This is a genomic window from Dyadobacter sp. HNCC25DJ185, assembly GCF_056895195.1.
In genome coordinates, this window is record NZ_JBXHAR010000008.1 from 173,014 (window position 1) to 230,684 (window position 57,671).

The 57,671-nt window shown below is 46.5% G+C and carries 45 protein-coding genes (2 of these 45 only partly in view); 16 read left to right on the forward strand and 29 right to left on the reverse strand.

Going from position 1 to position 57,671, the window contains the following annotated elements:
• Both AC1XUF_RS22970 and AC1XUF_RS22975 read left to right on the forward strand, forming a co-directional pair.
• A protein-coding gene (locus AC1XUF_RS22970; protein WP_483344188.1) for a GDSL-type esterase/lipase family protein crosses the window boundary here: on the forward strand, nucleotides 1-452 show its 3' portion. Its footprint begins 244 nt before the window's first position; only the last 452 of its 696 coding nucleotides appear in the window; its start codon lies beyond the left edge, outside the window; it ends in the stop codon at nucleotides 450-452.
• A 131-nt stretch (nucleotides 453-583) separates the two neighbouring features.
• On the forward strand, nucleotides 584-1,927 hold the full coding sequence (locus tag AC1XUF_RS22975) for an FGGY-family carbohydrate kinase (protein WP_483344189.1): 1,344 nt from the start codon (nucleotides 584-586) through the stop codon (nucleotides 1,925-1,927).
• 3 nt (nucleotides 1,928-1,930) lie between these two features.
• Here the strand turns inward: AC1XUF_RS22975 and recG are convergent, their stop codons facing one another.
• The gene (gene recG / locus AC1XUF_RS22980) at nucleotides 1,931-4,051 is read right to left on the reverse strand and encodes an ATP-dependent DNA helicase RecG (RefSeq protein WP_483344190.1); all 2,121 of its coding nucleotides are present in this window, start codon (nucleotides 4,049-4,051) and stop codon (nucleotides 1,931-1,933) included.
• Nucleotides 4,052-4,241: 190 nt separating this feature from the next.
• Between recG and AC1XUF_RS22985 the strand changes: the two genes are divergently transcribed.
• Entirely contained in the window at nucleotides 4,242-4,742 is a 501-nt protein-coding gene (locus AC1XUF_RS22985; RefSeq protein WP_483344191.1) for a DUF2911 domain-containing protein, read from the forward strand.
• 79 nt (nucleotides 4,743-4,821) lie between these two features.
• On the opposite strand, the gene AC1XUF_RS22990 is transcribed toward AC1XUF_RS22985, so the two are convergent.
• The 7 genes from AC1XUF_RS22990 to AC1XUF_RS23020 form a co-directional block, all read right to left on the reverse strand.
• Nucleotides 4,822-5,364 carry a hypothetical protein gene (locus tag AC1XUF_RS22990; RefSeq protein ID WP_483344192.1) on the reverse strand — a complete coding sequence of 181 codons (543 nt, stop codon included), beginning with the start codon at nucleotides 5,362-5,364 and terminating at the stop codon, nucleotides 4,822-4,824.
• A gap of 150 nt (nucleotides 5,365-5,514) precedes the next feature.
• Entirely contained in the window at nucleotides 5,515-5,811 is a 297-nt protein-coding gene (locus tag AC1XUF_RS22995) for a winged helix-turn-helix domain-containing protein (RefSeq protein WP_483344193.1), read from the reverse strand.
• 26 nt (nucleotides 5,812-5,837) lie between these two features.
• Nucleotides 5,838-6,950, reverse strand: coding sequence for a hypothetical protein (locus AC1XUF_RS23000; RefSeq protein WP_483344194.1), 1,113 nt, complete (start codon nucleotides 6,948-6,950; stop codon nucleotides 5,838-5,840).
• Between the two features lie 46 nt (nucleotides 6,951-6,996).
• Nucleotides 6,997-7,371: a diacylglycerol kinase family protein gene (locus tag AC1XUF_RS23005; protein ID WP_483344195.1), complete on the reverse strand. Its 375-nt coding sequence runs from the start codon at nucleotides 7,369-7,371 to the stop codon at nucleotides 6,997-6,999.
• Entirely contained in the window at nucleotides 7,346-8,023 is a 678-nt protein-coding gene (locus AC1XUF_RS23010) for a DUF1361 domain-containing protein (protein ID WP_483344196.1), read from the reverse strand. The genes AC1XUF_RS23005 and AC1XUF_RS23010 overlap by 26 nt, the downstream gene beginning before the upstream one ends.
• Before the next feature lie 98 nt (nucleotides 8,024-8,121).
• Nucleotides 8,122-9,033 carry an SMP-30/gluconolactonase/LRE family protein gene (locus tag AC1XUF_RS23015; RefSeq protein WP_483344197.1) on the reverse strand — a complete coding sequence of 304 codons (912 nt, stop codon included), beginning with the start codon at nucleotides 9,031-9,033 and terminating at the stop codon, nucleotides 8,122-8,124.
• Nucleotides 9,034-9,056: 23 nt separating this feature from the next.
• Nucleotides 9,057-9,701, reverse strand: coding sequence for a thioredoxin family protein (locus AC1XUF_RS23020; protein WP_483344198.1), 645 nt, complete (start codon nucleotides 9,699-9,701; stop codon nucleotides 9,057-9,059).
• A gap of 359 nt (nucleotides 9,702-10,060) precedes the next feature.
• Between AC1XUF_RS23020 and rplU the strand changes: the two genes are divergently transcribed.
• From rplU to AC1XUF_RS23050, 6 genes are all read left to right on the forward strand, one after another.
• A complete protein-coding gene (gene rplU / locus AC1XUF_RS23025; RefSeq protein ID WP_483344199.1) occupies nucleotides 10,061-10,372 on the forward strand; it encodes a 50S ribosomal protein L21 in 312 nt (103 codons plus the stop codon).
• A gap of 72 nt (nucleotides 10,373-10,444) precedes the next feature.
• Entirely contained in the window at nucleotides 10,445-10,732 is a 288-nt protein-coding gene (gene rpmA / locus AC1XUF_RS23030; protein ID WP_483344200.1) for a 50S ribosomal protein L27, read from the forward strand.
• A 155-nt stretch (nucleotides 10,733-10,887) separates the two neighbouring features.
• Nucleotides 10,888-11,484, forward strand: a complete 597-nt coding sequence (locus AC1XUF_RS23035; protein WP_483344201.1) for a NifU family protein — start codon at nucleotides 10,888-10,890, stop codon at nucleotides 11,482-11,484.
• A gap of 88 nt (nucleotides 11,485-11,572) precedes the next feature.
• Nucleotides 11,573-12,682 (forward strand): hypothetical protein, encoded by a 1,110-nt coding sequence (locus AC1XUF_RS23040; protein WP_483344202.1) that lies wholly within the window; start codon nucleotides 11,573-11,575, stop codon nucleotides 12,680-12,682.
• Nucleotides 12,683-12,692: 10 nt separating this feature from the next.
• On the forward strand, nucleotides 12,693-13,736 hold the full coding sequence (locus AC1XUF_RS23045; RefSeq protein ID WP_483344203.1) for a 2Fe-2S iron-sulfur cluster-binding protein: 1,044 nt from the start codon (nucleotides 12,693-12,695) through the stop codon (nucleotides 13,734-13,736).
• Nucleotides 13,737-14,210: 474 nt separating this feature from the next.
• A complete protein-coding gene (locus AC1XUF_RS23050) occupies nucleotides 14,211-15,275 on the forward strand; it encodes a LacI family DNA-binding transcriptional regulator (protein ID WP_483344204.1) in 1,065 nt (354 codons plus the stop codon).
• Nucleotides 15,276-15,286: 11 nt separating this feature from the next.
• Here the strand turns inward: AC1XUF_RS23050 and AC1XUF_RS23055 are convergent, their stop codons facing one another.
• From AC1XUF_RS23055 to rbfA, 3 genes are read right to left on the reverse strand one after another with little or no spacing between them, the layout of a single operon-like run.
• Nucleotides 15,287-17,920 carry a M1 family aminopeptidase gene (locus AC1XUF_RS23055; protein WP_483344205.1) on the reverse strand — a complete coding sequence of 878 codons (2,634 nt, stop codon included), beginning with the start codon at nucleotides 17,918-17,920 and terminating at the stop codon, nucleotides 15,287-15,289.
• Between the two features lie 45 nt (nucleotides 17,921-17,965).
• Nucleotides 17,966-19,192: an FtsX-like permease family protein gene (locus AC1XUF_RS23060; protein WP_483344206.1), complete on the reverse strand. Its 1,227-nt coding sequence runs from the start codon at nucleotides 19,190-19,192 to the stop codon at nucleotides 17,966-17,968.
• An 18-nt stretch (nucleotides 19,193-19,210) separates the two neighbouring features.
• The gene (gene rbfA / locus AC1XUF_RS23065) at nucleotides 19,211-19,594 is read right to left on the reverse strand and encodes a 30S ribosome-binding factor RbfA (RefSeq protein ID WP_483344207.1); all 384 of its coding nucleotides are present in this window, start codon (nucleotides 19,592-19,594) and stop codon (nucleotides 19,211-19,213) included.
• Between the two features lie 208 nt (nucleotides 19,595-19,802).
• On the opposite strand from rbfA, the gene AC1XUF_RS23070 reads away from it, so the two are divergent.
• Nucleotides 19,803-21,215: a hypothetical protein gene (locus tag AC1XUF_RS23070; RefSeq protein WP_483344208.1), complete on the forward strand. Its 1,413-nt coding sequence runs from the start codon at nucleotides 19,803-19,805 to the stop codon at nucleotides 21,213-21,215.
• Here AC1XUF_RS23070 and rpiB read toward each other — a convergent pair.
• Nucleotides 21,212-21,643 carry a ribose 5-phosphate isomerase B gene (gene rpiB, locus AC1XUF_RS23075; protein ID WP_483344209.1) on the reverse strand — a complete coding sequence of 144 codons (432 nt, stop codon included), beginning with the start codon at nucleotides 21,641-21,643 and terminating at the stop codon, nucleotides 21,212-21,214. The genes AC1XUF_RS23070 and rpiB overlap by 4 nt on opposite strands.
• 125 nt (nucleotides 21,644-21,768) lie before the next feature.
• Between rpiB and AC1XUF_RS23080 the strand changes: the two genes are divergently transcribed.
• A complete protein-coding gene (locus tag AC1XUF_RS23080) occupies nucleotides 21,769-22,539 on the forward strand; it encodes an LOG family protein (protein ID WP_483344210.1) in 771 nt (256 codons plus the stop codon).
• A gap of 29 nt (nucleotides 22,540-22,568) precedes the next feature.
• Here AC1XUF_RS23080 and AC1XUF_RS23085 read toward each other — a convergent pair whose 3' ends face one another.
• Together AC1XUF_RS23085 and AC1XUF_RS23090 are read right to left on the reverse strand one after the other, a co-directional pair.
• Nucleotides 22,569-23,525 (reverse strand): ComEA family DNA-binding protein, encoded by a 957-nt coding sequence (locus tag AC1XUF_RS23085; RefSeq protein WP_483344211.1) that lies wholly within the window; start codon nucleotides 23,523-23,525, stop codon nucleotides 22,569-22,571.
• 119 nt (nucleotides 23,526-23,644) lie between these two features.
• Complete coding sequence (locus AC1XUF_RS23090) at nucleotides 23,645-24,688, reverse strand: DUF4097 family beta strand repeat-containing protein (protein WP_483344212.1); 1,044 nt, start codon at nucleotides 24,686-24,688, stop codon at nucleotides 23,645-23,647.
• Between the two features lie 264 nt (nucleotides 24,689-24,952).
• Here AC1XUF_RS23090 and AC1XUF_RS23095 point away from each other — a divergent pair, with 264 nt between their 5' ends.
• Nucleotides 24,953-25,183, forward strand: coding sequence for a hypothetical protein (locus AC1XUF_RS23095; RefSeq protein ID WP_483344213.1), 231 nt, complete (start codon nucleotides 24,953-24,955; stop codon nucleotides 25,181-25,183).
• 18 nt (nucleotides 25,184-25,201) lie between these two features.
• On the opposite strand, the gene AC1XUF_RS23100 is transcribed toward AC1XUF_RS23095, so the two are convergent.
• The 3 genes from AC1XUF_RS23100 to AC1XUF_RS23110 all read right to left on the reverse strand — a co-directional run bounded on the left by AC1XUF_RS23100 (nucleotide 25,202) and on the right by AC1XUF_RS23110 (nucleotide 27,925).
• Nucleotides 25,202-25,558: a hypothetical protein gene (locus AC1XUF_RS23100; RefSeq protein ID WP_483344214.1), complete on the reverse strand. Its 357-nt coding sequence runs from the start codon at nucleotides 25,556-25,558 to the stop codon at nucleotides 25,202-25,204.
• Nucleotides 25,559-25,623: 65 nt separating this feature from the next.
• Nucleotides 25,624-27,033: a GH1 family beta-glucosidase gene (locus AC1XUF_RS23105; RefSeq protein WP_483344215.1), complete on the reverse strand. Its 1,410-nt coding sequence runs from the start codon at nucleotides 27,031-27,033 to the stop codon at nucleotides 25,624-25,626.
• Between the two features lie 322 nt (nucleotides 27,034-27,355).
• On the reverse strand, nucleotides 27,356-27,925 hold the full coding sequence (locus AC1XUF_RS23110; protein ID WP_483344216.1) for an RNA polymerase sigma factor: 570 nt from the start codon (nucleotides 27,923-27,925) through the stop codon (nucleotides 27,356-27,358).
• Between the two features lie 232 nt (nucleotides 27,926-28,157).
• Between AC1XUF_RS23110 and AC1XUF_RS23115 the strand changes: the two genes are divergently transcribed.
• From AC1XUF_RS23115 to AC1XUF_RS23130, 4 genes are all read left to right on the forward strand, one after another.
• A complete protein-coding gene (locus AC1XUF_RS23115) occupies nucleotides 28,158-29,450 on the forward strand; it encodes a hypothetical protein (protein WP_483344217.1) in 1,293 nt (430 codons plus the stop codon).
• Between the two features lie 7 nt (nucleotides 29,451-29,457).
• A complete protein-coding gene (locus AC1XUF_RS23120) occupies nucleotides 29,458-29,940 on the forward strand; it encodes a GNAT family N-acetyltransferase (protein WP_483344218.1) in 483 nt (160 codons plus the stop codon).
• Nucleotides 29,941-30,016: 76 nt separating this feature from the next.
• Nucleotides 30,017-30,916 carry a carbohydrate-binding family 9-like protein gene (locus tag AC1XUF_RS23125; RefSeq protein WP_483344219.1) on the forward strand — a complete coding sequence of 300 codons (900 nt, stop codon included), beginning with the start codon at nucleotides 30,017-30,019 and terminating at the stop codon, nucleotides 30,914-30,916.
• Between the two features lie 10 nt (nucleotides 30,917-30,926).
• Nucleotides 30,927-31,853, forward strand: a complete 927-nt coding sequence (locus tag AC1XUF_RS23130) for a serine hydrolase (RefSeq protein WP_483344220.1) — start codon at nucleotides 30,927-30,929, stop codon at nucleotides 31,851-31,853.
• A 96-nt stretch (nucleotides 31,854-31,949) separates the two neighbouring features.
• On the opposite strand, the gene AC1XUF_RS23135 is transcribed toward AC1XUF_RS23130, so the two are convergent.
• The 12 genes from AC1XUF_RS23135 to AC1XUF_RS23190 all read right to left on the reverse strand — a co-directional run.
• Entirely contained in the window at nucleotides 31,950-32,237 is a 288-nt protein-coding gene (locus AC1XUF_RS23135) for a hypothetical protein (protein WP_483344221.1), read from the reverse strand.
• A 68-nt stretch (nucleotides 32,238-32,305) separates the two neighbouring features.
• Complete coding sequence (locus tag AC1XUF_RS23140) at nucleotides 32,306-34,705, reverse strand: ABC transporter permease (RefSeq protein WP_483344222.1); 2,400 nt, start codon at nucleotides 34,703-34,705, stop codon at nucleotides 32,306-32,308.
• Between the two features lie 147 nt (nucleotides 34,706-34,852).
• Nucleotides 34,853-36,319 carry a capsule assembly Wzi family protein gene (locus AC1XUF_RS23145; RefSeq protein WP_483344223.1) on the reverse strand — a complete coding sequence of 489 codons (1,467 nt, stop codon included), beginning with the start codon at nucleotides 36,317-36,319 and terminating at the stop codon, nucleotides 34,853-34,855.
• A 124-nt stretch (nucleotides 36,320-36,443) separates the two neighbouring features.
• Nucleotides 36,444-38,903 (reverse strand): ABC transporter permease, encoded by a 2,460-nt coding sequence (locus AC1XUF_RS23150; RefSeq protein WP_483344224.1) that lies wholly within the window; start codon nucleotides 38,901-38,903, stop codon nucleotides 36,444-36,446.
• A gap of 4 nt (nucleotides 38,904-38,907) precedes the next feature.
• Nucleotides 38,908-41,304, reverse strand: coding sequence for an ABC transporter permease (locus AC1XUF_RS23155; RefSeq protein ID WP_483344225.1), 2,397 nt, complete (start codon nucleotides 41,302-41,304; stop codon nucleotides 38,908-38,910).
• A 105-nt stretch (nucleotides 41,305-41,409) separates the two neighbouring features.
• Nucleotides 41,410-43,869: an ABC transporter permease gene (locus AC1XUF_RS23160; RefSeq protein WP_483344226.1), complete on the reverse strand. Its 2,460-nt coding sequence runs from the start codon at nucleotides 43,867-43,869 to the stop codon at nucleotides 41,410-41,412.
• Between the two features lie 212 nt (nucleotides 43,870-44,081).
• Nucleotides 44,082-46,454 (reverse strand): ABC transporter permease, encoded by a 2,373-nt coding sequence (locus tag AC1XUF_RS23165; RefSeq protein ID WP_483344227.1) that lies wholly within the window; start codon nucleotides 46,452-46,454, stop codon nucleotides 44,082-44,084.
• Between the two features lie 91 nt (nucleotides 46,455-46,545).
• Nucleotides 46,546-48,924, reverse strand: coding sequence for an FtsX-like permease family protein (locus tag AC1XUF_RS23170; protein ID WP_483344228.1), 2,379 nt, complete (start codon nucleotides 48,922-48,924; stop codon nucleotides 46,546-46,548).
• A 2-nt stretch (nucleotides 48,925-48,926) separates the two neighbouring features.
• A complete protein-coding gene (locus AC1XUF_RS23175) occupies nucleotides 48,927-50,552 on the reverse strand; it encodes a serine hydrolase domain-containing protein (protein WP_483344229.1) in 1,626 nt (541 codons plus the stop codon).
• Nucleotides 50,549-52,978, reverse strand: coding sequence for an ABC transporter permease (locus tag AC1XUF_RS23180; protein WP_483344230.1), 2,430 nt, complete (start codon nucleotides 52,976-52,978; stop codon nucleotides 50,549-50,551). The genes AC1XUF_RS23175 and AC1XUF_RS23180 overlap by 4 nt, the downstream gene beginning before the upstream one ends.
• A gap of 104 nt (nucleotides 52,979-53,082) precedes the next feature.
• Nucleotides 53,083-55,500 carry an ABC transporter permease gene (locus AC1XUF_RS23185; RefSeq protein WP_483344231.1) on the reverse strand — a complete coding sequence of 806 codons (2,418 nt, stop codon included), beginning with the start codon at nucleotides 55,498-55,500 and terminating at the stop codon, nucleotides 53,083-53,085.
• 90 nt (nucleotides 55,501-55,590) lie between these two features.
• Nucleotides 55,591-57,671, reverse strand: partial view of an ABC transporter permease gene (locus AC1XUF_RS23190; RefSeq protein ID WP_483344232.1) — the 3' portion only. Its footprint extends 322 nt past the window's final position; 2,081 of the gene's 2,403 nt are visible here — the last part of the coding sequence; its start codon lies off the right edge, out of view; it ends in the stop codon at nucleotides 55,591-55,593.

Genomic DNA, 57,671 nt, shown 5'->3' on the forward strand with positions numbered 1-57,671 from the left:
TCAATCGTGGTTTTGGAGGTTCTACACTGCCGGAAGTAATTTATTACGCGGACCGGACGATCACGAAATATCATCCCAAAACAGTAGTGATCTATTGTGAAAATGACATGTTCGGTTCAAAAAAGAAGACCCCGGAACAGGTTCGCGATGCCTATGTGCAACTCTGTAAACTGATCCGCGAAAAGCTGCCCGATGTGCGGCTGTACGGAATTTCACTCAAACCTTCACCTTCCCGCTGGGCCAGAAAAGATGAAACAATCAAAGCAAACCAGCTTATTCAGGATTATATCAAGACAGATCAGAAACACCAGTACATTGACGTATGGCCTGTCATGATCAAAAATGGCCGCCCCGACGGAAGTATTTTTGTCAGAGACAGTCTGCATATGAATGAGGAAGGCTACCGAAGATGGACACAGGTTTTGAAGCCAATTCTTGAAAAGACCAAATAGCTTCAAACGCGGGCGAGACGGGCCTTGCAAACATTTTACAAACAACAAATAAGGGTATAGGTTTTAACGTAAAGTCACTATATTAACCGAAAAATACATTCTCGGTTAAAAAGTGATATAGATTTCCAATAATGAAAGTAACAGCGGTTTTTGACATTGGCAGGACCAATAAGAAGTACGTACTTTTTAATGAAAAGTACGAAATAGTCGAAGAGTTTTCCGAGTATCTTCCCGAAACAACAGACGAAGACGGTTTCCCCACAGAAGATTGTGACTTGCTGACAAAATGGGTAAAAGATCATTGGGCTCAACTGCTTGAAAATCCAAAATACGATATCAAAGCAGTCAATGTTGCGGGTTATGGTGCCAGCCTTGTCCATCTGGATGCGGCCAACAAACCGCTTACCCCCCTTTACTCATACCTGAAACCCTTTCCTGAGGAACTATCGAAACAATTTTACAGCACTTACGGAGACCCAACCAGGATATCATTGCAAACCGGCTCACCCTCCATGGGTATGCTCAATTCCGGAATGCAGCTCTACTGGCTGAAATACACCCAGCCGGATATCTATAAACAAATTGTTACCACCCTGCATTTACCACAGTACATCCTTTATCTGCTGACGGGCCGCAAAGTCAGCGATTACACTTCCCTGGGCTGTCACACAGCGCTCTGGAGCTTCGAAATGTGGGATTACCACGATTGGGTAAAAGAAGAAGGGATTCACAAAAAACTTGCTCCGGTGCTTGCGTCATCTTCGTTCATTTATCGTCACGGGGATAAAGGGATCCAATCCGGATTTGGGCTGCACGACAGCTCATCTGCATTGATACCTTACAGAATGGCTGTAAAAAAACCGTTTGTTTTACTTTCGACTGGTACCTGGTGTATCAATTTCAACTCTTTTGCGTCCAAACCGCTCACCTCTTACCAGTTGGAACGGGATTGCATGAACTATCTTACCCCTGAGGGAAGCGGGGTGACCGCATCGCGCTTGTTTATGGGAAGGGAGCACGATTATCAGGTTGCGCGCATTGCCGAGTACTTCAGAGTAGCCCCCGATTTTTACAAAGGCGTTGTTTTCAACGACGAAATCCTGAAAGCGGACACACCACCGTTTTACACTGCCTGCATGACCGGCAACGGCCCATTCCCTGAGCCTAATACCCAGGAATGGCAGATCAGCGCTTTTGCATCTCCCGAGGCGGCATACCATCATCTGATCAAAGGACTCACCGAACTTCTATTTGTGTCGCTGAGCCTTGTGGCCGTAAATGACGTTCAAGCGATTTATATAGATGGTGGTTTTGCGAGAAATGAAATTTTCACCCGCCTGATCGCAAGGAATTTTCCTAATCATAAAGTTTACGCGACCGACTTGCCCTATGCCACTTCCCTAGGGGCAGCATTGCATGTTACACGTCCGCAGTCCTTTGAATTTTCTGGCGAAATTAGAGAAATCATTCCCTGACGCCTAGCTGATCCTGCCCCAGTTTGTTTCATCCTTTCGCAGGTTTTGCAAATGCATGCGAATAGGCTGGTTAACAGGCTGGAGCAGGTCAGGGTCCTGATTGAGGATCTCCTCGGCGGACGAGCGGGCCACTCTGAGAATTTCGCCATCCTGGGCCAGATTAGCCACCAGGAGGTCCACCAACCCACTCTGCTGGGTACCGGACATATCACCAGGCCCCCTCAGCTGAAGGTCTACTTCCGCAATTTCGAAGCCGTCGTTGGTTCGGCACATCGTTTCTATCCGAAGCTTGGTATCCTTGCTGATTTTGTAATCGGTGATCAGGATACAATACGATTGTTCCGCCCCGCGCCCCACCCTTCCCCTCAACTGATGCAACTGCGAAAGCCCGAATCGCTCTGCATTTTCTATTACCATAACGGAAGCGTTCGGAACATTCACGCCTACTTCTATGACCGTCGTGGCAACCATGATTTTGGTTTCGCCCCGCACAAAACGACCCATTTCATAATCTTTGTCCTGTGACTTCATTTTACCATGCAAAATGCTCAAAGGCACCTGGGGGAAAGATCTTGCCACACTCTCGTATCCATCCATTAAATCCTTCAAATCCATTTTTTCGGATTCTTCAATCAATGGATAAACCATGTACACCTGTCGGCCCTTAGCTATTTCCTCTTTCAAAAACCCGAAAACGGAAGTTCTGTGGGCATCATACCGATGCACTGTTTTGATTGGTTTTCTGCCTGCAGGAAGTTCGTTAATAGCCGATATATCAAGATCTCCATATAAAGTCATGGCCAGCGTCCGGGGTATAGGAGTGGCAGTCATCACCAACATATGCGGGTAAACCTTGTCATTCTTTGCCCATAACTTCGCTCTTTGTGCTACGCCAAAACGATGTTGCTCATCAATAATACACAGGCCCAGGTTTCTAAATTGGACGATATCTTCGATCAATGCATGCGTGCCGACAATGATATGTAAAGAGCCGTCCAGCAGCTGCTTATGGATGATCTCCCGCTCCTTCTTTTTCGTCGATCCCGTAAGTTTGGCGATCTGAATACCCAGTAAGTCCGCAAACTTTTTCAATCCCTGGTAATGCTGGTCCGCAAGGATTTCCGTCGGTGCCATCAAACAAGCCTGGGCATCATTATCCAATGCAAAAAGCATCGTTATAAAAGCGACAATTGTTTTCCCCGAGCCTACGTCGCCCTGTAGAAGCCGGTTCATCTGCTTGCCGGTTTTCAGGTCTTCGTGAATTTCATGTAAAACACGGATTTGCGCGTTGGTAAGCTGGAAAGGCAAGTAATTGTCGTAAAATGTTTTAACCAACATTGCATTCGAGAAAATCAGCCCGGGATACTCCGTCTTGTGAAGCAACTTATTCTTGATCAGCCTGAACTGATTGTAAAATAGTTCTTCAAATTTCAGCCTGCGCTGCGCCTGGTGAAGCCCTTGCGCATTTTGCGGGAGATGGAAATTCCAAAGTGCGTCCGCTTTGGAAATCAGGCGGTACTTCTGTACCAGATTTTCTGGTAGCGTCTCGCGGATATGTGGTCTGGAAATCTCCAGCAGGCTGCGTACCATTCGTGCCATGGAACGGCTGTCGATGAACCGTTTGCGCAGCTTCTCCGTCAGCGGGTAAATGGGTTGCCAATAGCCGCCCATTTCATTTTCGTGGGTAACGAGTTCGATTTCGGGATGTGTAATACTCCATCGCCCGCCAAAATTGACCGGTTTGCCGTAAACGACATAATCGGTGTTAACCCGGAGATTTTTCTGGTACCAGGCAATGCTTTGGAACCATACCAGTTCAAGTAACGCGGTACCATCCGTGAAATAGGCAACCAGCCGCTTTTTTGATCCCTCCCCGACCGTGGTCCATTCCCGCAGCTTTCCCTTGATCTGGGCGGCAGGCATTTGCTCACTAAGACTACGGATCTGGTGAAAAACGGTCCTGTCCTCATGGCGGAAAGGGTAATGCTGAATGAGGTCCCCAAATGTAAAAATATTCAGTTCCTGGTTTAGGAGAGCCGCTTTCTGCGGCCCGACACCTTTGAGAAACTCGATTTTTGTATCGAAAAAACGGGTGTTTACAGATGGGTTTGTTGCGGGCGTCATTGCTCAAATATAACTTGAAATCGCAAACAACGATGATTTGACCAAGCCGAAATGTTAATCAAAGTTAATGCTGCCGCTTAATACCCGATTGTCGGTTGAGCAGTTTGGTTCCCATCTTTTGAATGACTTATTTCGCTGAAATTTCATTTTTTGAGTCAACCAAAATCAATTAACTAATTCTTATCTTTTTATGAAAACAACACTTTTTTCTGTTTTCCTTACTTTGCTTGCGTTTACATGGGCTTCGGCGCAAAGCCCCCACGTTAGTGCAGATGGTAAAAACATCGAGATCACTTACGGTCAACCGTCGAAAAGAGGCCGGGTCCTTTTTGGAAAAGCTGGGAGCGGAAGTTTGGAATCCTACGGAAAAGTATGGCGGATTGGTGCGGATAGTGCAACCGTAATCACCTTCAAAAAGGACGGAACTTTTGCCGGAAAGCCTGTTAAAGCAGGTTCTTATACATTTTTCGCAATCCCTGATGAAAAAGAGTGGACGATTATTTTAAACAGTCAGCTGCATCAGTTTGGTGCATATTCTTACGAAAAATTTAAAAGCAAAGATATCTTGAAAGTTACGGTACCTAACAAGGTTTATCCTGCTGTACAGGAGAAACTGACATTCACGGTAAAAGATACTTCCCTGGATTTCCAATGGGATAAGGTTGGCTTTTCGGTGCCTGTGAAGTTTTAATTTATTACTGATCATTCAAAAAATGCTTTAAGAACGATGTTCTTAAAGCATTTTTTTATTTTAGTCTTTATTCGGGAGATCACCAACTAAACTCCTCATACTTTACCGCACCTACGTAATGAGCTGATACTTTTTTTGAATTGATGATTAGCGCAACATCGATTACGGACTGCCCATTCTTTGTTTCTATTCTTAAACTTCCCTGACTAATGTCATTGCCGCCCAGGCCATCCAACATGACTTTATCGTTAGGTTGCCCGTATTTCAAAATGACATTGTGAAATTTCCTCTCGACAAGATCCTTAAGGTCTTTACTCTTTCTGAATTCATACTCACCGTCGTTTAAGACTGTTGTATTCTTTCCTACAAGATATTGGATAACCAGGAAATTATCCTCTACATAGTTCACCAAGTCAATTTGAAAATTTGTCGTACCATTTACTTCCTCAAAAGTGATAAGCGCATCATTTAGCGAGTAATATTTGCCGTCAACGTGGATAAACGACTCGATAGGTGGCGTATCGACAGGCTGTTCAGGATCATTTTTTTTACACGATGCAGATATAGTCAGAACAAAGAATAAGACGAAAATATGGTAAAGGACCCTCTTGTAGTTACACATGTGAATCAAAGGTTAAAGTTAATTTCGAAAGCCAACAAACTAGCTTATTTAGATAACTAACCCTCATTCATTTACCAACCGACACGACCTATTTATCCGGCGGTGATGCACAATAACTTAATTATATTGGATATCATTGGGCCCACACCACTACAAATTCTCCCGGATCATATTCTCCAATACCTGCAAATGATCCGTAAAAGCCTTATGCCCCAGTTCTGTGGCTTTGTAAGTCGTCAGAGGTTTTCTTCCGGCGAATTGTTTTTGAAATTCAATGTATTTCGTCTCTTCCAATGCTTTCAAATGAGACGCCAGGTTCCCGTCCGTCAATTGCAGCAAATCCTTCAATTCGTTGAAACTGAGGTAATCATTTACAACCAGTACCGACATAAGCCCGAGTCTTATTTTACTTTCAAAAACCTTATTGAATTTCTCTAACCACTCCATTGACCAACCTTTGTTATCACCAGAAATTATTGATTGGCTTCCATGAAAAGCATTGCGTCACGATTCCGCAACCATACGGCCTGATCCCTTTGGTTGTTGGCCTGCACAGTCAGTACCGATGAAACAACGCCTGTTCCTAATGATACCCAAAAGAATCTTCTCAGATTATCCCTGTTTCCGGATATCAGAGAAATAATCGATCCTGCCGAACCTGCCAGGGATATAACCAAACCGATGCTTCTGGTACGACGGGACCTCAGATACAGGGCCAACCCTTCGGGAGAAATTGAAAATTCCCGGGCCAATGCCTTTTGACCAGCATAGAGCACGTTATTTTTGACAAAACTATTTCCATTTCGCATGTAAATAGTCTCCCTGTCATACCATTTTCTCGTTTGGCTAAGCGTAGTATCTACCGGGATTTGTGCACTGCCAGTGAATGAAGCGGACAAAAATAACAGAACAAACAGACCTGCCCCTCCGATTTTAGCGCCTGCTGCCTTCTCGCGGTCATACCGGTTGTGCATGGTCAACCCGTAAATGATGTGCAGGACGCCAAACCCCAGCGCCCAGAAAAGTAGCGAATATCCTGTAAAGAAAAGTGCAATGCATCCCAATACAATTTCTGAAATACCGAGATAGAATACCTCCGGAAAAGTAAAGCGGCTTGCATTGACCAAAGCCAGTCCGTAAAACAGCAATGTAGCAGGAAAAACAAGCCAGATAAACCCGTAATGTAACATAGCCAGGCAAAAGATCCCGCCAGTTGAAAGGGGGATCAACATACTGACCAAAAGCCTCTTAGAGCTCCCATTCCACAAGGTAAGCCCCTTTTTCCTTCCTTTCCTAACCGTGAAAATAATGCCGGCCGACAATGAAAAGGCGAGCACCAGAAATCCGTCGGTCAACAAAAACCGGATCAGGTCTGCACGTGAATGCCCATCTGAACTGACAAAGGGCATCAGGATTTCGGTAAGCCAGCCTGCTTTGAAACGGATATAAGCCGCTGCCGCTCCGATCAATGCGAAAATGCCTGCAAAGACGCCGCTAAGTCCGCTGAGAGAAAGAAATTTAGAAGATCGCTCCATTAAGTTCCTTATCTCGGCCAGTGTATGCAAAGAATCCTGATTAGGGTTCATAAGTCAGGTAAAAGTAAAAATTGGTTCAGATTAAAGATTTCAAAAATCAGAAATACGTCAGAAGCTTGGGAATGAAAATGATGCCGCCGACAATGATCGCAGACATTGCCAGGATGAGAACACCCGCAGCTGCTGTATCCTTCACTACTTTGATGATGGGGTGGTATTCGGGCGAGACTAAATTCGCAAGCTTCTCGATTGAGGTATTAAACGCTTCAGCAGCCCAAACGAGGCCGATTTGAATCACGATCAGCACCCATTCGACCGGAGAGATCTGAAAGAAAACCCCCGCTACGATCACCAGAATGCAAGCCACCAGGTGAATGCGTGCATTGTTTTCGTAGCGGAATAAGCTGTAAATACCCACACCTGCATAGCGAAAGCTGCGTAATGCCTTAATAATATCGATGGGACCCTTCATGCTGTTTTAATTCTGCAAAAATATGGAACGCAAAGTACAACAACATCAGGACGAACGAAAACGAGAATGTGTGTTTAATGGCCAGCGGATCCGTCATACTAACCAGAATACCCTTCGCCAGAGATCCAGGCTGTGTCACGATGTCCCAGCTGTTCCACCTTCCATAGCGCCCCAGAAAAACACCAAAGCCACTCAAAAATATAGACACGGCCACGATCATCCAAGCCAATCGTCCACTCCAGCGGTGTGAAATAATCCTGTGGACGATCCGGATACTATACAAGCCGGTAAGGCAGCCTGCCACTGAAAATGTGAAAATCATCAGCGCATCGTACCATATCATGTGCTCGGGCACGCCGCGCAAATGTTTCAGATCGGTAATGATGTAGGGCGCATTTGGGAAAAACAGCAGCCAGATACAAAGATAAATCGCCAGTAACCAGAACGGTAATGCCTGTTTTGCTTCCTGTTCCCAGACCAATTTGATGAAAACCAAAGGTATCCACGCCAGAAAAAGGTTCCAGGCCAGGAAAATAAAATGCCAGTTCTCGATGAGGACCCGCATGGCCAGCAAGGTTACTGCGGCGGCGGATACAAATGCCAGCAAGGCCACCTTTTGGTTACCCTGCAAATAGCGCGCTAATTTTTCCAATGTCATAAGCGATAAAAAAGTACTTTGTTTTGCAAAGTAAATATAATCCCGACTTTATTCAAAGAGGTCGGAATATGACTCACCGGATTTTCAGGAAATTACTTTTTGCTGTTTTCAGCAAATGCTTTCATCATCGCCCATTCGCGGCCTGCCGTTTTAGCGCTGAAAGTCTCTAGACAACCTCTGTCCTGGAGGGTAATGTAGCATGTTGTACCGTTTTTGCCGCCGAAGCAAATATTGGAAACTTTTTTTCCAATGGTCTGAATGGTTTGTATCACCTTCCCTTCCGGCGAAAGCACGGCCACTTCACCTTTGCCATGCCTGGTAATATATAGGTTACCATGAACATCACAACGCATACCGTCCATTCCGCCGTCTTCAAATTGATGCAGCAGTTTTTTATTGGACAAGGAACCGTCCGGAGCCAGATCGAAAACCCAGACATTTCTTTGCACGCTCTCATTCACGTACAACTTTTTCTCGTCGGGGCTCACATCAATCCCATTGGTCGTCCCCATGTTTTCCGCAGCAAGCGTTACCTTCCCCTCCGGGGAAATATGCCATATCTGACCAGTACTATCTTTCCAATTGGGATCCGAACAAAAGATGTGGCCTGTACCTGTGACCGCGAGGTCATTCGGCTGGTTCATTTTAGGTTCATTGGCAAACACCGAGACGTCCCTGGTAAGCAGGTCTACTTTGAGGATATTGTGCCCAGTAAAATCAGCAACGTAGAACGTATTTTTATTCACAAAGCGAATTCCATTGCCAGTGCTTCCTTTCGGTAGGGTCACAAAAAAGCTGGCGCTCCCCCTCTTGTTGATCTGGGCGATAGTACCGTCCCTTGCAAAGTTTACAGCATACACGTTGCCATCTTCATCAACTGCCGGTCCTTCGCAATTATTGGTGAACTCGCCTTCGTTAGAAAATTTCTTGCTTTTGGTTTGCGCCATTCCTGGATGAATGAAGATAAGAAGGGCTGGAATCAGGAGAGTAAGAAGTCTAGTCATAAAGTACTGGATAAAAGAATCAATTACTGGTTTTTCCATTTAATTGCACATCCGATTGGCTTGGTAACAGTTGTTACTACTGGCTTGGCACCAAGCAGATTGGTCACCGCTTCATCGACATAAAGCTTGGTAACACCGGCTGGATCCTGAGGGTTATCGTCGATCATACCCAAATAACGTACTATAAATTTTGTTCCGGCTTTTTGAAGAACATAAACTTGTGGCGTTCTGCCGACCCCGAACATTTTGGCAACCTGCTGTGCATCGTCAACAAGATATGGATATCCGTAACTTTTTGTCGATGCCCGTTCTTTCATTTTTTCAAAAGTGTCGTCCTGATGTGTGCCAGGATCGCTCGGATTGATTGCAATGACCGGAAACCCCTGAGAGGCGAATTTTCCGTTCAATGCGATAATCCTGTCTTCATAAGCCTTTGCAAAAGGACAATGATTGCTGGTAAAAATCACAATTACCCCTTTTGCATTGTTATAATCGGAAAGCGAGACCATGTTTCCGTCGGTATTTTTCAATCTGAAATTGGCGGCAGCATCCCCTATCTGATAACCCGCCTGACCTTGCTCGCCTGCCGAATTCTCCAGATCAAGTGAGTTGGACTTATTAAACAGGCCAATCCATAGAAGTACCGAAAGCCACAGACCAATTTTCATTTTTTTATTTATAGTAATCATTTTTGGTTGGACACCTTATCTGGCTAAAAGTAACAATTGAAGCTGTTAAATTTTGTTAAGCCATTTACGCGATCTTAAGCATTTAACGGTTTAGATCCCTGTGACCATATAAAGGTAAGATTTTGTCTATCTTTAACGATATATAGTAATCATTATAGCGAGCGACTAAGTCCAAAGCAACCCATAATGACTTTCCTCCTCCCTTAGCCGAATATTTCAAACACTACCCATATCAGGTTAAAAACTATGCAATATTCTCGTTAATGCATTGTAATTCTGCATTTAGCTAATTATCTTTGCACCTCGTTTTTGAATCCAGTATACAATCAATTATTAACATGTACGCAATCGTAGAAATCGCAGGTCAGCAATTTAAAGTTGAAAAGGGTCGCGAAATCTTCACGCATAGGCTTGAAGGTGACGTGAACGCTGCACTTGTATTTGACAAAGTCCTCCTCGTTGATAACGAAGGCGCAGTACAGGTAGGTCTTCCGACAGTAGCAGGTGCTTCTGTTAAAGCAACTGTTCTTGAACACCTTAAAGGTGAAAAAGTGATCGTCTTCAAAAAGAAAAGACGTAAAGGGTACAGGGTCAAAAATGGCCATCGCCAGTATCTGACCAAAATCAGTATCGACGAAATCGTTGCCTGACTTTTTCATGGACCGTCGGTAAGGGTTGTCTTTTTATTTAATCAAGAAATTATCATTAATAGTTAAGATATCATGGCACATAAGAAAGGTGTAGGTAGCTCAAGAAACGGACGTGAATCGGAAAGCAAGCGTCTGGGCGTAAAATTGTTCGGTGGCCAGCTTGCTAAAGCAGGTAACATTCTGGTTCGTCAGCGTGGAACGAAACACAATCCAGGTAAAAATGTGGGTATCGGTCGTGACCATACTCTTTTTGCATTGGTAGACGGCAATGTTGTTTTCCGCAAGACTCGTGAGAACAGATCGTATGTACATATCGAGCCAGTTGCTGCTCCTGTTGCCGAAGTGGTTGCAGAAGCGTAGTCGTTTGGCTCAATAACCAGATTTCAGTAAAGCCCGTCAGACGCATTGTCTTACGGGCTTTTTATTTGACTTATAAATAGGACATCTCTAAACCAAAAGTCCCATTTACTTGTTTGCCGACTATAAAGTTATTTACCCATTTTCTGAATCTCACAATGCTTACACGCCCGGTTTTTGTATATACAGAGTTAAGCCCGAACCCGAATTCGATGAAGTTCGTCCTGAACTTCGAGCTTGTTCCCGACGGCCTGTCATTTGACTATCCGTCGCTGGAAGCAGCGTTAGAGGAGGGGAAAGCTTCCCCATTAGCATCGGACCTTTTTCAATTTCCTCATGTAAAAAGGGTTTTCATAGCTAGTAACTTCGTCACGATCACCAAAGACGATTCCATTGCGTGGGAAGAAGTTTTGCGTGATACAAAGCAGTTTATCAAGATCTATTTCGAAGAAAACCATCCTGTTTTTGCACAAAAGACAATTGACACCAACACTTTGATTGTGGATGCAAGGGATTCTGACACAGTGCAGAAAATCAAGGCCGCACTCGATACCTATGTTCGTCCCGCGGTTGAATCGGACGGTGGGGCGATCAATTTTCACTCGTTCAATGAGGAGTCCGGAGTGGTAAAAGTTTTATTGCAGGGTTCCTGCAGCGGTTGTCCATCTTCAACGCTTACATTGAAATCAGGAATTGAAAACTTGCTGACCCGCATGGTTCCGGATGTAAAAGAAGTAGTAGCGGAAGGCGTCTGACCTGTCATTTTTGAATTGGGAGCCCTGTCTGACCGACGGGGTTTCTTTTTTTATTCCGTTTTGTTAGTTTCGGCGCATGAAGCAGCCCATGCAGAAGTTTATTGAACAAATAGGACAACTGCAGTCCAGAGGGGATTCGGTTTTTCCGGAAGGGATCTTTCCAGCAAAAAGAGTTAACTCCGCTATCGGCTACGAAAGATCCGACACCACGATCTTCTTCTCCGCGATCATTTGTTTTACTTTACAATCCATACGTAAAAACACCAGTCCTGTGCTCAGGTCGCAGATCGATCAGATTTGCTCAGGAGTGACCCGGAACTATCTGGATTTCCAGAATAAGGATGGTCTCAAAACTTACAATTTCTGGAAGACCAAACCGTCACGCCATTTTCCCAATGGTCATGTATTCCATCGTTTTGACCATTTCAGAATACCAGATGATATTGACGATACAGCATTTATATACCTCACAACCCATCCTGCCGAGGACGAATTGCATTGGCTGAAGAACAAACTGGCGGCTCATGCAAATGGGGCCCGAAAATACATTCGGAACACTTATCAAGAGTACAGGCATTTGCAAGCATACTCTACCTGGTTTGGGAAAAACATGTATGTTGAGTTTGACGTAAGTGTATTAAGCAATATGCTCTATTGTATTCTTTATTACAGACTTCCATTCGGCAAAAATGATGAGGATAGCCTGCATTACATTCGTTCCGTTATCGAAACAAGGCGGTATATCGAAGCACCGTTCCGCTGTGCCCACCAGTATCCACGAACGCCACTGATCGTCTATCACGTAGCACGGCTTATGGCTACTTTTGATCCGGAGGCTTTGCAACCAGTCCGTGAGCAATTCATTGCAGATGTCCTGTCTCTGCATGATGCGCCACAGAGTAAGATGGATTCTGTTATCATTTCGATATCCCTGATGCGACTCGGAGTCAGGACACAACGGATTGCAGTGGAAAATTTTACGCCAGAAGATTTTAAGGGGTTCTTCTTCTTCATTGCGGGCTTACTGACAGCTTATGAAAACCCCTTGCTTTACCGGTTGTCCGTTCTTCCGTTATTTCACATGCACTGGGTCTGTGAAGCACATTGCTGGACTTTACTTGCAGAATACGAGGCGATTTGGAATGATCTGGAAGAATGTGCGGATAACGGATCACTCACCAAACCTGCAACGCATTAGCTCAGTACCTATGACCGACTCCATCATATCGTTACGTGTAAAACAGATCAAAAATGAAGGGGATGAAGCCAAAACATTCATTTTCAAAAAAACGGACGGGCAACGGCTTGATTACCAAGCGGGCCAGTTCCTCACTTTTTTAATCCAAATACATGGGCGTGAGGTTCGTAGATCCTATTCAATGAGTTCTGCACCCGATGTGGATGAAAATATATCTATTACAGTAAAGCGCGTTCAAAATGGAGAGATCTCGCGTTTTTGGATCGACCGTGTACAGGTTGGCGATGTCTTCAAAGCATTACCCCCGTCCGGAAGGTTTACATTGGAAAAGTCATTTGAAAAAAGAGACATTGTCCTGATCGGGGCTGGCAGCGGGATCACACCTCTTTTCTCACTCCTGAAACAAACGCTCAAAACTAATGAGCAAAGCCACGTTACCCTGATATATGCCAGCAGAAATGTCAAGACGACACTATTTTGGACGGAAATAGAGACCTGGCGCCAACAGTTCCCCGAAAGATTACAAGTGATCCATATACACAGCCAACCAACCGATGAATGGAACGGTATCAGAGGCAGGATCAACAATACGCGGCTGGAGCAAATGATCAATAAGTCATTGCGCTTCGGAAAACAAAATGCGCGGTTTTTTATCTGCGGCCCTTCCGATTTAATGCGGTCGACGGAAATCACATTGCATTTTTTGGGTTTTTCCAACGCGCAGATCAGAAAGGAGAATTTCGTAATTACGTCCCCTCCCCCACCGCCACCGGAATCTTTCCCTCACAAAATATTACTGCATTTCCGCGAACAGCTTTACAACCTGTTGGTGCCCGCACATACCACAGTCTTAGACGCAGCACTGGCCAGCGGAATCCAACTACCGTATAGTTGTAAGGGTGGTAGGTGCTCTACCTGTGCCGGGATTTGTAAAACAGGAAAAGTGCATATGAGCATAAACGAGGTGCTGACAGACCATGATCTGCATGACGGCTGGGTGCTTACCTGCTCTGCCTATGTAGACAGCGACGATGTGATTATTGAAATTCCATAAAACAAAAAGCGTACGACCCTATCGTACGCTTTCCCGGATTTAGGATTAGATGCTATAAAGCTTATTACTTATGAAAAGGTTAAAGGTTAGGCTTCAAGATATAAGAGCAAGGAAAAGTCGGGTTATTGACTTATTATATTCGGGATATTTTAATTGCAGTAACAAAATCTGCCAGGGTTAAACCTGCACACAAAATTAGTTGTAAAATTGGTATATCCTAGTAAACTTAGAGATAGTGTTCGAACACACCACTAAAAACTTGCACCGTGACCGTACCCGATTCAACGAGTCAGACCAATTCGCAGGGGAAGTGACGTGATGTGTTTTTCTTGTTATATCACGAAAGTCATAAAATTAATAAGGAAAATGCACTTTATTTCAAACTTATGAAGCAAAGTGCAACTTTAGGGCATGTTCATCATTAGTTATTAGCTTTGCAAGCTTTTAAAAAAAAGGTCGCTGAATAAAATACATGTGAAAAAGAGAATTGTCAGAATAAAAGATATAGCAGAAAAGGCCCAAACTTCTAAGGGCACGGTGGACAGGGTTTTGCATAATCGTGGAAGGGTAGCGGAAGATGTGCGTGAAAGAATTTTAGGCATTATCAAAGAATTGAACTATGAGCCTAATTTTATAGCGCAGTCACTCAAATCCCAGCGGAACTTCAACCTTGCCGTATTGATCCCCGATCCAAGCCTGGATTCCTATTGGGAGGCGCCCAAAACGGGTCTGGAAAAAGCCGAAAAGGAGTTACGCCAGTACGGGGTTTATATCACCCAGTTCATCTTCAACTCACACGATGACAAATCATTTATCGAAAAGGCACATGAAGTAACCCAGGAGCATCCGGACGGATTGCTCATTGCACCTATATTTTACAAAGAGGCATTACCCTTCTTTAAAGAATGGGCCGCTCTCGATATCCCCTATGTGCTTTTCAACACCCAGATCGAACATGTAAATCCTTTGTGCTACATCGGTCAGGATTCGTACAGGAGCGGATCCCTGGCCGCGAAAATACTGAATTTCGGATTGCAATCGCCTGGAAGCATACTGGTAGCGCACGTAGATGAAGATATATCCAACTCCGCTCATTTGATGACCAAAGAAGACGGGTTCAGGGACTATTTTAACAACAAGGTCGGCGGACCCGATTTTAAAATTATCAGCAAAGAGATAAACTTTCCGGAAGGTCACCTGATTGACGGCCAGTTGGATGAAATTTTAGAAGAAAACCCTGATCTGAGAGCTGTGTATGTGACCAATTCAAAGGCGTTCGAAGTTGCTGCCTATCTCGAAAAAAAACAGATTAGTGATATTAAGCTGGTCGGTTATGACCTCGTAGAACCCAATCTGAAATACCTCAACAAAGAGATTATTAATTTTCTGATCAATCAAAATCCGCTCGGACAAGGCTATTGGGGTATTCACCAGCTAGCAAATCACCTGGTTTTCAAAAAGGATATCCAGCCGATCAAATTCTTACCGCTGGATATCATTACGCGGGAAAATCTGGATTACTATCTGGAACCGCAGTAGGCCCCGGCAATCTACAAATCACCAAACTGACTGTACATTTCCTTTAACTTGGGCTCGGTTTCTTTGGCTCGGATATCTTTACGTAACGAAGTTACACCCTGTATATCCGTCAACAGACCTAATGCCTGAAAAGCGCCAAACCTTACAAAGTAAGAAGGATTGTCGCGCGCGAGTCCCTCGAGCACCGGAATGCTCTTTCGTTGAATATCCTGCTTGGATTTGATAAGGTACTTCCCGAAGACCTGAAGAAAGTTATATTTTTCTGTTGGCTTCATCGACTTCATTTTATCCAGGAACCAGTTAAATCGTTCTGGCTGGGCAAGCCCTGCGTAGTAGTTGGCCACCGAGGTTACGATGGCATCATTAGGGGAATTTTCAAATTGTGCCGCAATCTCGTTCGCATCATTCGGTTGTCCCATCAAATACTTTTCGATTGCCACTGAAACGACCTGATAAGAGCTGTCACTTAATGCTTCCCTGAAAATTGGGTCGCTGTTATTGTCCCCGAACGAAGCCAGTGTGATAATCGCCTCGGAACGTACCTGCGGATGCGGGTCGAGACGGGCCCGGCTTTGGATTTTTTTTTCGATATCCGCAAATCCTGCGCCATCATATTCTGCGAAATTGCTGATCGCCATTTGACGGAATTTCCAGAAAGGGTCGTCCATGGCTTTTACCAGAATATCCCTGACCGTAGTGTCGGCAAGTGCTCCCTCTAATTGAGAAAGTGCCTCATATTTGTGTAAAAAACGATCGGAATGGAGATACTGGAACGCCATTTCCGGTCGGCTTTTTTCATGCTCAACTACACCTAATAATTGTGCCTCAGCGTCAAAAATAACTACATCGGGCTTTTTTGCGGCAGGAAATTCGAGTGTTTGATTGGCCTTATCGATCACAACATCAAATTGATTCTTTTTGCCAGCCACCCAAACGTCGATTTTAAGGGGTAACCGATAAACAGTTGTCGCAAGCGTGTCCTGGGTTTGCTTGATTTTCAGGACTACTTTACCGGTAGCGGCAATATAGTCCTGTTGAATTTTCAATAAAGGGTGTCCGGGCCTGTGAAACCATTGATCAAAAAACCAGTTCAGGTCCTGTCCTGTGATTTTCTCAAAAGACTCACGCAGGTCGTCAATTTCGCTAGTTCCAAACGCGTGTGTCCGAAGATAGTCCTGCAACGAGCCAAAAAAAGCATCGTCCCCTACGTATGCCCTCAACATGTGCAGAATGCGCCCTCCTTTGGCATAGGAATGACTGTCGAACATATTCTCCCGGTCCTTATAAAAATACCGGATCAGCGGCTCCTGTTTTGTTTCAGATTCAACGAGGTAGCTTTTCACCTCCTGGAGGTTCCCCCAATCGGCTTCATTTTTACCATCATTATATTCACTCCACAGGTATTCGGAATAATTGGCAAATGATTCATTGAGCGGAAGCTGCCCCCATTCTTCACAGGTAACATAATCGCCGAACCAATGATGTGCGAGTTCATGTGCAATCACGGCATCTGAGTTACCATCGACAAGTGAGCGCGTGTCATTTTGCACGCCTTCCTCGTGAACCGTGGCAGTAGTATTTTCCATCGCGCCGGCCACAAAATCCCTCACTGCTATTTGTGCATATTTCTGCCATGGAAATTCGACACCAAAAATATTGGTAAAAAAGCCCATCATCTCAGGCGTACGGCCGAAAATCGCATGCGCATCTTTCCCATATTTTGGTTCGACATAGTAACTTAATTCCAAACCATTGGGCATCATATCCTTTGCAACTGCAAAATCGCCCACTGCAAGCATCGCCAGGTATGGGGCGTGGGGCAAAGTTTGCTTCCAATGATCTGTACGCAATCCTTTTTTTCCTTCTTTCTGCTCAACCAGCAGCCCATTTGACAGTGTTTTGTACGTACTGTCAACTGTAAGATAAAAATCCTGGGTGAATTTTTGATTGGGAGCATCAATGGTCGGGAACCAGCAAGAACTGCCCTCAGTTTCTCCTTGCGTCCAGATCTGGCGCGGCTTTCCCTCATCCATTCCGTCCGCGTTGATAAAGTAAAGTCCTTTATCCGACGGACTGTCGTCGGGTTTGCCCCTTGGCACATCATTGGGACGCGCCACGTAGTCTATTTTAACAAAAAGCGTGTCTTTCCAGGTGTAGCTCCTTCCAAGTTTGATGACCAATCTCCTCTTATCGTAAGTATAATCGAGCTTTTTGGTAACCTTTGCCGCGATTTCTTCACTGCTCAGGTCACCGTAATCGCCAACAGTGTCCAATAGAACTACGCCCTTAATGTCAAAACCCTTTGCATCAAGTTCAAGTGTGTTTTGCGGATAAAAATGAGATTTGAATTTCAGGACTGCCGACGCCGGCACCTGCTGCTTTACCCAATCAAACTGTAAATCCAGACGTGTATAGAGAATATCACTTTTCTTCGTTTTCGCAGGTCTGTAGGGACCCTTGGGAGTTATCGTCCCCGGGTTTCTTCTATAAACAGTATCCGCAGGGACGTGGTGACCCGAAGCCGTTATAACGAGAGGATAACAAAGAAAAATTCCAAAAAATATCAAGATCAATCGGCTCAAAAAAAGTCCCTTGTAGTGACCGGTCATATCTGATTTCAGATTGATTGCTAGGTTGTAAGTCAAAGTATTTCAGTTAATAGAGCGTTGCTTTTTATCCTGATGATGTCACTAAACATGTAAAACCTGACCGGCGTCTGCCGCTCTTCTGGCAGGAATGTAGGACACCAGCATGGTTATGATAACGACAATAACGCCGGTATAGAGTATGTCTCCCCATATTAATTTGACCGGATATGCGTCCACCAATGATGTTGTCATTCCCATTGATACAAACCCATACCTGATTTGCATCCAGCAAATCAGCACACCGCCGCACAATCCGACAATAGCTCCCGACAATGCCACTATTGCGCCTTCGGCCATGAAGATTCTGCGGATCAGAGATGGATTTGCACCAAGGGCGTATAACATGGAAACATCTTTCTTCTTCTCAATCGCCAGCATGCTGAGCGAGAAAAAAATGTTAATTGCAGCAACTAAAATAATCAGTGACAGGGTAACTGCAACAAAAAGCTTCTCCATTTTTATGGCCCGGAGCAAATCCGCATTCAAGGAATCCCTGTCTTTCACAACAAACTGTCCGCCAAGTTTTTCAGAAAGGTCCTCACTGACCTGTTTTTCGGTATACCCTGCTGCGACGCGCACTTCCAGGGCCGATCTTTCGCCGTCGTACTGCATGAGTGAATCAACCAGGGCAATAGGTGCAATGACATAATCGTCATACCGGGTTTCAATAAAAAATATTCCTCCTGGCCGTAAAGTCAGCTGGCTGAATGCTTCCGGGGAGTTCAGGTTCAAAACCTTTGCACTGATCCTTGGATAAAGCAGTTCAAGAGGCGTGAGAATATCTTCCAGGGAAATGGACAACGCATTGCGGATCCCTTCCGCAATGATCGCATATGGGGTACCATTGGAACCATATAATTGGAGGGAACCTTCAATGATCGCGGTATCCAATTGATTTTGCTTTTCAAAAGTGCTGTCGACACCTTTTAGCCGGACGATAATCTGCTGGTTCCCATAACGGGCCAATGCATTGTCTTCAACAACTTGTGTTACCAGCTTGACACCTTCCGCGGATTTGATCTTCGCTATTAACTGTTGGTTGACCACGAATCTTTTACCTGTAGCCGGGGTAACTTTAATATCCGCGTCAAAAGTTTTGAAAATTTTCCGGTTCAAATCCTCCATGCCGTTAAAAACGGATAGCACCACTACCATAGACATCGTTCCCACTGCCACACCAGCCATAGCAATTCGGGCTATGACACTGATAAAGCTTCGTTTGTTTCTAGAAAAAAAATAACGGACCGCAATCCGGTAAGAAAGATCCATGATCGTTGTTGCTTGGCATCAATGGGTTTCTTCTTCCTCGTCGGGCTGAAGCGGCGGAATGACGATATCGGAAAACAGCAGATCCATTTTCGCAGCGTATTCAGCAGTGTCGTCAATATAAAATTGCAGATGAGGAACGATCCGAAGCTGATGACGTACTCTTTCGGCCAGCTTCTGGCGTATAAAGCGGGTATTTTCCTTGATCGTTTCCAGTAAGATGGTCTTCTTTTTTTCGGGCAGAAAGCTCAGATAAGCTCTTGCAATGCTGAGATCAGGCGTAACCCTTACAGCGGTGATGGTTACAAAAGAACCGTTTGTTAAATGCTGGGCATCTTTTTGAAAAATCTCTCCCAAATCCTTTTGTATCTGCCTGCCTACTTTTTGTTGTCTTTTTGATTCCATTTTTTAAGAATATTAACGGAGGGATCTGTCAATCGCCTGCTTCCACTATCCCGTTCCTGCAAGTTAGGGTCCATGTAAACCTACATTTCCTAAATCATTCCCACTCCTTCCAATAAGCACAAATATCCGTACTTATTTTGTTTTTGTAGAACGCGGAGTTGTAATTTCGTGAAAGTTATTCCCGTAAGATACATAATCCACTTAGTACTTGCTCAGTTTTTTTCGCGTTAACGCACGGTATCAGACCATCAGTCTAGTAGTTTTTTTTCTACTATTGCGGCTCCCGTTTTTTTTGGGCGGTGCCCCATTGCTGATACCGGAGCTAAGCTGGATGCTGGTGGGTGAACAAATGGGACGGGGATTTATGCTTTACCGGGATATCTGGGATAACGTGAGTCCTTTCTCTGGCTTAACCTACTGGCTCATAGACGGCCTGTTCGGAAGGACACAATGGGCATACCAGTTGGCCGCGATGGCGGTTTCGATTGTCCAGATCCTTTATTTCAATTATGTAATTCATTCCAGGGAGGTTTTCCCTGAACGTACTTTCCTGCCCGGCGCACTATACGCGCTGTTCCTCAACATCTCATTCGATATGGGCACGCTGTCACCCATGCTGATGGCCAATACATTTCTTTTGTTTGCTTTTGGATCAATCGTTAAAATATTGGTGAAGCGTGAAGTAACAACCCAAGTTTTCGAAATGGGCCTGTATATCGGTATCGCGACCTTATTTTATCTACCGGCGTCGTTATTTATGATCTGGGCCTTTTTGGCTTTATTATTCTATACTGGCTCTACATTCCGTCATCATTTGCTGGGCCTCTTCGGCTCTATTTTTCCGCTCTTGATGGTTGTGCTTTTCTTTTATTTGAACAACGGCGTTGAGAGCCTGAACAGAAACTTACTTACCTCGGTTTTTCAGGCTAAACAATATAACCTCAACGATTTTTCATCCTTATTTGCATCGCTTTTACTACCGCTGGGATTTGGGGTAATGGGTTTTATGCGGATCTTCACAACGCTAAGATTTGTCAACTATCAGACCAGGATACAGCAAGTGATGGCGCTGTGGTTTATTATAGCGGTTTTTACGATTCCCCTTATGCAGTTCATGGCACCCATGCAATTTGTAATTTTTGTTCCGCCGGCTGCATTCTTTGCGACGCACTACTTTCAAAGTTTCAAGAAAAACAGCTGGGCCGATGAACTGCAGTTTACGTTCATGGGTGCAGTAATTATACTGATCCAATATCAAGGATTAAGAGGCTTTATTCCTGGGATTTCGATGGGTAAACTTGAAAACCTGAGGGCTAAATCCGCAGACCTTCCGGAACAGATACGCTACAAGAGGATACTCGTATTAGGGCAACACTCAGGCGAATACATCGACAACTTCACCGCAACCCCCTATCTTAACTGGGAGCTCGCCAGCTACGACTTACGTAATCTCGACAATTTCGACAGCGTTATCCACGTATACGACAACTTCAAAAAGGACCCGCCGGATTATGTAATCGATAAGGTCAATATTATGCCGAAACTGCTGAGTCGCGTTCCGGCATTGAAAAAACAATACGGGTTGAGCCCGTGGAAGGGTATTTACCAAAAACTAGATTAGCAGGAAATTTTATCAACCCGCGTCTGGTGACGACCTCCTTCAAATTCTGTAGTTAAAAAAGCTTCCAGGCTTGCCAATGCTATTTCCAGCTCAATGAACCTGACTGGAAAACAAATAACGTTCGCATCATTATGCTGGCGTGCCAATGCCGCAAGTGGCAGGTCCCAAACCAACGCCGCCCGGATACCCTGATGCTTGTTGGCAGTAATGCATACGCCCTGCCCGCTTCCGCAAAGCAAAACTCCTTTTTCGAATTCTTTGCTCTCTACTGCGTTTGCGACAGGATGTGCGAAATCCGCATAGTCGGCAGAATCGGGACTATAGGTACCAAAATCCTTTACTTCGAACCCGTTGGCGGTGAGCCATTCAATGATCGGCTCCTTGTAAGGAAAGCCAGCGTGATCCCCTCCAATAGCAATTTTTCTCATTACTTTTTTGTTAATTGTGACCCGCTTCTTTCAAAATGACGGGAGATAGGGTGAAAAGATGATACTTTTAGCGATAATGGCAAAGTTACTATTATCGGTTCAACAACTAAAATGAGTTCGTTAAAATGAGTGAGGAAGTAAAACCAACCCATGCAGAATTAGTAGACGTGTCTCTCCTGAACCCTGCGGTTCCTGAGGATGAAAAAAGAATCAAAGAAGCATTTGAGGACAGAAATTGGAATGAGATAAAAAGTGCCGATTCGTGGGTTGTATTTAAAGTAATGGCCGAATTCGTCGAGGGTTTTGATAAGCTCGCTAAAATCGGACCCTGTGTTTCCGTCTTTGGCTCTGCCCGTACGTTACCCGACAACCCGCATTACAAAACTGCGGAAGAAATAGCAGCCAAACTCGTGCGGCACGGCTACGGTGTCATCACCGGTGGCGGGCCCGGTATCATGGAAGCCGGTAACAAGGGGGCCTTCGAACAGGGCGGCAAGTCCGTGGGGCTCAATATCAAACTCCCTTTTGAGCAGCATAGCAATATTTATATTGACCACGACAAGAGTATTAATTTTGATTTTTTCTTTGTCAGGAAAGTAATGTTTGTGAAATACTCTCAGGGATTCGTCGTCATGCCTGGTGGCTTTGGAACGCTCGACGAATTATTCGAGGCCATGACCCTGATCCAGACCAAAAAAATAGGCCGTTTCCCGATTGTCCTGGTCGGAAGCAGTTATTGGTCGGGGTTGTTAGACTGGATCAAAACCACCATGCTAACAGAAAAAAACATCAACCCGGAAGATTTGAAGCTGATCAGCATAGTAGACACGCCCGACGAAGCAGTAAAAGTGATAGACGCCTTTTATTCTAAATATCTTTTAAAACCAAACTTCTGATTATTCAAAAATAGGGTCGGCTACCCACCTCAGAAAGACAGATATGGCTCTATTTTTTTGAGCAGACTTTCATCCAGTACTTTGGTTTTTCTCAAATCGTCCAGATTTTGGAACGGCCCATGCTGATTCCGGTAATTAATGACGACTGCCACCACTTTCCGGTCTCTCAAATAGCTATGCTTGCCCAGATCAGCAGCTGTTGCAGTATTCAGATTCATTTTATGCACAGGGCTGACCACCTTTGCATAATGATGAAGCTCTGCAAGCGCAATAGAGTCCAGGCCGAAAATCTCAGCATATTGACTGGTGGAATAAAAGCCACCTAATGCGTCACGAAATTTCAGGATACGCAATGAGAGCTTGCTACCAATGCCCCGCAACTTCACCAATTGAACCGTGTCAGCCGTATTGATGTCAAATGTTTCCAGAACAGGCTTTCGAAAGGGCTCGCTGGTTTTAGTATTGGTGCTTTCTTTTGCTGGAATTTCATCATTGGCCGGCGGCACATCTGAAAGAACAATGTGGCTTTCGAGCCGCTGGTATAATTCAGCAGGAAAATCGTAAATCTTCATCAGATCTTCTTTCCGCCGGAATTTCCCACCCTTGCTCCTGAACTTTTCTATTCTTTTTGCCAGAAATACCGGCATTCCAAGTTCTAACAATCTATGGTAAGCAACAGTATTGGGATCAAAATTAAAAAGCTTCGCGCCGGTCTTGATCCTGCCCGCAAATTCATTTCGGGGATACAATTTGCGTTTTTCCCTTTGAAGCCGATGTTTCTGTTCCAATTCCACTGCAATGCTATCCAGCATTTTGATATCAATTGGCTCTGACATGGGCGGAAAAAGCGGGAGTATCCATCTTCGAAAAATAAAAGGTGCCCATACCAGAAAAAAACAAGCTGCCATCAGCGCGAGGGCTCCACGCGCTTCTTTTCTTGAAATGCCGAAATGGTCTTGCAGACGTTCAACGATTGTTCTAAACATATACCAAAGAGAGTGATTTCTAATTGGACGTATGTTGATGCGTTTGGTAACGGGCAGTCATAAAAAAAGCATAGGATGAAGCCGAAACCCCATCCTATGCCTGCTGATATATTATTAACTTACTGGTTCACGGAGACACTTCCGCTGCTGGCTGAAAGTGTGACAGGAATTCCGCCTCCGTTTAATTTGCCCTGAACGCGGTCCTTTTCAACTTGTCCGTCGAAATTTTTCAATGGAATAGAAACGCGGTTTCCCTTCAGATCCAGGTCAACACCTTTGTCCAAAGGCATCGTCACCCGAACACTTCCAGCTGAGCTATGCAAATCGACATACTTACCCAGTTTCGCCAATTCTACCTCAATGCTTCCCGCACTTGTACTTGCTTTCAGGCTGCCCGAAACATTAGCCAAATGCACTGAACCACCCGAAGTGCCTGCATCCAATGCGCCGCTGATGTTATCGCCTTTAACACTTCCTCCGCTGGTATGGGCATATACTTCACCGTCGATACTTTGCAACTGAATGCTTCCTCCAGAGGTTTTCAACTCGATTTTACCTTTCAGATCATCCGCCTTGATACTTCCGCCGCTGGTATGCAATTCTATTTCATTGCTGCAATGCGAAACTTCGATGCTTCCGCCCGACGTCTTTCCATGGATAATACCGCTCAGATCGTTGATTTTCAAGCTACCTCCGCTGGTCGCGAAGTTCTGTTCGCCAGTTAATGATGCGATTTTGATGCTGCCGCCGCTTGTTTTAAGGAATGTAGCCACATTTCTTGGCGTGTAAACCTTGAATGCAATCGATATACCTTTCTTGTTGTCCCATGGGATGTTGGGTTTTCTTTTGGCGGTAGCCACTACCCTGTTCCCTTCCGTTCCGATCAGGATATCGTAGTCTTCCAGCCGGTCTTCGATTTCTTCTTTTGAGGGTTCCTGTTTGCCGTTCCAGTTATTCGCCTTGACAAACATATCAACCTTGAAGCCTTCGCTCTGGCCGCCCGTAACAGATATGGAACCACCCGAGGTTTCAACGGAAAGTTCGGTCAGGGATTTGCTGGTAAAATTCTTGGTAACATAAGGCTGATCGTTGTCAGACTGTGCACGACATGCGACAGATACGAACAGAGTGAGCACTATCAGAAGTAAAGCGTTCTTTTTCATGATTAAAAGATTTGTTTTTCACAATGATGCCAAACTTAACCTGTAAGTTGCGCAGGCCTGGATAAATTCAAATTAAATGTTCTTATTAATATTTCTGGCATATTAAAAAAACAGAGCCATTTAATTAAAATGCTTATATTCAGCACATTAAAATGTGATAATTGTTCGCAAACGGACATTCTGTACAAAAATGCCTGAGCTGCCCGCGCCTAGAACACGCGCAGGAATGATTTTTGAATTTCAGCGTCTTTAAAATATTACATCATGAAAACATTCAAAGTACAGGTTGTCAAGAATTCCGAAGAGGAATTGATCCAGAAGGTATTGGAAACGATGGAGCGGCGCGGGATCATCACCTTTGAAGAGGTAAATCTGAACCAAGGTTCTGAAAAAACAACACCTGCCACAAATGAGCAGGTGCAGGAGATTATTGACGAAGCAGAATTGACGCCTTATTATTCAGAAAAAGAAGCGCGGGAAATCTTGAAATTATAATGAATGCCTGCGTCCGGGCTATTTCTTATGTATTTCCAGCACTTTGATCTCGTCGTATGTTGCTTGTTTTCCCCAGCCGCACAGGACAGACCCCTTGTTGCCTGTTTTACTATATTTGAGATGCACCGGGGTAAGGCTATAGTAGTCATTTATCTTGCCCAATTCTTTTTCAATTTTGGTCAGAGAGTTTTCATCTGGTAAAAAAGAAAGGGTTGAATCACCGGACGTGATTGAAAAATGCCAGGAACAACCATCGGAAGCTAGCATGTTTACCCAGGTGGCATCTGCTTCAAAAACCTCTTCGTCCAGAACTTTACTCTCGTCATGGCAGCCGATCCAGGCAAGTAATCCGAGTACTACGATCAATATTTTCATTTTAAGGGGATAGTTTGAGTTTTCAAAAAGATACATTTAGGCAGTAAATCGTTGGAACCAAAGTATTATTTAGCCGATTTAAGAAATCCTTCAAACCATTTTCCAGATTCTTTTATCGTTCTTTCCTGGCTCTTGAAATCAACATGTACCAGCCCGAATCGCGCGGAGTAACCTTCTGCCCATTCGAAATTATCCATCAACGTCCAGGCAAAGTAGCCGCCAACCCTAACTCCTTCCTTTTTGGCCCTCAGAATAGCAGCTAAATATGCTTCGAAAAATTCCTTTCGTTTCAGGTCATTAACCCGGCCGTCTGTGACTGTATCTTCAAAAGCCGCGCCATTCTCAGACACGATAATCTCTTTCACTCCCTGGTATTTCGAAAATTGTTTCAGTATCCTGAACATACCATCCGGATTGATCTCCCAGCCCATTTGCGTAACCGGCACGCTTCTCAAGCTTGCCGGAACCTCTTTCAGCCAGACAACCGGAGCCCTATACGAATGGCGCACAACAACGCTGAAATAGTTTTGCAGGCCAATGAAATCGAAATCAAACTGCAGTTTCTGTTCATCGTCCGGAAGCTTGTAACGATCCAGGTTGGTAAGGAAAGAAAACACATCTGTCGGATAACCCAGCCCGAGTAGTGGCTCGATAAACAAGCGGTTCATCAGCGCGTCGGCTCTTTTTGCAGCCCTGATATCGGCAGGCTTGTCACTATGAGCATGCACATAAGAACAAGAAAAAGCAGTCCCAATGTAAGCTCCAGGTACAAGCTTGCGAATAACACGGCCACCTTCGGCCTGGCATAGTGCCAGATGATGTACTACCGGCAGGAAATTCCAGATGCCTTTCTTCCCTGGTGCGTGCTGTCCGGTCGTGTATCCGAGCCCTGCGGTGGCCATTGGTTCGTTCATGATGATCCAGCACTTAACCCTGTCCCCAAACGCTTCTGCACACACTTCGGCATAGCTCCCGAACCAATCGACAATTTTCCTGTTTTTCCATCCGCCCACCACTTCCAGGACGTGGGGCAGGTCCCAATGGTATAGTGTAATCCAGGGCTCCATGTCGAGCTCCAGGCACTTATTTATCAATTTGTTATAAAAATCAACACCCAACTGATTCACCTGTCCGTGTCCATCCGGTATAATGCGTGACCAGGATATCGAAAAACGGAACTTTTGAAAGCCCATCGATTTCGCTATTTCCAGGTCTTCTTCATACCGATGATAAAAATCGCAGGAATGATTCGCGTGGTCGCCATTTTTAATTTTACCGCTTCTCCTCGCGAAAACATCCCAAATACAATCTGCCCTGCCGTCTTCGTTCACCGCACCTTCTATCTGGTAAGCAGCAGTAGCAACACCCCATTGAAAATCTCCCCCGAAATCTTCCCGGGATATAGGGTACCGGTTCGAAAGTCCCTCGTTTTCCAGGCTAAACGGATCCGTTTTCCTGTTTTTTATGATTGTCAAAATACCTTAGTAGTCTTTTTTCAGAAAGTTATGAACATAAAGTCAAAGTAAAACCCTCCATTCGCAATATTAGCGGATGGAGGGTTTACCGGTTGAAGTGCGTATTAGGCAATGCTAAGGCCATTTTATTAGAAGGACCTTCCCATCGATGCCACATCGGCGATTTCCATATAATCAGTATCCTCAAAAATTGGGTGGCGCAAATCTGGTGCCGCAGCGGGCAAGGTTATTCATAACCATTACTCCTTCTGATTGTAAACACCCTGTTCTGACTGCCGAACGGATGCTCTACTTTTTATGCGGAAAGATAAATAAAGTGGGCCTAAGCAAATACTACCTCCATATCTTGGGTAGCGAAAACGCCCCTTAATTCCTGCAGTGCTTTACGCACCCTCGACTTGACGGTCCCCAGGGGAACATGAAGGTTTTCCGATACTTCTTCATGTGTATAACCTTGAAAATAAACCAGATCGATCACCAACTTACGTTCGGGAAGCAGACGTTCCACGATAGACCGAAGATCAATCGCCGCAGGCACAGGAGTAAAAATACTGGATGCGGCCAGTTGGCTCTCGCTGACCGTATCCAACTTGAGCACATGTTCAGTCTTCACTTCCATACGAAGCTTATCAATGGCTGTGTTCCTGGCAATATTCAGGATCCAGGTAAAGAGCGTGCCCTTTTCAGCATTATAGCTCGCGATGTTTTTCCATATTTTCAAAAAGGCATCCTGCATTACATCGGCAGCACGGTCTTCATCCTTCACAATCCTCAATATGATCCCGTACAACGCTGACGAATAGTGATCATACAAATATTCAAAGGCCTGGCGATTGTTGGCTTTAAGCAATGATATCAGCTCATGCTCTGTAAAGGTAGACTTAGTGCTCATTATGATCTGTTGTAAATTGCTGTGCAAGGTTTTACGGTACCCGATTTGCGAGAGGTTACTATTCTTATTCCAACCCCTCACTAAATAAATCTGGGTAATTTTCTCACAGTTTGGGGATCAGCTGCTTTTAGCCCGAATAATTCCACAACCTTCGCGTTTCTGGCATAAAACCGTATTTTAGCCCTGTAAAAAAGAAGGTCGCCTTATGTCTGTTAAAAACATCCTTTTGTCAATGATACCAGCTCTTATGTTTTCCTGCATATCCCCAACCCATGATTCAAGTGATGACGAGGCTATTGAACAGATCGCACGCGACTACGTAAAGCTTGGACTGACCATCGGACAATATGACGCCGACTTTGTGGACGCCTACTATGGCCCGGACTCTCTGAAACCGGAAGTAAAAAAAGATTCACTATTTCCCCGGGAAGCGCTGATCAAAGAGGTTCAAACTCTGAAAAAGAAGCTAGACGAACTTTCGTTAAATTCGAGAAACGACACCACAGTACACCGGGCCGGGTGGCTCATTTCACAGCTTGTTGCCTTCGAAAGAAGGATCAGGATCTTTTCAGGCGAATACGCTCCGTTTGATATGGAATCAAAAGACCTCTTCGACGCCGTAGCGCCTGTTTACCCCGAAAAGCATTTCCAGGAACTCGTCTCGCGACTGGACCGGACGCTGCCCGGCAAAGGTTCATTGCCGGAGCGATTCCAAAGTCTGGCGGGCCATTTTCTGATCCCGGAAGATAAAATCGATACGATCTTTCAGGCGGCAATTGCCGAAGCACGGAAACGGACATTGCAGCATTACAAGCTGCCGGCCAATGAAAAGTTCACATTGGAATACGTGACTGACAAACCATGGTCCGGATACAACTGGTATAAGGGCGACTACCACAGCATCATTCAGATCAACGTCAGCCAGCCTATTTTCATAGAAAGGGCCATTGACCTGGCCTGCCACGAAGGGTATCCGGGGCACCATGTATTCAATGCAATGCTGGAACAAAAGCTTTTTAATGAAAAGGGCTGGACGGAAATTTCGCTGTACCCGCTTTTCAGCCCGCAATCATTGATTGCAGAGGGAAGCGCCAATTATGGTATATCCGTCGCATTTCCCGGTGACGAGCAAAAACAGTTTTGCAAAGATGTGCTGATGCCCCTGGCAGGATTGGATACGGTAAATATAGACGCTTACTTTGAAGCATTGGAAATCAGGTCGGAACTGAGCTATGCAAGAAACGAAGTGGCTCGTGGCTTGCTCAATAAGTCCATCACCGACGAGGACGCCAAACGTTGGCTGACCGACTATTGCCTCCTTACCGACAAAGGTGCGACCGACTATCTGCGTTTTATCAAAAAGTACCGCAGCTATGTCATCAACTATAATTATGGGCAGGATTTGGTGAAAAATTACATCGAATCGAGAGGGGGAACCAGCGACGCGCCGCAGTTGCGCTGGGAATTATTCGAAAAATTGCTCAGCAACCAGGTTAAAGCCAGCGACCTCTCAATAAAAAAGTAACGCGTTCATGTTTCAAATCATCCTGGCATCAACCAGTGACCACTATCAGGCCGGGGCAGCAATTTTCCGGGAGTACGCCGATTCTCTTGATTTCACGCTTTCTTTTCAAAGCTTTGAAAAAGAATTAACAATTCTTCCTGAAATGTATGGCCCTCCCACCGGCGCCCTTTTCCTAGTCAGGTACCTGGAAGCTTTCATCGGTGCCGCAGGATTGAGACGCATTGAGGATGAGTATACCTGCGAGGTAAAACGGATGTACGTCCGGCAGGAGTTCCAGGGAAAAGGCATTGGAAAAGCATTGCTTGCAGCGCTCATCAGCCACGCAGAAATTCTGAAATACAAGAAAATTAAATTGGATACCCTCGGCCCAAAAATGCCAGCCGCAGTAGCGCTATACAGATCTTTTGGATTTGAAGAAACCATCCCCTACAACTATAACCCTTACGAGGGAGTGGTCTACTTCGAGAAGCTGGTGGTGCCTATCTCGTAAAAAACTGCCCTTTTCTTTCAATTTCCGGTCTGTTGAGGCTATATTGAGGTTCATTACCCCACTCCTTTAACTGACCTTGAAAAATTTTAACCTACTCCAAAAAAAAAGCTGCTCTACGTTTATTTCCCAGATCAGCCTGGTGATCCTGCTGACGGCGGCTGTATCTCTTTTCAATGCTAAAAGGGCAATAGCGCAGCCTCCCTCGCCACCAAAAACCTATACCTGCTACCAGGTCGACAAACCAATCAGTATAGATGGAAAGATCAATGAAAGCTCCTGGAAAAAAGCGGCTTGGACTTCCCCTTTTGTCGATATCGAAGGCGACAAGAAACCACTTCCTTTACAGGCCACCAAGGTCAAAATGCTGTGGGACAGCGAATACCTCTACATTGCGGCTGCCATAGAAGAAGAGCACATCTGGGCTTATCAGGACAAAAGGGACCAGATCGTGTACCTCGAAAATGATTTTGAAGTGTTTATCGACCCCGATGGAGACGCCGAGAATTACTATGAGCTGGAAATCAATGCGGTCAATAATGTCTTCGATCTATTTCTGCCCAAGACTTATCGTAAGGGCGGGAAAGCCCAATTGAAATGGGATATAGCGCACCTCAAATCCGCAGTTTCCATTGACGGGAGCATCAACGATCCCCGGAATAAGGATAAACGCTGGACGCTGGAAATCGCGATCCCTTTCAAATCTTTGTCCAATGACCATGTTATGCCTGTTTTTCCGGAAAACGGGTCCGAATGGAGGATTAACTTTTCCAGGGTGAACTGGCAGCACCATATAGGAGAAGACGGAAAATACAGCCGGAAACGGGATCCGGAGACCAACAAAATCATCCCGGAATATAACTGGGTATGGTCGCCGCAAGGAATTATCAACATGCATTACCCTGAATACTGGGGTTACCTGCATTTCAATTCGCAAAAAGTGGGTAAGGTCAAAGCTACCGAAACTGCTAAAAACTAATCGACTCCTTATGAAACAGTTCATCCTGCTGGCCTTTTTGTCGATACCACTCTGTACCCCCGCGCAACCAGCAAGAATCGGAAAGGTAACTGTTGATCAGAAATTGACAGCCAAGCTGGAAGAAGCTATGACAGGCTTTCATGGCGAGGTAGGTGTATATGTGAGAAACCTCAAAACCGGGCGGGTTGCGGCCGTCTATGCTGATTCCATTTTCCCTACGGCCAGTATGATCAAAGTCCCTATTATGTGCGGGATTTTTGATAAGATATACAAAGGAGAAATCCGCTTCGACCAGGAGTTGATTTACCGGGATTCGCTTAAATACGACAACGGCATAGTAGGATCCTTTCGGGACAGCACCAAAATCGCTTTGCCCAAGGTGGTGCATCTGATGATTTCCCTTAGCGACAATACAGGAAGCCTCTGGCTGCAGGCGATGGCCGGTGGTGGGGAAACCATCAATACCTGGCTGCAGAGTAACGGCTTCGACAATACGCGGGTCAATTCACGCACGCCAGGCAGGAAAGATGCCCAGGCCAGATATGGCTGGGGACAAACCACTCCCCGGGAGATGGCCGAACTTGTGGCCATGATCCACGACAAAAAAGCCATTGATCCGGATGTCAGCGAACGGATGTACCGCTACCTGGGCATGCAGTTCTGGGACGGGGAGGCGATTTCGCAGGTCCCGCCATTTGTGAATACCGCAGCCAAAAGCGGCGCGGTGAACCAGGCCAAATCCGAAGTACTGGTTGTGCACGCGCCACATGGCGATTACGTTTTTTGCGTCACAACCAAAAATCAGCAAGATCAGGCCTGGCAGAAAGAAAATGAAGGATACGCGCTGATACGGAAAGTTTCAGCGATCATATGGAAGCACTTCGAACCGAAAAGTGATTGGAAACCTGCAGGAGAAGCAGGTAAGTATTGGTTTTAGAAGATAGAATTAACAGGTAAAAGGCGAAAGGTCAAGGGCGGAATTAAATAGGATCAACGCCCTTGACCTGCTGACTCTTAACCTGTTAACATTTTCTCAGGCAAATTCCTGTTTCAACAAATTCCTGCTTTCCTTTTTCACAAAGGTAATGGGCACGAAATCGTCGTTCGGCGCACCTATATAGTATACCGTCCACTCTGGATCGTGATGAGAAAGCATCTCGCTGATGCAATCTGCGCGGTGCCCTACAGGATTGGAACAGTCCTCCCAATAAAACAGCTCGACGCGATAGAACAAGTTTTGCTTGATTCCATTGATCGTTACTTCAACTTTAATCTCCTGCTTGCCTGGAAGCGGTGGGATAGGGATCGCAATGTGGCTCATGGGTTGGTAGTTTTAAAAATTCATGTAGTTGTTGTTTTTGGCTGTCTCAGACGAGGACTCGCTTTTAGCTATTCCGCTCGCAGCGACTTCACCGGGTTTGTTAAAGCTGCTTTTATACTTTGGAAACTGATTGTAAACATGGCAACTGCAATGGCAAGTAGGCCGGCGACGACAAACATCCACCATGCTATTTCGATCCGATAGGCGAAATCGCTCAGCCACACGTTAACCGCCCACCAGGCAACCGGAGAAGCAATCAGGATGGATGCGATTACCAGCTTAAGAAAGTCCCTGGAAAGTAACGCCACGATACCAGCCACCGAAGCGCCCATGACTTTCCTTACGCCAATCTCTTTGATCCTTCTTTCTGCGGAATAAGAGGCAAGCCCAAACAAGCCAAGGCAGGAAATAAAGATCGCCAATGCGGCTAGTATGCCTACAATTTCGCTCACCTGGCTATCAGCCCGGTATAGCGATGCAAAATGCTCGTCCAGAAATGAATAAGTGAAAGGGTGCTCCGGAACCTGCTTGTACCATACAGACTGGATCGCCGCAATCCCCTTTTTCATATCGTTACCCTTGATCCTGACCGACATTTCGGAGTAACCCCAATCCTTTTGGTTGAACAGGCATAATGTCTCGATTTTGTGGTGCAAGGAATTGAAGTTGAAATCTTCTGCCACGCCCACGATCGTCGACAGCGAATCCATCCCCGAAAAGCCAAACCGTTTTCCAACGAGCGATTCGATCGTCAGCGTGGGCTCGTCTTTCAGCAACTCTTTGGCCAGTGATTTATTGATGATATAAGATTTGGCATTATCCGCCGTACTATTGGTAAAATTGCGCCCGGCGATCAGCTTGATTTTATATAATGAAAGGTAATCGGGATCTACTACTACCTGAGAAGACGCGATTTGTTTCTTCGCACCGGTGCCTACAAATGTGACGCCTGTCTGGTGAAAGTTGTTGCCCAGGCGCTGCTGTGAGCCGGTAACGCTTTCGACAAAGGGGCTCGTCAGCAATTCCTGCTTTAACGATTCATACTTCGCGCCCGATTTGGAATCAAGCGGGACGATGACAACCTGGTCCCTGCTAAATCCGGGATTTTTGCTGACCATAAAACGAAGTTGTTTCACTGCAAAGCCGGTGGCGATGATCAGGAAAACGGCACTGGTAAACTGGGCAATCACCAGCGCATTGCGAAAACCAGCCTTGCCGGTACGTAGGGTACCTTTCAAAACCTGGATCGGTTCAAAGGACGAAAGGAACGCCGCGGGGTACAAACCCGAAAAGCCCCCGATGAGAATCGTCCCGCCCAGGACCGTTAACAGAAGCCGAGGATTTGTGAAAACAGAGAAATCCAGCTGCCGCTGACTGAACTGCACTACAGAAGGAAGTACCAGTTTTACGAGCAAAACCGCCAGCACCAATGCAATGGAGGAAAGCAATACCGATTCTCCTAAAAACTGGCCTGCCAGCTGGACTCTTTGCGCGCCGATCGACTTACGGATACCCACCTCTTTGGCCCGGCCCGTTGAGCGCGCCGTTGACAGATTCATAAAATTCACACACGCAATAACCAGGACGATCAGTCCGACTACCAGAAAAATATAGGTGTAACTCCGATCAAATTTTTGAAAGTTGAGATAATCATGCGTGATGTCTGCGGACTTGGAATGAACATCCGCCAGGGGCTGCAAAAACAACTCATAGAACTTCCAGCCGTCATTTTTCATGTGCTTCTTAAGGAAATCAGGGAATTTCCTTTCCAGATCCGCCGTCCTGGTACCAGGCGCAAGTTCCAGGTAAGTGATCAGCCAGTTCCCGCCCCAGTTATTCATGTTATCGGGCCCGGTAATCGTATTGAATGATCCAAGCGCACTGAATTGTAAATGTGAGTTTGCCGGGGCATTTGCCATCACGCCGGTCACTTTAAGTCTGAGGGTATCATTCCCGAAATGGGTTACATACTTTCCGATCGGATCTTCTTTACCGAATATGCTTTCGGCACTTTTCTGGGACAGCACCACACTGTTCGGCTCCTTCAAAACAGCGGCTTTTTCGCCTTCAAGAAGCTTATAATCAAATATTTGAAAAAAGTTGGGGTCCACCCACAGCATCTCAGGTATTTCGACCCTTTTTTCTCCGCTGGTGAACATCACTTTCTCCCAGGAATTAACACGCACAAAATCCCTGATTTCGGGATAATCATTCTTCAGCGTCGGTCCCATCGGGAACATCGACAATGCCACTTTCTGGGGTGCTACCATCCCCTCGAATTTCTGCACTTCGTCCAGCCGGTAAAGATTTTTGGCGTGCACCTTGTCAAAGCTTCTTTCGTAGGAGACAAAAAGCATGATGACGATGAAGGCAGCCATGCTGATGGCCAGCCCCAGGATGTTGATGGCCGAAAAGACCTTGTTTTTCCAGATATTCCGGAGGGCGATTTTGAAGTAATTTCTGAGCATAGCAAAGCCAAAACAACAAAGTTATGCCAAACCACACAAGTACCTAAAAATCAATTTATTAAAGCAAAAAATCAAGGCAAAATTGTCCATTTTCGGACAACCATGTTCACGGTTGGACATTGTGAATTGAAGGTTACAATCCGCGCTCTACCAGTACTTGCGGATCCCCAGGTACCCACCGGTATTATGCGTAAAAATATCGCCCCGGTCCACCGACAACTTTGCGATAATTTGTGTGTTTTTCAGGTAAGGGAATTGATATTGTGCCGCTAAAAGGGAAGAAAATTGCGGGCGCACCGGGTCGAAATTGGCACCTGGCGTGCCAAAATTCCGGCTATACGAAGCCCTGAAAGTGAGAAGCAGTGAATTCCGTGCTTTCCCCTGAACACCGATGTACCACATATTCAGACGGTTATTCGGAAAATAACGGTCACTGAACTCCTTGGAGTGGTCCATGTCTTTGTTTGGAATAATAAACGGGGTACCGATCGTCCTGCCCTGATACGACCACCCTTCGGTGTATTGCGTATGGCTGAAATAATTATCAGCCCCCTGATATTTGCTTCCGGGAATATAAAAAGTGGATCCGGACTGATCTTTTGTGGTCAGAAATTCGAGTGTCAGGTGGGTGATCTGGAAACCAACAGACATCTCCCTGGAACTGGTTTTGAAATTGATTCCGTACAAACCGTCAGGAATATTTTTGAAGAGCATACTCGAAACGTCCTCAAAGGGGTGCTGATGATATATAAACAATTGCCGGCCTGCCAGCTTCGTTTCAATCGCGAAATCGTAGCTTCCCAGATGATTACCCAGCCGGTAGCTGTCAAACGCGCCGTACCCGTTTTTGGTGAACCAGTTCTTTGAGGTATAAGCAAAAACCACGTTGGGATAGAACTTCCAGGATGAAGGCAGCTTTCCATCCAATGCCAGCTCGGGGTGTTGTTTGAGGTACTCGGAGTGCCCGGCCCAAAGCACATTATGGTTGAGCCCAAAATAGAATTTTGTGCCCGATTTCGGCTTCCCTAACCTGAAATAGAGAAATTTCTGATGCAGCCTGACCCCTTCCAGATAGTCGGTCGCAAACCAGCCGTGCGAGAAGCCCGCGTGAATGGCCAGGAAATTGCGTGTAAATTTCAAAGGCGTGAAACCGATGGTACCAATCTGTATTTTCGGGATCGGCAGCGCATTGCCCGAACCTGAATAGAACCCGGAAGACAAAGTGGAGTCGCCAATCCCCATTAACTCTTTTCTTCTTCCTAAATAGAGCTCCACCTGCTTGAACCGCAAGCTAGCAAATGCCTCAGGCAAAATGAACTGGGATTTATCATACTTGTCGAAAGTCGCAACCGGGCTAATCCGGGCACTCCAGTCCAGTTTCCTGGGCCGGTTGGAAAGACTATCAAAGTAGATATATCTCTTATACAAAGATGCCTGGATAATTCCGGCAGGCGCTTGATTGGGAACGACGCCAAATTGCCCTGTATGCAACCAGAATGGGGTATTGTCGGTAGAAGATACAATACCTCCCGCCTCCATATTGCCTCCTACTCCCAATTTGTCTTTACTCTGCTGCGCATGCATTTCAACCGAAAACAACAGTGTCAATATCAAACAGGGGCAGAAAAAAAAGCGGAAACCAGACATGTCGACATTTAGATTAACACGCAAGTTAGCCAGGTCCCCGGAAATTTGCCTACTCCGGACCAGGTATTTAATACAGATTTCACACGGGTTATTATTCGGCCTTCAGAGATTTTACCGGATTGATCCATGCAGCCTTCAGGGCCTGAAAACTTACCGTCAATACCGTAAGGCTCAACGCCCCCAATCCAGTCACGGCAAAAATCCACCAGGAGATCTCGGTACGGTACTGATACTTTTGCAGCCACCCGCTCATCAGATACCAGGATAGAGGGCCGGCGATCAGGCATGCCATAACAATAAGGATGATAAAATCACGGGAAAGCATCAGCCAGAGATTGACAACAGAAGCTCCCAGTACCTTACGGATACCAATTTCCTTGGTACGCTGCTCTGCAGTAAATGCGGCCAGACCAAATAGACCCAAACAGGAAATGAAGATAGCAAGGGAAGCGAAAAAAGTCGCCAGCGTTCCGATACGCTGTTCTCCTGCAAATTTGGCAGCATATTCCTCGTCCACAAAATCATACTCCAGCGGTGAGGCAGGATCGTATTTTTTAAAAACAGCTTCTATCTGCTTCAAAGCAACACTTGCCTTGGACTTAGGATTGATCCGAATGGTTATAAAACTGCCTGCACGCCTTGCGATGAAAAACAAGGTCTGTTTTACAGGCCCGTAAGGCGAAGTCATGATCATATCCTTCACGACGCCCAGCACTTTAAAATTCCGGCCCTCCCATTTCACCAATTCGCCAGGTGCCTTTCCCGTCAATCCCATAAGCCTGGCGGCGGTTTCATTCAGCACAAGCCCGGCCGAATCTGTCGAAAATGTCTTTGAAAAATCCCTTCCTTCCACAAATTCCCAGCCCACGGTATGTCCATATTCGTGGGAGATACCCATGGTCACAAAATCAGCTTGCATCGAAGGGTCTTTGCCTTTCCAATCGAAGCCTTTGTTCACGGACCTTACGTCTGTCGTTGGGCCCTGCGACTCCGCCAGCGCAATGACAGTTCCTGTTTTCAACAAATCATGACGTACGGCGTCCATATGCTTGTGAATGTCCGACGTGTTCACATGCACTGCTACCAATCCTTCCCGCTCGTATCCAACCGGACGATCTTCTCCATGCCGAATCTGGCGGTACACGACGATCGTGCCGATAATCAGCGTCACCGAAACTGTGAATTGCACAATCACCAGCACTTTTCGTGGAGCGGCGTTTAGGTATCCACCCAAAAAACGGGACGGTATGGTAGTCCGAAGCGCTTTTATAGGTTGAAAAGATGAAAGATAAAATGCCGGATAACTTCCTGCAACCAATCCGGTGACGCTACAAAAACCGAGACACGCCGCCCAAAACCACGGTTTTGACCATAACATTCCCATTTCCTTACCCGCAACTTCATTGAAGGCCGGCAGGCCGATTTGTACCAGTGCGAGAGCCAGAACAAATGCGCCCAAAACCATCAGATAGGATTCACTGAAAAACTGGACTACCAATTGTGATCTCACCGAACCGATGGCTTTCCTGATACCCACTTCCTTCGATCTCTTTTCTGAACTTGCCGTGCTCAGGTTCATGAAATTAATGCAGGCCAGCAATAACACAAATAGGCCCACAATGCTAAAAAGCCACACGATTTCGATCTGCCTGCCCGCATTGATCCCGTTTTCCCATTCCGAATACAAATGCCACCGGCTCATCGGATGGAGCAGGATCTGAGGCTTGTATTTCAATTCTTCCTGATCGCCCTTTTTTAATTTAATGTCCCTGATCTTTTCGGAAACTACCTGCAAGTCAGCATTTTTTGCGATTTGTACAAAAACCTGAAACGAACTGTTGGCCCACTCATGGTTATCCCGGGCCTCTTTCACCCAGTCATTTGAAGCCACATATAAATCCCATGGCGCAATGAATTTGAGGTCCCGAAATTCCGAACTGGCCGGCAAGTCCCGATACACGCCGGTAACCTTGACATTCAGCTCATTATCAATCTTCATCATTTTGTCCAGAGGATCTGCATTGCCAAAAAGGGCTTGTGCCACCGACTCCGAGATGATCATGGAAGCAGGGTCTTTCAACGCCTGTTCAGTCCCCCGGACCATTTGCAAAGAGAGCATGCCGGGAACACCGGCGGACATAAAATTCCCCATCTTTACGATCTTATTTTCACCAAAGGTGAGGATATGCCGGGTTGTCCAGGAAGACAGGATGACACGTTCAAAATCGTTTGCGTAAACAGTTTCCAATTCCTGTGCTACTGGAAGTGCTACATTTCCGCCGGTTCTCACCTCTCCGTCCAGCGTCTGCTGCTCCATCACCCGGGCAATGCGATCATAGTTCCGGTGGATTTTATTGAATGAAACCTCATCGTAAACCCACAATCCGATCAGCATGGCGACCGCCATTCCGGAGGCAAGGCCAACAATGTTGACAAAGGAATAAACCTTATTTTTAGTAAGGCTGCGCAGAGCTATTTTCAGGTAGTTTTTTAGCATATCTGTAAAGGAAATGGATTTGAGGGTCAAAAGGTTAAGAACCTCTTGACCCATTTTTTTACTCGCTTCGCAACGACTTCACCGGATTCATCAAAGCCGCCCTAATCGCCTGGTAACTTACCGTGAGCATGGTAATAAACAATGCACCAAGACCCGAAGCGGCGAAAATCCACCAGGATATGCGGGTGCGGTATTCATATTTCTGCAACCAGTCGCTCAAAAAATAATAGGCGATTGGAATTGCCAGCACACTCGCGATGATAACCAGCAGAATAAAATCACGGGAAAGCATTGCCCAAAGGTTTCCGACCGATGCCCCCAGGACCTTTCTTACGCCAATCTCCTTCGTGCGCTGTTCAGCTGTAAAAGAGGCCAGCCCAAACAACCCGAGGCAACTGATCATGATCGCCAGAATTGCGAAAATCGATGCCAGTGTCGCGATGCGTTCTTCCCCGGCAAATTTGAGGGCGTATTGCTGGTCTGTGAACTTATAATCGAAAGGACTGCCTGGATTAAATTTACGGAACACGCCTGCCACAGCGCTCAGAGCACGGGCAGTTGGTATGGTCGATTTCAGTTTAATATTAATCACCCCTGCCCAGTCATAATCGAGTAAATACACAGCCTGGTACACTGGTTCAAAGGGTGATGCCATCAGCATGTCCCTGATCACACCTACAACCGTATAATCCTTTCCCCTCCAGTTGACAATCTTGCCGACAATTTCTGATGGATGTTTGAAACCCATGTATTTCACGGCCGTTTCGTTGAGCACTACACCAGAAGAATCGCTTGCGAAATTTCTTGAAAAATCCCGGCCTTCCACGAACTGCCACCCCACCGTTTTTCCAAAATCATGGGTAACCCCGATAGTCCCAAAGTTTTCTTTCATATTCGGATCTTTCCCTGGCCACTTAAATCCGTCATTGGAAGACAGCATTTCGGTGGCCGGCGAGGACGACGTCGACATCTCTATTACCGCACCTGTTTCCAGCAAACTTGCCCTCAATGCATTATAATGCCTGTAAAGTTCCGGCGTATTCATAGCCACGGTGATGAGCGAAGTGCGGTCGTAGCCTGTGGGCCGGTCCTTGGCGTACTCGATTTGCTTATACACAATGATGGTACCAATGATGAGCGTCACGGAGACAGTGAACTGCAGCACGACCAGGAATTTCCGTGGCACCGCGGCAAAACTTCCCACACGAAATGCGCCCTTTAAAACCTTTACCGGCTGGAAAGAAGACAAATAAAGCGCGGGATAGCTTCCCGAAATGAGCCCGGTGACGAGACAGAAACTGAGACCGGCCACCCAGAAAAGCGCGCTGTTCCAGGGTACGACCATTTTCTTATCGGCGATTTCATTAAAGGCTGGAAGCAGCATCATAACCATCCCAATAGCCACCCAAAATGCCATGATCACCACGGTGAGCGATTCGGTGAGAAACTGTCCGATCAGCTGACGGCGCATTGACCCGATCGCCTTCCGGACACCCACTTCACGGGCACGTTTTTCGGACCGGGCCGTGCTGAGGTTCATAAAATTGATCGAAGCCAGCAGCAATACGAAAATTCCTATTGTCCCGAAAAGCCAGACATATTGGATACGGCCGTCTGGATTGCCGGCCTTGTCCCATCCCTGGTACAAGTGCCAGTCCGACATCGGCAACAAGAATGACTCTGGCTTGAAAAAGGCCGCCTCAGGCGTATGCTCTAAACGCATGTTTTTAATTTTTGCAGAGGCTACACGAATATCCACGTGGGGATTAAGCTGTGCCAAAACCTGCCAGGAGCTATTGTTCCAGTCTTTCTTCTCCAATGCCTGACGTACCCAGCTATTTGAAGCCACATACAAATCCCAGGGAACAATGAACGTCAGGTCCCTGAATTGCGTGTTGTAAGGCAGGTCCTCATAGACGCCGGCGACTTTGACATTTATTTCATTGTCCAGCTTGATAATTTTGTCAAGCGGGTTAACCTCGCCAAACAACGCCATGGCGGTAGATTCCGAAATCAATACCGAAGTCTGGTCTTTCAGACCAGATCGTGTGCCCTTCAGCATTTTTAAAGAAAACATATCCGGCGCTTCTTCTCCCAGATAAGCCCCCTTCTTTGTAAATTTTTTATCACCATAAGCCAGAATATGCTCATCGATCCACGACGACATCACAACGTGCCTGAAATAACTCCCATATTTTCCACGTAATTCGTCGCCGACAGTAACCGGCTGGTATTCATTGTGGTATACAACCCCTTCAAAAGTTCCCTTTTGCATGACCTTGACAATACGGTCGTAATTCTGGTGATACCGGTCAAACGAAAATTCGTCGTAGATCCATAACCCGATCAGAATGGCGACCGCCAGCCCTGCTGCCAGCCCCACAATGTTGATAGCAGAATAACCTTTGTGGTTCAAAAGGTTACGGAAGGTGATTTTGATGTAGTTTGAAAGCATGTGAATGGCGATTGAAAAATGACGGATATATAAAGGCTAAGCGGTTTTAATTAGGATGGTGCAGTTTAAGGGGCAATGCCAAAAACAGTGACCCTTAACCCGCTTCTATTCGCTTCGCAAGCTCTTCACCGGGTCAATCAGCGCAGATCTTATACTCTGATAACCGACTGTCAATAACGCAATGCCGATTGCAAGCAAGCCGGCTACAACGAATACCCACCATTCGATGGCGATCCTGTATTCAAAGTTCTGCAGCCACCGGGCCATTGCATACCAGGCGATAGGGCACGCGACGACGATAGCAATGACTATTAATCTTAAAAAATCCTGGGAGAGCATCGCCACAATGCTGGATACCGAAGCACCCAATACTTTGCGGACCCCGATTTCTTTGGTACGCTGGGCCGAAGTAAAGGTGACCAGTCCGAACAATCCCAGACAAGCTATAAATATGGAGATCAGGGCAAAAATGCGGAATGCATCGAACACGAGCTGTTCTACCATATAGCCCTTGGCAAGCGATTCGTTCAAAAATGCATATTGGTACACGTCCTGCGGGAAAGTCTGCTTCCAGGTTTGCTCCATGGCTTTCAGGGTACTCTGGATATTAGACCAATTTCTTTCGCCTGCCTGTAACCGGACATGGATCTGCTCATGAAATCCGGTGTTCCAAACCATCAGAATACAAGGTTTTATCGCCTGCTGAAGGGAAACATTGTGGAAATCTTTGACCACGCCAATGATTGGAGCCTCCCCCTCGCTGATTTTGATCATTTTGCCTATGGCAGCTTCCGGTGTCAGCCCAAGTAATTTCACGGCGGTCTCATTCATTACAAAACCATTGAAGGCTGTCCCGTCAGGTACCACATTCGAAGGCGCAAAACCGCGACCGGCAATGGTTTTTATTCCAAAAAGCGACTGGTAATGAAGGTCGACCACTTTCATTTCCGCTTCCCGGTCCATTTCGCTGCCTTCCGATTTCAGCCGAAAACGGGTACCGAAATAATTACGCGTAATAGGCGCGCCGGACGAAAAGCTAACCTCCCTGACGGCCGGATTTCTTAATAATTGTGTACGAAAAACATCCAGCCGTCCGGGCACCTGGTTTCGCGGCCCGTTAATGGTGACAATTGCGTCCCGGGCAAATCCAAGGTCCTTTTGCATAAAGAAGTTCATCTGGCGCGACGCCACCAGCATTCCCGCGATCAGGCAGTAAGTAATGCAGAACTGCAGAATAATTAATCCGTGGCGCAGGGAAAAACCACGGTGCGGTGCGGCCGCGATATTCTTCAATGCTTTCACCGGCTGGAATTTCGACAGGACAATTGCCGGGTAGCTCCCTGCCAAAAAAGCCACAATCAACACCATCGAAGCTGAGAAAAACCAGATGGTCGCATCCATCCGAAGGTCCAGATCAATGATTGTAAGCGAATGATTGAGCCAGTTCAGCAAGATTTGCAAAACACTGAGTGAAATGAGACCGGCCCATGCAGATATGATCAATGTCTCACCAATAAACTGACCAAATAACTGATAATGAGAACTCCCAACCGCTTTCCGCACGCCTACCTCCTTGCTCCTCCGGCTCGCCTGTGCGGTGGTAAGATTGATGAAATTAAACGCTGCGATCAGGATCAGGAATAAAGCCAGGCTGGACAACCCCCAAAGCATATGCTTACTCACCCGGTAACCTCCTGTAAAATCTTCGTAAAGCGTATCCGTGTGAACTTCGCCCAGCGGTTGCAGAAAATAACTGATATCCCGCTGATCCTTTGCATTCATGTACCGCTTGGTCAACTCAGAAAGTCTGCTTTCCAATTCCTTTGACGACATTCCGGAAGGTAAGGTGACATAGGTAGTACCCTGGTAATTCCCCGACCAGTTATTCGCCTGATACGGGTTATTGGATTTAAAAAACTGGTAATTGACCAGCATATCAAACAGCAGGTTGGTGTTACGCGGCGGGTTCCGGATAACCCCGGTCACCACCAGCGGATCCGAGTTATTGAGCGTAAGCGTCTGCCCAAGGATCTCGTCATAATGGTTGGCATGATCGGCAAAGTAGCGGTTGGCGAGCTTTTCGGTCAATACAACCGCATTAACAGGTAAGAAGGCCTTTTCAGCATTGCCGGCAAGCCATATCCCCTCCGGAGCTGCTTTGCCAAAATCAAAAGTCCGCAAATAATAACCGTCCGCAAACATAACCCGGTTTTCCTCGAACCTGCGGACATTCCCGCGCCGATCTACCGAGCTGACGATACGGTCGAGCGGGCCTGCAGTTTGCGTCACCACCACGCCAGGAATGTCCCGGCGGATTGCTTCCGCGAGCGGGTATGCCGTGGTGGGCCAGTGCTGGACGCCACCCGACATCCGGTGATGTTCCACGACCCGGTATGTACTTTCCGACTGGCTATGAAAAGCATCGAAATTGAGCTCATAACGTACAAAAATGTAAATCACCATACACCCGGTCATTCCCAATGCCAGCCCCAGCACATTGATCCCCGTATGAAACTGATCCTGCCGTAGACGGCGAAGGGCGATTTTTAGATAGTTCGTCAGCATGGTTTCTTTGGCTTTTAGCTGTCAGCCTTTGGCTATTAGCTTTTTTGTTTAAATGCGATTAGTAGTGCTTGTGTCCCTCAATGCCTGGTAGTTTTCATAGCGCTTATGGCCCCAAAAGGCGACTTCTTTTCTCTGTCTGGTCCTAAAAAAGTGTACAGCATCGGGCCAAACTCTTCTTTGGGGATCGGCGGCAAGACACAAACGCCCGGTCGCTACTCACTCCTCAGCGACCTTACCGGATCCAGCAATGCTGCCCTGATCGCCTGTGAACTCACTGTTAATAATGTAATTACCAATGCGGCTGCGCCGGAAGCGACGAAGATCCACCAGGAAATTTCCATCCGGTACTGGTACTTCTGCAGCCAGTCGTTCATAAAATAATAAGCGATCGGAATCGATATCAGGCATGAAATCAGCACCAGCCACACAAATTCTCTGGAAAGCAGCTGAAACAGGTTCGCAACGGAAGCGCCCAAAACCTTTCTGATGCCGATCTCTTTGGTCCGCTGTTCCGCGGTAAATGAGGCCAGGCCAAACAATCCCAGGCAGGAGATCAAAATGGCGATGGCTGCAAATATGGCCGCGAGCTTGCCCACTTGGTTTTCCGTCGCAAACTTCTGGTCAAACTCATCATTTACGAAGCTGTATTCGAAGGGCATCGAAGCATCATATTTCTTAAAATCTGCTTTAATGTCTTTCAAAGCCGTTTTTACATGGACCCCAGGTTTCAGCCGGACAAAAATATTGTTCACATTGCCCGGGCTAAAAAGGATCGCCAGCGGATAAACTGGTTGAAAAGGATCTTCCAGGATCAGGTCTTTCACGATACCCACAATGGTAATGACCTTGTCGCCCGAGCGCATTGTTTTCCCGATCGGGTCCTTATAGCCGATCACTTTCAGTGCCGACTCATTCAAGATGACAGCATTGGAATCGGACTTAAAATCCCTGGAAAATGGACGGCCCTGCACGAAGGTCAGCCCCGCCGTTTTTTCAAAATCCCATTCTGTCAGGATGACATCCAGAGCAATGTCTGAATTGGCTTCCTTACCTGTCCAGGAGAAATCGCTCCATCGGTTATAAATGCGGGTCATAGGCTGGGATGCTTCCGAAACCGCCGTCACAAACCCATTGTTGAGCAACTCCTGCTTGAGAGGTACAAAATTCTTTTTAAGGCTTTCAGTCGCATTGACGGAGATCAGGTTGTCGGTGTCATAACCCACAGGGCGGTCTTTGGCATAGTTGATCTGCTGGTAAACGATGATCGTACTGATGATCATGCCTACAGAAACCGCGAATTGAGAAACCACCAGCACTTTTCGCAGGCTGATGGATCGGCTTCCCGGACTGAACTTGCCTTTTAAAACCAAAACAGGCTTGAAAGAAGATAAATAAAAAGCCGGATAACTGCCTGAGAGAAAACCCGTAAACAGACATATCAGCAATACCGAGATCAATAAATTGAAATTATTCAGATCGAAACGGACATTTTCAAACCCCACGTCCCCGAGTTGCGGCATGACCACCCTAATCAGCAACAGCGAAACCAGGAAAGCTAGAAAAGCAGTAAGTACCGATTCGCACAAAAATTGCAGGATCAACTGGTGACGTTCCGAGCCCACCGCTTTGCGAACACCTACTTCTTTCGCCCTTTTCTCCGACCGGGCTGTTGAGAGGTTCATAAAATTGACGCAGGCGATCAGTAACACCAAGATACCGATGATACCGAATAACCGAACATACTCGATTTTTCCACCTGTATTAACCCAATTGACATAGTTATCGCGCAAATGCCATTGGCTTAACGGATGCAAAAACAAGGTTTGATTTTTAAGGCTTTTATCTTTCTGAACATTCAGTGGGCCAATCTTCTTGGAAAACGCCTGCATGTCTGTCCCCTCTTTCAGTTCGACCACCGTCTTCAGAAAGTTATTTCCCCAGTTAGTTCTATTACTTTTCAAGAAATCAGAAACCGCTATGCCAAATTCGTAGGGTACCAGAAAGTCAAACTGGATCGAGGAATTTTTTGGCGCAGCTGCTGCGATACCGGTTACCTGAATGTCGTAGGCATTGTCTAGTCTGACAATCTTTCCGATCGGGTTGACCTTACCAAACAATGCTTTCGCCAAAGCGTTGGTCAGGACAATAGAGTACGGCTCATTCAATGCCGTTTTTGTGCTACCTGCCGTGATCGGCAGATCAAACATCTCCAGAAAATCCGGGTCGACAAATGCGCCGTCTTTGACAATCAGGGTGTTTCCATTCGCCGACAAACTATGCTGGCCGCCCAGGTCCATCCGCGAAATGCGTTTTACTTCCGGGTAATTGTTCTGGAGCTCATAAAACAAGGGCAAAGGCGTGACATCCTGGCTCTTTTTCTGACCATTGTAGAGCGTATGTTTCATGACCAGGGCAATCCGGTCACCATTTTTGTGAAACGAATCAAAACTCAGCTCGTACTGCACCCACAAGCCGATCAGAATGGCAAAAGCCATCCCCACAGCGAGCCCGCCAATGTTGATAAAGGCGTAGACCTTGTTGTTCACAAGGTTTCGGAAGGCGATTTTTAGGTAGTTGGTTAACATGGCTCTTTCAAAAAGGGTAAAGGTTAAGGGGAATATATATAGAGTAAAAGTCATTGACCTTTTGACCTTTAACCCTTAATCCCCATTTCAACTATTCACTCCGCAACGACTTCACCGGATCCAGCAACGCTGCCTTCACCGCCTGATAACCCACCGTTCCGAGCGCCAATACCGCTATCGCCAGCCCAGAATAAATGAAAATGTTGGGTGTAAGGTCGATGCGGTAGGCGAATTCGTGGAGCCACTGACTCATGATCCAGGCGATCAGCGGGAATGCAATGACCATGGCGATGACGATCAGTTTCAGGAAATCGGTTGAAAGCATCGTCACTACATTGGTAACCGTAGCCCCGACCACTTTTCGGATGCCGATTTCCTTTTGCCTTCTTTGAGCTGTAAATGCCGCCAGTCCAAATAACCCAAGGCAGGATATCAGCACGGCAAGTCCGGCAAAATACCTTGACAATACCCCGATGCGACGCTCGGAAGCATACAATGCCTTGTAATTGTCGTCCATAAACTCATATTCAAACACGTTTCCGCGGTAGTGCTCCTTGAACGTCTTTTCAACACGGACAATGGTGGAAACCTCGGCCCCCCGCTGGATTTTCAGCATGATATTCGGCATCACCGGATATACCTGGAAAAAGCATGGTTTAACCGATTCATATAAGGATTCAAAATTGAAGTCTTTCACCACTCCGACGATCTGCCGCTCCATTCCCCAGAACTTAACCATTTTTCCGATGGGGTCTTTCAGTCCCATAGCTTTAATGGCCGACTCGTTGAACACAATTTCGTTACTGGCATTCTGGCTTTGGGTAAAGCTGCGGCCCTCTTTGAGCTTGATCCCGGCCGTCTCAATAAAATTGAACCCTACTTCCAGGTTGGCAAAATCAATCACCTTTCCGGGCGGACGTCCCGGCCAGTCGAAATCCGAAATACTGCCGTGGGCACCCGTGAGGTTATGGCTGTAACTGCCAGCGCTTACAACCCCAGGCAGTTCTTTTACCTCATTGAAAAACGCCTGGGAGGCAGCAAGGCTGGCCGAATCCATCCGCATCGGGATTTCGAAGTGGATTTTATTCTCGCGGCTGTAACCGAGATTTTTAGTCTGGATATATTCGATCTGCTTGTAAACGACGACGACGGAGACAATGAAGATCATGGAAATCGCGAACTGGAACACCACCAACCCTTTACGCACCAGCAATTCGCTGACAGAAGTTCTCAATGTTCCTTTCAGAACTGAGATCGCATTGAAACCAGACAGGTATAAAGCCGGATAACTGCCGGCGATCAGGCCGGTAGCCAGGGTAATGCCCAGGATCGTGAGCATGAGATTGGATGTAAGATCAAGGCCGATCTGTTTTCCAGTGATATGATTGAACTGCGGAAGCAGGATTACCACAATTAAAATCGCCACGATCAACGACAAAAATGCCATCATCACCGACTCGCTCAGGTATTGCATCACCAGCGATTTGCGCATCGCTCCGAGGGTCTTTTTGATACCCACTTCTTTCATACGACCGGACGAGCGGGCAGTAGACAGATTCATGAAATTGATACAGGCAACGATCAGGATGAACGCGGCAATGATGCCGAACAATTTGAGATACACGATCCTTCCGCCTGCCTGCACACCATTTTCAAATTGCCCGTGCAGGTATTTGTCCGAGAACTTGACAACAAATAATCCGACATCCAGATCCTTTTGCTTCGTCAGCAGGTAGTTTTTCAGCTTGGCATTCAATGCGTCAACATTAGTCCCTTCCTTCAAAATCAGATAAGTGCTCGGATCGCTGTTACCCCATGATTTCATGCTGGGACGTTTTTCGACAAATAAATCGAAGTTGAAAAGCAAGTCGAAACGCTCACTGGCATGGACAGGGTTTTTCTTAAAAACGTGACCAATGTTATAGGAACCGCTGAACTCTCCCATCTCCCATTTGATGGTTTTGCCAATCGCATTTTCAGTCCCGTGAAACATTTTCAGGGCCAACTCATCCGATATACCGATCGTCTGATTATCACGGAACAATGTTCCCTGGTCCCCCTGTACCGCCGGGCAGGTGAAGACATTGAAATAATCTTCCCCCACAAACTGTCCGCCAGCTTTCAAATGCGTATCGCCAAACGAAACAATTCCCTGGCTGTCAAACCATGACGCCGGAAGCACAGAAACCGCATATTCCACTTCCGGCATTTCGGTAGCCAGCGCATGAGGCAATAGCCCCGCAGTGTGATTGATGGTATTGACCCCGTCCTGGTTTTTGTGATTGGCCATCACCTGATAAAGCTGCCCGTCCTTTTCATTGTATCTATCCACATGCAGCTCATCGTTGATCCACAGATAGATCAGGAAGGTACACGCCAGACCGGTAGATAGACCAATCAGGTTTAGCAGCGTGAACTGGCGCTCTTTCAGCAGGTTACGCCAGGCGATTTTGAGATAGTTTTTAAACATAGCTATTTGCGGGTTGACAACATTTTTTTTGCTTCGTTATACATGCCGTCCTGTGCACTGATGTATTCTTTATAGCTGATCAACCTGTCCAGATATTCGTCCGATAACTTGGTATCCGAAGCCTGGTAATGCTTCGCGAGCTTCATCATAGCGTCGAACTTGTAGGATTGTTCCTTGAAGGCATCCCCTTTGGCGAGCTGCTCATAATAAGCAATCGCACGTTGCTGGTTTCCAAGTTTTTCTTCGATCATCCCGGCATGGAGCAGCTTGGATGGATGCGGCGGGCCATTTTTTGAAAACTGGGAGGCCATTTTTGAACCATAAGCCAATATCGATTTGTCGTCCAAAGAAGCGATCAGCTCGAATGCGGAGGCACTGCTCAGCACTTTGTCACTCGGATAGTCCGTGATGAGCATGTTAAGAATCACGGCAGCTTTCCGCCCTTCCTCAGAAAATGCTTTTGACATATAAAACATGCTTAGCACGGTCGCATAGGCTTGTTCCAGGTAGATCCGGGATTTACTTTGGGCAGTTAACTTTTTCAGGTTTTTCTCAATGGACGATATACCGGCATTGAAATCTATTTTTCCGGAGAGACCCAACACGTAATTTTTCACAAACGATGTTGCAATCGGCGAATTCAACGGATCGCCAAAGCCCAATCTGGTCGCGTCCGAATGCACGCCTGTGGGCGACAGGAAAACCAGTGTAAGGTCTTTGGAGGGGACCCGGAGTAACAAGGTCGAGCTGTTACTCCCGTAACCATAACCCCAATGCAGATCGACACCTTCAAAATGCATCGAAAAACAGCCCATGCCCTGCGGACTTCCCGGATAAAACGGCGTGGTGATTTTCTGGTAACGGTCTTGGGGTAAAAGAAGATTTTTGCCCAGCGCATTGGAGAATGTGACCAGATCCTGCACGCTGCTGATCATGCCATAACGCGGCCCGCATTCCATACCTTCCAGGTTGACCTGAACTGGCTTGTATCCGCCCGTGGCCCGATCGAAAGCATATTGCGTTACCACCCATTTTTTGAGCTCCGCATTTTCCTTTTCCACATAACGGGTCAATGTATGCTTCATTTTCAATGGAAAAAGAATCCGGTTTTCGATCTCGAGGGTAAACGGGCGTGTGAGTTCACTACTATCTTTTAGTGGGCTGACTGCGGCGAAAGCATTGAAAACCGTATTGTATTTACTGCCATTGTATACAAAATTCGTCCCGATTGGCTCACTTTCCGATGTGTGGCTGATGATATGCCCCAGGGTCGTTTCGCTGGTCCAGCGGTTGGTCGTAAAATATTTATTGGGGAATTTGCTCAGCTTGTCCGTGAGTGAAAACTTACCCTCGGCCTCCATTTGCTGCAACGCAACGGACGTGAAAGTTTTGGTAACCGAAGCAACATCGAACATATGGTCCTTCGTGATTTTCTCTTTGCTGTCAGGATTTGCATACCCTTCGCTTTTGAAAAAAACTATTTGATCCCCCTTCGCCACCGCCAAAGCGTAGGCCGGCAGCCGAAGCAATTTGGTGTAATCATCCAACTCCTCCTCAAATCGCTTTTCTGCCTGAGAGAAAGCGCTTTGGAAGAGAAGAAGCATTAGAATGGCGATGAAGTACTTCATTCGCTTCTTAACGTTTTCACCGGATCCAGCAACGCTGCCCGGATGGCCTGGTAACTCACCGTCAATAAAGTAATCACCAATGCCCCAACCGCTGTCCCAAGGAAAATCCAGTATGAAATTTCGGTATGATAACTGTACTTGGACAACCATTCCCGCATCGCAAACAGCGCAATGGGAACGGAAATTATCGCCGAAATCAACACCAGCATGACGAAGTCTCTGGAAAGCATTTGCCAAAGATTGGCGACCGAAGCCCCCAACACTTTGCGGATGCCAATCTCTTTGGTACGTTGCTCTGCCACAAAGGAAGCCAGGCCAAAAAGGCCCAGGCAGGAAATCAGGATCGCGAGAAATGAGAAGAAGCCTGACAGCTTCCCGATTCGCTCCTCGGTCCTGAACTTGGCATCATATTCCTGGTCTGCGAATTGGTATTCGAAAGGTGAGCCAGGAGTCAGTTTTTTGAAAACCGCTTCGATTTTTGGCAACGCTACGCTCGCACTGATGGACGGATTCAATCTGATATTGAGCCAGTTCGGGTTACCAAAAAGCATAAAAACAGTGGGCTTCGCTTTTTCGAAAGGCGACTCCATCACCATATCTTTTACGACCCCGATGATCCTGAACTGTTTACGGATATCGCCAGTCATCCATTTGCTCTTCCAACTCATGGGTTCTCCCACCGCCTCCCCTACTCTTTTCCCGCCAAAACCCATGAGTTTCGCGGCAGTTTCGTTCAGCACAAAGCCCGCAGAATCGGAGGCAAGGTCTTTTGAAAAATTCCTTCCTGCCAGAAATTCCCAGCCGACGGTTTTGGCATATTCGGGCGAAACCGACAGTGTGCCAAATTCGTCGGTACCGGTATCATTGCCTTTCCAGTTGAAACCTGCATCGGCACTCCACACGCCGGTAGTGGGGCTTTGCGAAAGTGCAACTGCCGATACGACGCCGGTATTTTCCAGTTCGGTTTGTAATAATTCGGTATTGGAATAAAATTCATCGGTACGAAACGGGACCAGCATCAGCCCGTCGCGCGAGTAACCGATCGGGCGATCTTTGGCAAACTGGACCTGGTTATAAATGATAATGGTACAAATCACCAGCGTAATAGAAACCGTAAACTGCATGGTTACCAGCACTTTGCGAGGCAGCGAAGCATATTTCCCAAACTGTACCGTGGCGCCTTTTAAAACTTTCACCGGCTGGAAAGAAGTGAGGTACAATGCCGGATAGCTCCCCGCCAGCAAACCCGTGACGACAATAAACGCCAGGCCGAACGCCCAGAAATAGACATTACCCCAGGGAATGGACATTTGCTTGGCAGCCAGCTCATTAAACCAGTCCAGCGAAGCGATGACCAGCACAAGCGCGACTATAAATGCCAGAAAAACCACCAGGAACGATTCCGAGAAAAACTGGCGGATCAGCTGGCCGCGCAGTGATCCGATGGCTTTGCGGATACCCACTTCCTTCGCCCGTTTTTCGGAGCGGGCCGTGCTGAGGTTCATAAAATTGATGCAGGCCAGCAGCAGCACAAAAAAGCCGATTAAGCCCACCAGCCACACATATTGAACCGGACCTTTGTCCACGACACCGTTGCTGAAACCGGAATACAAATGCCAGTCGCGCATCGGGTTCAGCCACATTTTTGGATTGGTGGCGTACTCCTCCTGCATATTGTCGATGTTGCGGATCGCATTCAGCTCCGAGTCGCGGATCGCGGCGGAAGCCTTTTCAAAAGTTGTTTCCGGCTTGATCTCGACATACATCCAGAGCGCATGGTTATCCCATTTTTTGTGCGACATATAGGGATTTGTAGCCAGGAACAACGACCAGGTCGACAAAAACTGAACATCGTGAAACTGGGAATTCTGGGGCAGGTCTTTATAAATACCGGTCACCTTGACATTCTTATCGGTATCAATTTTCACCAGCTGGTTCATCGGATTTTTATTGCCGAAAAGTGCCTTCGCGGTAGATTCCGACAATAAAATCGATTGCATTTCCTGCAAACCTGCCCAGGAGCCAGCCAGCATTTCGAGCGACAACATTTCTGGCGCGGCGGGTTCTATGAACTGGCCGGTCCTTGCTATTTTTTTCTCGCCCGCCGCCAGCACGCTCTGGCCGGCATGCGTGGAAGCAACGATATGTTTAAAACTTTCGCCGTAGTTGGTTCTCAGCTCATGGATAAATGGAAAAGGCATTGATGAACTCGTCTCCGTCACACCATTTATAGTCTCATTCTGCATGAGCTGGGCAATGCGGTCGTAATTCTTGTGGCACTTATTAAATGACAACTCATCATAAATCCACAGCCCGATCAGCATGGCCACCGCCATGCCCACAGCCAGGCCACCAATGTTAATAGCAGAATAGCCTTTGTTTTTCAAGAGGCCGCGGAGGGATATTTTCAAATAGTTGGTGAACATGGCTTTTTAGCTTTTGGCCGTCGGCTCTCTTGGCCGAGCGGCATTGTTATCATTTTAAAACCTTCATTCAATTTCAAAAAATGCGAACTGCGAACAGCCTACCCTCACTCGTTCCTCATGCTTTTCACCGGATTCATCAGCGATGCTTTGATCGTTTGAAAACCGACTGTAATCAGCGATACAAGAATGAGCATCGTCCCTGCCATGACGAAGATCTGCCAGGAAATAACGGTTTTGAATGCGAAGTTTTCCAGCCACTTGTCCATCGCCCACCATGCGATTGGCGTGGCGATCAGGATGGAGATGAAAACCAGTTTCATAAAATCGCCGGACAGCAATTTGGTGATGCTCAGCACCGAAGCGCCCAATACTTTGCGGATGCCGATTTCCTTGGTGCGCTGCTCGGCGGTGAACGTCGCCAGCCCAAACAGGCCGAGACATGCAATGAAAATCCCGATAAACGCGAAGTAGCTGATCAACTCCGAGGTACGCTGTTCCTTTTCATAATTTTTCTGAAAATCCTGATCCAGGAAGGAATATTCAAACGGAGAATTAGGGTTAATTTTTGTCCAGGTCCTTTCCAGGCCAGCCATCACTTTTTTATAATTTCCCCCTTTTACGTCGACGATCACGAAGCTGCTTGCTGCACTAAAAAACGGCGAAATGGTTAGTGCCAGAGGCTTAATTTTCTGTTGCAGACCTTGGAAATGATAGTCCTTCGCAACCCCGATGATATGCATGGTAGTCTTAAAGCCCTGAAATTCATAGAAAATCTTCCGGCCTACCGCATCGTCAATCGGATATCCGAGCTCCTTTAACGCGGTCTCGTTCAGTACAACCGCGCCGGAATCGGCTGTAAATTCCTTTGCGAAGCTCCTTCCCTTGAGAATTGTAATCCCGAGGGTCTTCACATAGGCCTCGTCCACAAAAGCCGTATTGATATCGACGTTCTCTTTGACGGTCTTGCCCTCCGCATAAAACAGCATATCCTGAACATTCTCGATCCCCGGATAAGTGGATGCCCTGGTGGAGGACAGTACCTGCGCATCGTTTTCCAGCTCATTCCTTAAAACCTGGTAATTGCGCGCAGACTCGTTGCTCAGGAGGGGCAGTATCACTTTTTGATTCTTATCAAAACCAAGACTTCGGTTACTCAGATAATCCATCTGGCGCCCGATCAGCAATGCCCCCAGGATCAGTACCATCGAAATTGTAAACTGGAACACCACAAGCCCCTTCCTGATGACGACCGCCGAAAGGTTGCGCCTCAGCCTCCCTTTCAGTACAGCAATCGGGGTGAAAGACGACAGATAAAATGCCGGGTAAAATCCTGATAACAGCCCTGTGAGCAAGGTAAGGGCCAGCAGCCAGCCAAAAATTTCCGGCTGGCCGGAGATCGACAAGGTTTTGCCCGTTACATCATTCAGTACCGGTGTCAGTAATTGGATCAGCAGGAAAGAAATGACCAGGGCAAACACGCTCATCATCAGCGATTCGCCCAAAAACTGCCCAACCAAACCACTCTTGACGGCGCCTATCACTTTTCTTAAACCCACTTCCTTCGCCCGCTTCTCACTACGTGCTGTGCTGAGGTTCATGAAGTTAATGCAAGCAATCACCAGCAGGAAGGCAGCAACGGAGCCAAAAATATAGAGATACTTGATGTTGCCGTTCGGGGCAATTTCGTAACCGGTGTTCGAACTCAGATAGATGTCCCTGAGCGGTTGGATAAAAAGCGTTTTATTCACCCCGGTTGCTTTGAAGTCCGAGCCGCCGTTCCGTTCCAGGAAACCTTTCAGTTTCCCTTCGAAGGCCTCCGCGCTACTGGCTTTGTTCAGCTTAACATAGGTGTGGAATATGTTGTTGGTCGACCAGTTGGTTTGCCCTTTCACCCACTGCCCTACGTCGTTATTGTTCATCGACAAGAACATATGCGCAGGAATGTGCGATTTGCCCGTTTCATCAAAAACACCCTTAATGGTATAGTTATTCTCGCCAAATGGTAGCGCCACCTTGATCACTTTATCGATGGGATCGGCCTTCCCGAAAAATTTCTCGGCAATGTCTTCCGAAATGATGATGGAATTAGGCTGATCCAGCGCTTTGTTCCTGTCACCAAATTTGAAATGGTAGTCAAACAACCGGAAGAAAGTCGAATCGACATAATAACCGTTGATCTCATAAAACTTCTTTTGGTCCGGCTCGTATTTCAGGAGGAACTTTTCCACGCCTGGCATCCGCAAAAGCCGGGTTACCTGCTCCACTTCGGGATAATCTTTTTTCAGACCTGCCGCCATGGGCGCCGACACAGCAACCCACTTTTCTCCTTTCACTTCCCCTGCGACCCGGTAAATCCGTTCCCCGTCCGCAAAATGCCTGTCATAGCTAACCTCATCAGTCACATAAAGTGTAATGAGGGCACAAGTGGTAATCCCGATCGCCAAACCCAGAATATTGATCAGACTGTAGACTTTGTTGTTCGTAAGATTACGAAAGGCGATTTTCAGATAGTTCCGGAGCATGGAAAAAGGGTTAAATGTTAACGGTTAATAGGTTAAGGGAGTTGGGGAGAGTCCAGAGAAAACCTTTAACCGGTTGACCCTTAACCCTTTTTATTCACTCCTAAGCGACTTCACCGGATTCACTAGTGCGGCCCTGATTGCCTGATAACTTACTGTGATGATTGTAATCGCCATGGCGCACAGCGCTGCGGCCGGGAAAATCCACCATTGGACGGTTGTGTGATATTTATAAGTTAAAAGCCAGTCGTTCAGAAAGTAATAGGCGATTGGGCTTGCGATCATGCACGAAATAATGACCAGCACAACAAAGTCCTGGGACATCAGCTGCCACAGATTGAGAACCGACGCCCCCAATACTTTACGCACCCCGATCTCCTTCGTCCGCTGCTCTGCCGTGAAAGAAGCCAAACCAAATAACCCCAGACAGGATATAAGCACCGCCAGCCCTGCGAAGATCCCGGCCAGCTTGCCAATGCGTTCCTCGGAAGCGAATTTTTTTCCAAAATCGTCGCTCACAAACTGATACCCAAACGGGGCAGCGGGTACGTGCTTTTTCAAAACGCCTTCGATGGATGCCAGGGATGCTTTTGGGCTTTTATTCGGATTGAGCTTGATCGTCATCCAGTTGGACGACTTATTGTTCAAAAAATAGAGCGTCTGCTTCACCGGCTCATAAGGCGACTCCATCAGCATATCCTTGATCACACCGATAATGGTGTAGTACTCCACGTCTTTTCCCTCTCCCCACTGCAGCACTTTGCCTACCGGATCCTTGATCCCAATAAATTTCACTGCCGCCTCATTAATCACCACGCCAGACGAGTCGGTTGAAAATTCCCGTGAAAAATCGCGGCCATCTTTGAATTTCCAGCCAACGGTCTTACCAAAATCATTGGTCACCCAAATGGTTGCAAATTCAGCTTGCAATGCAGGGTCCTTGCCCTCCCAATGGAACCCACCATTATTGGACCACACGCCGGTAGGAGGACTGGAAGACAAAGCGACCGAAGCAATACCACCCGAATTTTTCAGGTCTGCCTGGATCAGCTCCAATTTTTGTTCAAACTCCGGCGCTCCGTTATTGATCATAACCAGGCCATTGCTATCGTAACCCAAAGGACGGTTTTTAGTATGCTGTATCTGCTGATACACAATCACCGTCCCAATAATCAGCGTGATGGAGACCGTAAACTGAATGACCACCAATGCTTTGCGGGGAACAGCTTCTAATTTCCCTACCCGGAATGTGCCTTTCAAAACCTTAACCGGCTGAAAGGATGATAAGTATAGCGCAGGATAGCTCCCTGCAAGAAGTCCCGTCAGAAAAATAAAGAGCAAGCTCACAATCCAGAATACAGGCTGGCCCCAGGGAAATTCAATTTTCTTATATGCGATGGCATTGAATGCAGAAAGCAATGTGATCGCCAATACGACTGCACAAACAAACGCCAGGATCACGACGAGGAAGGATTCACTAAAAAACTGATTGATCAGTTGGCCACGTAGCGATCCCACCGCTTTGCGTATGCCAACTTCTTTGGCGCGCTTTTCAGACCTGGCAGTACTGAGGTTCATGAAATTAATGCAGGCCAGCAACAGAACAAATATCCCGACGATGGCAAAAAGCTTCACATATTTTATAAAGCCGCCAGTGTTCACCCCTTCTTCCCAATTGGATCGCAGGTGCCAGTCACTCATTGGGTGCAGAAAAATCTCCGGCTTGGAAACGCGTTCGTCCTTGTTAAGCCGATCGAGCTTCACATTTCTAATTTTGGTGCTCAGCTTCTCTATATCGACCTTTTCAGCAACTTGCGCAAACAGTTGAAAGGAGTTGTTGTCCCATTGATTCTCGTCGCGTGCCCGTTTTGCCCAGGATTCCGTAGCGATAAACAGCTCCCAGGGAGCAATGAAAGCCAATTGCTGAAACTCCGTATTAAAAGGAAGGTCTTTATAAACTCCTGTTACTTTGACGTCCGTTTTATTGTCTATCCGGACAATCTTGCCCATCGCCTTTTCATCACCAAAAAGTGCCTCGGCAGTTTTTGAAGAAAGCATGATGGAGTATGTCTCTTTCAGTGCACCATAATCCCCGCCTTCCATTTCCAATGAAAGCATTTCTGGCATCGGCACACCCATAAAATTGCCGGATTTACTGATTTTTTTCTCTCCAT

Excerpts from the sequence above, each read along its gene's own strand:
- AC1XUF_RS22975 (WP_483344189.1), top strand. The coding sequence starts at position 584 with ATGAAAGTAACAGCGGTTTTTGACATTGGCAGGACCAATAAGAAGTAC.
- recG (WP_483344190.1), bottom strand. The coding sequence starts at position 4,051 with ATGACGCCCGCAACAAACCCATCTGTAAACACCCGTTTTTTCGATACA.
- AC1XUF_RS22985 (WP_483344191.1), top strand. The coding sequence starts at position 4,242 with ATGAAAACAACACTTTTTTCTGTTTTCCTTACTTTGCTTGCGTTTACA.
- AC1XUF_RS22990 (WP_483344192.1), bottom strand. The coding sequence starts at position 5,364 with ATGTGTAACTACAAGAGGGTCCTTTACCATATTTTCGTCTTATTCTTT.
- AC1XUF_RS22995 (WP_483344193.1), bottom strand. The coding sequence starts at position 5,811 with ATGGAGTGGTTAGAGAAATTCAATAAGGTTTTTGAAAGTAAAATAAGA.
- AC1XUF_RS23000 (WP_483344194.1), bottom strand. The coding sequence starts at position 6,950 with ATGAACCCTAATCAGGATTCTTTGCATACACTGGCCGAGATAAGGAAC.
- AC1XUF_RS23005 (WP_483344195.1), bottom strand. The coding sequence starts at position 7,371 with ATGAAGGGTCCCATCGATATTATTAAGGCATTACGCAGCTTTCGCTAT.
- AC1XUF_RS23015 (WP_483344197.1), bottom strand. The coding sequence starts at position 9,033 with ATGACTAGACTTCTTACTCTCCTGATTCCAGCCCTTCTTATCTTCATT.
- AC1XUF_RS23020 (WP_483344198.1), bottom strand. The coding sequence starts at position 9,701 with ATGAAAATTGGTCTGTGGCTTTCGGTACTTCTATGGATTGGCCTGTTT.
- rplU (WP_483344199.1), top strand. The coding sequence starts at position 10,061 with ATGTACGCAATCGTAGAAATCGCAGGTCAGCAATTTAAAGTTGAAAAG.
- rpmA (WP_483344200.1), top strand. The coding sequence starts at position 10,445 with ATGGCACATAAGAAAGGTGTAGGTAGCTCAAGAAACGGACGTGAATCG.
- AC1XUF_RS23035 (WP_483344201.1), top strand. The coding sequence starts at position 10,888 with ATGCTTACACGCCCGGTTTTTGTATATACAGAGTTAAGCCCGAACCCG.
- AC1XUF_RS23040 (WP_483344202.1), top strand. The coding sequence starts at position 11,573 with ATGCAGAAGTTTATTGAACAAATAGGACAACTGCAGTCCAGAGGGGAT.
- AC1XUF_RS23045 (WP_483344203.1), top strand. The coding sequence starts at position 12,693 with ATGACCGACTCCATCATATCGTTACGTGTAAAACAGATCAAAAATGAA.
- AC1XUF_RS23060 (WP_483344206.1), bottom strand. The coding sequence starts at position 19,192 with ATGGATCTTTCTTACCGGATTGCGGTCCGTTATTTTTTTTCTAGAAAC.
- rbfA (WP_483344207.1), bottom strand. The coding sequence starts at position 19,594 with ATGGAATCAAAAAGACAACAAAAAGTAGGCAGGCAGATACAAAAGGAT.
- rpiB (WP_483344209.1), bottom strand. The coding sequence starts at position 21,643 with ATGAGAAAAATTGCTATTGGAGGGGATCACGCTGGCTTTCCTTACAAG.
- AC1XUF_RS23080 (WP_483344210.1), top strand. The coding sequence starts at position 21,769 with ATGAGTGAGGAAGTAAAACCAACCCATGCAGAATTAGTAGACGTGTCT.
- AC1XUF_RS23085 (WP_483344211.1), bottom strand. The coding sequence starts at position 23,525 with ATGTTTAGAACAATCGTTGAACGTCTGCAAGACCATTTCGGCATTTCA.
- AC1XUF_RS23090 (WP_483344212.1), bottom strand. The coding sequence starts at position 24,688 with ATGAAAAAGAACGCTTTACTTCTGATAGTGCTCACTCTGTTCGTATCT.
- AC1XUF_RS23095 (WP_483344213.1), top strand. The coding sequence starts at position 24,953 with ATGAAAACATTCAAAGTACAGGTTGTCAAGAATTCCGAAGAGGAATTG.
- AC1XUF_RS23100 (WP_483344214.1), bottom strand. The coding sequence starts at position 25,558 with ATGAAAATATTGATCGTAGTACTCGGATTACTTGCCTGGATCGGCTGC.
- AC1XUF_RS23110 (WP_483344216.1), bottom strand. The coding sequence starts at position 27,925 with ATGAGCACTAAGTCTACCTTTACAGAGCATGAGCTGATATCATTGCTT.
- AC1XUF_RS23115 (WP_483344217.1), top strand. The coding sequence starts at position 28,158 with ATGATACCAGCTCTTATGTTTTCCTGCATATCCCCAACCCATGATTCA.
- AC1XUF_RS23120 (WP_483344218.1), top strand. The coding sequence starts at position 29,458 with ATGTTTCAAATCATCCTGGCATCAACCAGTGACCACTATCAGGCCGGG.
- AC1XUF_RS23130 (WP_483344220.1), top strand. The coding sequence starts at position 30,927 with ATGAAACAGTTCATCCTGCTGGCCTTTTTGTCGATACCACTCTGTACC.
- AC1XUF_RS23135 (WP_483344221.1), bottom strand. The coding sequence starts at position 32,237 with ATGAGCCACATTGCGATCCCTATCCCACCGCTTCCAGGCAAGCAGGAG.
- AC1XUF_RS23140 (WP_483344222.1), bottom strand. The coding sequence starts at position 34,705 with ATGCTCAGAAATTACTTCAAAATCGCCCTCCGGAATATCTGGAAAAAC.
- AC1XUF_RS23150 (WP_483344224.1), bottom strand. The coding sequence starts at position 38,903 with ATGGGTCAAGAGGTTCTTAACCTTTTGACCCTCAAATCCATTTCCTTT.
- AC1XUF_RS23155 (WP_483344225.1), bottom strand. The coding sequence starts at position 41,304 with ATGCTTTCAAACTACATCAAAATCACCTTCCGTAACCTTTTGAACCAC.
- AC1XUF_RS23160 (WP_483344226.1), bottom strand. The coding sequence starts at position 43,869 with ATGCTGACGAACTATCTAAAAATCGCCCTTCGCCGTCTACGGCAGGAT.
- AC1XUF_RS23165 (WP_483344227.1), bottom strand. The coding sequence starts at position 46,454 with ATGTTAACCAACTACCTAAAAATCGCCTTCCGAAACCTTGTGAACAAC.
- AC1XUF_RS23170 (WP_483344228.1), bottom strand. The coding sequence starts at position 48,924 with ATGTTTAAAAACTATCTCAAAATCGCCTGGCGTAACCTGCTGAAAGAG.
- AC1XUF_RS23175 (WP_483344229.1), bottom strand. The coding sequence starts at position 50,552 with ATGAAGTACTTCATCGCCATTCTAATGCTTCTTCTCTTCCAAAGCGCT.
- AC1XUF_RS23180 (WP_483344230.1), bottom strand. The coding sequence starts at position 52,978 with ATGTTCACCAACTATTTGAAAATATCCCTCCGCGGCCTCTTGAAAAAC.
- AC1XUF_RS23185 (WP_483344231.1), bottom strand. The coding sequence starts at position 55,500 with ATGCTCCGGAACTATCTGAAAATCGCCTTTCGTAATCTTACGAACAAC.